Origin of the sequence: Spirillospora sp. NPDC048819 (genome assembly GCF_040650055.1) — a bacterium.
GTDB lineage: Bacteria > Actinomycetota > Actinomycetes > Streptosporangiales > Streptosporangiaceae > Spirillospora.
In genome coordinates, this window is record NZ_JBEZGN010000049.1 from 1 (window position 1) to 55,727 (window position 55,727).

Annotated in this window: 55 protein-coding genes (1 of these 55 running past the window's edge); 25 read left to right on the forward strand and 30 right to left on the reverse strand. The window is 72.4% G+C overall.

What is annotated here, in order from left to right; translation table 11 throughout:
- On the reverse strand, window positions 1–1,007 hold a 1,007-nt coding region (glpK, locus tag AB0C35_RS40785), incomplete at its 3' end, for a glycerol kinase GlpK (RefSeq protein WP_358468158.1).
- Window positions 1,008–1,052: 45 nt separating this feature from the next.
- A complete protein-coding gene (locus AB0C35_RS40790) occupies window positions 1,053–1,880 on the reverse strand; it encodes an MIP/aquaporin family protein (protein WP_358468161.1) in 828 nt (275 codons plus the stop codon).
- Between the two features lie 295 nt (window positions 1,881–2,175).
- Between AB0C35_RS40790 and AB0C35_RS40795 the strand changes: the two genes are divergently transcribed.
- Together AB0C35_RS40795 and glpK (AB0C35_RS40800) are read left to right on the forward strand one after the other, a co-directional pair.
- Window positions 2,176–2,943, forward strand: coding sequence for an IclR family transcriptional regulator (locus AB0C35_RS40795; RefSeq protein ID WP_358468164.1), 768 nt, complete (start codon window positions 2,176–2,178; stop codon window positions 2,941–2,943).
- A 66-nt stretch (window positions 2,944–3,009) separates the two neighbouring features.
- A complete protein-coding gene (glpK, locus tag AB0C35_RS40800) occupies window positions 3,010–4,536 on the forward strand; it encodes a glycerol kinase GlpK (protein ID WP_358468167.1) in 1,527 nt (508 codons plus the stop codon).
- A 15-nt stretch (window positions 4,537–4,551) separates the two neighbouring features.
- On the opposite strand, the gene AB0C35_RS40805 is transcribed toward glpK (AB0C35_RS40800), so the two are convergent.
- The gene (locus tag AB0C35_RS40805) at window positions 4,552–5,703 is read right to left on the reverse strand and encodes an acyl-CoA dehydrogenase family protein (RefSeq protein ID WP_358468170.1); all 1,152 of its coding nucleotides are present in this window, start codon (window positions 5,701–5,703) and stop codon (window positions 4,552–4,554) included.
- Window positions 5,704–5,871: 168 nt separating this feature from the next.
- On the opposite strand from AB0C35_RS40805, the gene AB0C35_RS40810 reads away from it, so the two are divergent.
- The 7 genes from AB0C35_RS40810 (at window position 5,872) to AB0C35_RS40840 (ending at window position 12,379) form a co-directional block, all read left to right on the forward strand.
- Window positions 5,872–6,567, forward strand: coding sequence for a GntR family transcriptional regulator (locus AB0C35_RS40810; RefSeq protein WP_358468172.1), 696 nt, complete (start codon window positions 5,872–5,874; stop codon window positions 6,565–6,567).
- Between the two features lie 68 nt (window positions 6,568–6,635).
- On the forward strand, window positions 6,636–7,433 hold the full coding sequence (locus tag AB0C35_RS40815; protein ID WP_358468175.1) for an enoyl-CoA hydratase/isomerase family protein: 798 nt from the start codon (window positions 6,636–6,638) through the stop codon (window positions 7,431–7,433).
- A gap of 19 nt (window positions 7,434–7,452) precedes the next feature.
- On the forward strand, window positions 7,453–8,628 hold the full coding sequence (locus AB0C35_RS40820; RefSeq protein ID WP_358468178.1) for an acyl-CoA dehydrogenase family protein: 1,176 nt from the start codon (window positions 7,453–7,455) through the stop codon (window positions 8,626–8,628).
- Between the two features lie 49 nt (window positions 8,629–8,677).
- Window positions 8,678–9,547, forward strand: coding sequence for a helix-turn-helix transcriptional regulator (locus AB0C35_RS40825; protein ID WP_358468181.1), 870 nt, complete (start codon window positions 8,678–8,680; stop codon window positions 9,545–9,547).
- 77 nt (window positions 9,548–9,624) lie between these two features.
- Entirely contained in the window at window positions 9,625–10,410 is a 786-nt protein-coding gene (locus tag AB0C35_RS40830; RefSeq protein ID WP_358468184.1) for an SDR family oxidoreductase, read from the forward strand.
- 28 nt (window positions 10,411–10,438) lie between these two features.
- On the forward strand, window positions 10,439–11,446 hold the full coding sequence (locus tag AB0C35_RS40835) for an aldo/keto reductase (RefSeq protein WP_358468187.1): 1,008 nt from the start codon (window positions 10,439–10,441) through the stop codon (window positions 11,444–11,446).
- Between the two features lie 114 nt (window positions 11,447–11,560).
- The gene (locus AB0C35_RS40840; protein WP_358468190.1) at window positions 11,561–12,379 is read left to right on the forward strand and encodes an SAM-dependent methyltransferase; all 819 of its coding nucleotides are present in this window, start codon (window positions 11,561–11,563) and stop codon (window positions 12,377–12,379) included.
- A gap of 29 nt (window positions 12,380–12,408) precedes the next feature.
- Here AB0C35_RS40840 and AB0C35_RS40845 read toward each other — a convergent pair whose 3' ends face one another.
- From AB0C35_RS40845 to AB0C35_RS40860, 4 genes are read right to left on the reverse strand one after another with little or no spacing between them, the layout of a single operon-like run.
- On the reverse strand, window positions 12,409–13,536 hold the full coding sequence (locus tag AB0C35_RS40845; RefSeq protein ID WP_358468193.1) for a nitronate monooxygenase: 1,128 nt from the start codon (window positions 13,534–13,536) through the stop codon (window positions 12,409–12,411).
- A 50-nt stretch (window positions 13,537–13,586) separates the two neighbouring features.
- Window positions 13,587–14,351: a CoA-transferase gene (locus tag AB0C35_RS40850; RefSeq protein WP_358468196.1), complete on the reverse strand. Its 765-nt coding sequence runs from the start codon at window positions 14,349–14,351 to the stop codon at window positions 13,587–13,589.
- A complete protein-coding gene (locus tag AB0C35_RS40855; RefSeq protein ID WP_358468199.1) occupies window positions 14,348–15,208 on the reverse strand; it encodes a CoA-transferase in 861 nt (286 codons plus the stop codon). The genes AB0C35_RS40850 and AB0C35_RS40855 overlap by 4 nt, the downstream gene beginning before the upstream one ends.
- Complete coding sequence (locus AB0C35_RS40860) at window positions 15,205–15,951, reverse strand: enoyl-CoA hydratase family protein (RefSeq protein WP_358468201.1); 747 nt, start codon at window positions 15,949–15,951, stop codon at window positions 15,205–15,207. The genes AB0C35_RS40855 and AB0C35_RS40860 overlap by 4 nt, the downstream gene beginning before the upstream one ends.
- 81 nt (window positions 15,952–16,032) lie before the next feature.
- Between AB0C35_RS40860 and AB0C35_RS40865 the strand changes: the two genes are divergently transcribed.
- Entirely contained in the window at window positions 16,033–16,797 is a 765-nt protein-coding gene (locus AB0C35_RS40865; RefSeq protein WP_358468204.1) for an SDR family oxidoreductase, read from the forward strand.
- Window positions 16,798–16,830: 33 nt separating this feature from the next.
- Window positions 16,831–17,739, forward strand: coding sequence for an SDR family oxidoreductase (locus AB0C35_RS40870; RefSeq protein ID WP_358468206.1), 909 nt, complete (start codon window positions 16,831–16,833; stop codon window positions 17,737–17,739).
- On the opposite strand, the gene AB0C35_RS40875 is transcribed toward AB0C35_RS40870, so the two are convergent.
- Window positions 17,724–18,926 (reverse strand): acyl-CoA dehydrogenase family protein, encoded by a 1,203-nt coding sequence (locus AB0C35_RS40875; RefSeq protein WP_358468209.1) that lies wholly within the window; start codon window positions 18,924–18,926, stop codon window positions 17,724–17,726. The genes AB0C35_RS40870 and AB0C35_RS40875 overlap by 16 nt on opposite strands.
- Window positions 18,927–19,135: 209 nt before the next feature.
- Between AB0C35_RS40875 and AB0C35_RS40880 the strand changes: the two genes are divergently transcribed.
- The 3 genes from AB0C35_RS40880 (at window position 19,136) to hrpA (ending at window position 25,582) form a co-directional block, all read left to right on the forward strand.
- Window positions 19,136–19,891, forward strand: a complete 756-nt coding sequence (locus tag AB0C35_RS40880; protein ID WP_358468212.1) for a hypothetical protein — start codon at window positions 19,136–19,138, stop codon at window positions 19,889–19,891.
- Window positions 19,888–21,387, forward strand: a complete 1,500-nt coding sequence (locus tag AB0C35_RS40885) for an NADH-ubiquinone oxidoreductase-F iron-sulfur binding region domain-containing protein (protein ID WP_358468215.1) — start codon at window positions 19,888–19,890, stop codon at window positions 21,385–21,387. The genes AB0C35_RS40880 and AB0C35_RS40885 overlap by 4 nt, the downstream gene beginning before the upstream one ends.
- A 214-nt stretch (window positions 21,388–21,601) precedes the next feature.
- Window positions 21,602–25,582 carry an ATP-dependent RNA helicase HrpA gene (gene hrpA, locus AB0C35_RS40890; protein ID WP_358468218.1) on the forward strand — a complete coding sequence of 1,327 codons (3,981 nt, stop codon included), beginning with the start codon at window positions 21,602–21,604 and terminating at the stop codon, window positions 25,580–25,582.
- A gap of 29 nt (window positions 25,583–25,611) precedes the next feature.
- Here the strand turns inward: hrpA and AB0C35_RS40895 are convergent, their stop codons facing one another.
- Window positions 25,612–25,836: a hypothetical protein gene (locus tag AB0C35_RS40895; RefSeq protein WP_358468221.1), complete on the reverse strand. Its 225-nt coding sequence runs from the start codon at window positions 25,834–25,836 to the stop codon at window positions 25,612–25,614.
- A gap of 56 nt (window positions 25,837–25,892) precedes the next feature.
- Between AB0C35_RS40895 and pip the strand changes: the two genes are divergently transcribed.
- Window positions 25,893–26,846, forward strand: a complete 954-nt coding sequence (gene pip / locus AB0C35_RS40900; RefSeq protein ID WP_358468224.1) for a prolyl aminopeptidase — start codon at window positions 25,893–25,895, stop codon at window positions 26,844–26,846.
- A gap of 79 nt (window positions 26,847–26,925) precedes the next feature.
- Window positions 26,926–28,470 (forward strand): chromosome segregation ATPase, encoded by a 1,545-nt coding sequence (locus tag AB0C35_RS40905; RefSeq protein WP_358468227.1) that lies wholly within the window; start codon window positions 26,926–26,928, stop codon window positions 28,468–28,470.
- 18 nt (window positions 28,471–28,488) lie between these two features.
- On the opposite strand, the gene AB0C35_RS40910 is transcribed toward AB0C35_RS40905, so the two are convergent.
- From AB0C35_RS40910 to AB0C35_RS40955, 10 genes are all read right to left on the reverse strand, one after another.
- Window positions 28,489–28,704, reverse strand: a complete 216-nt coding sequence (locus tag AB0C35_RS40910; RefSeq protein WP_358468230.1) for a hypothetical protein — start codon at window positions 28,702–28,704, stop codon at window positions 28,489–28,491.
- A gap of 154 nt (window positions 28,705–28,858) precedes the next feature.
- Window positions 28,859–29,494 carry a hypothetical protein gene (locus AB0C35_RS40915; RefSeq protein ID WP_358468233.1) on the reverse strand — a complete coding sequence of 212 codons (636 nt, stop codon included), beginning with the start codon at window positions 29,492–29,494 and terminating at the stop codon, window positions 28,859–28,861.
- 164 nt (window positions 29,495–29,658) lie between these two features.
- The gene (locus AB0C35_RS40920) at window positions 29,659–30,174 is read right to left on the reverse strand and encodes a hypothetical protein (protein ID WP_358468236.1); all 516 of its coding nucleotides are present in this window, start codon (window positions 30,172–30,174) and stop codon (window positions 29,659–29,661) included.
- Between the two features lie 101 nt (window positions 30,175–30,275).
- On the reverse strand, window positions 30,276–31,625 hold the full coding sequence (locus tag AB0C35_RS40925) for an AAA family ATPase (protein WP_358468239.1): 1,350 nt from the start codon (window positions 31,623–31,625) through the stop codon (window positions 30,276–30,278).
- Window positions 31,622–33,094: a hypothetical protein gene (locus AB0C35_RS40930; RefSeq protein WP_358468242.1), complete on the reverse strand. Its 1,473-nt coding sequence runs from the start codon at window positions 33,092–33,094 to the stop codon at window positions 31,622–31,624. The genes AB0C35_RS40925 and AB0C35_RS40930 overlap by 4 nt, the downstream gene beginning before the upstream one ends.
- A 7-nt stretch (window positions 33,095–33,101) precedes the next feature.
- Complete coding sequence (locus tag AB0C35_RS40935) at window positions 33,102–34,196, reverse strand: hypothetical protein (RefSeq protein WP_358468245.1); 1,095 nt, start codon at window positions 34,194–34,196, stop codon at window positions 33,102–33,104.
- On the reverse strand, window positions 34,193–35,035 hold the full coding sequence (locus tag AB0C35_RS40940) for a hypothetical protein (protein ID WP_358468248.1): 843 nt from the start codon (window positions 35,033–35,035) through the stop codon (window positions 34,193–34,195). The genes AB0C35_RS40935 and AB0C35_RS40940 overlap by 4 nt, the downstream gene beginning before the upstream one ends.
- Window positions 35,036–35,128: 93 nt before the next feature.
- The gene (locus AB0C35_RS40945) at window positions 35,129–35,995 is read right to left on the reverse strand and encodes an NAD(P)-dependent oxidoreductase (RefSeq protein WP_358468251.1); all 867 of its coding nucleotides are present in this window, start codon (window positions 35,993–35,995) and stop codon (window positions 35,129–35,131) included.
- A 118-nt stretch (window positions 35,996–36,113) separates the two neighbouring features.
- Window positions 36,114–37,169 (reverse strand): phosphotransferase, encoded by a 1,056-nt coding sequence (locus AB0C35_RS40950; protein ID WP_358468254.1) that lies wholly within the window; start codon window positions 37,167–37,169, stop codon window positions 36,114–36,116.
- Between the two features lie 114 nt (window positions 37,170–37,283).
- Window positions 37,284–37,685, reverse strand: coding sequence for a nitroreductase family deazaflavin-dependent oxidoreductase (locus tag AB0C35_RS40955; RefSeq protein WP_358468257.1), 402 nt, complete (start codon window positions 37,683–37,685; stop codon window positions 37,284–37,286).
- 172 nt (window positions 37,686–37,857) lie between these two features.
- Here AB0C35_RS40955 and paaI point away from each other — a divergent pair, with 172 nt between their 5' ends.
- Entirely contained in the window at window positions 37,858–38,256 is a 399-nt protein-coding gene (gene paaI, locus AB0C35_RS40960; protein ID WP_358468314.1) for a hydroxyphenylacetyl-CoA thioesterase PaaI, read from the forward strand.
- A gap of 40 nt (window positions 38,257–38,296) precedes the next feature.
- Here the strand turns inward: paaI and AB0C35_RS40965 are convergent, their stop codons facing one another.
- A complete protein-coding gene (locus AB0C35_RS40965) occupies window positions 38,297–39,163 on the reverse strand; it encodes a helix-turn-helix transcriptional regulator (RefSeq protein WP_358468317.1) in 867 nt (288 codons plus the stop codon).
- A gap of 642 nt (window positions 39,164–39,805) precedes the next feature.
- Here AB0C35_RS40965 and AB0C35_RS40970 point away from each other — a divergent pair.
- On the forward strand, window positions 39,806–40,114 hold the full coding sequence (locus tag AB0C35_RS40970) for a hypothetical protein (RefSeq protein ID WP_358468261.1): 309 nt from the start codon (window positions 39,806–39,808) through the stop codon (window positions 40,112–40,114).
- Window positions 40,115–40,185: 71 nt separating this feature from the next.
- On the opposite strand, the gene AB0C35_RS40975 is transcribed toward AB0C35_RS40970, so the two are convergent.
- Together AB0C35_RS40975 and AB0C35_RS40980 are read right to left on the reverse strand one after the other, a co-directional pair.
- Window positions 40,186–40,965, reverse strand: a complete 780-nt coding sequence (locus AB0C35_RS40975; RefSeq protein ID WP_358468264.1) for an ABC transporter permease — start codon at window positions 40,963–40,965, stop codon at window positions 40,186–40,188.
- The gene (locus tag AB0C35_RS40980; protein WP_358468267.1) at window positions 40,962–41,903 is read right to left on the reverse strand and encodes an ATP-binding cassette domain-containing protein; all 942 of its coding nucleotides are present in this window, start codon (window positions 41,901–41,903) and stop codon (window positions 40,962–40,964) included. Before AB0C35_RS40980 ends, AB0C35_RS40975 begins: the two co-directional genes overlap by 4 nt.
- Window positions 41,904–42,060: 157 nt before the next feature.
- Between AB0C35_RS40980 and AB0C35_RS40985 the strand changes: the two genes are divergently transcribed.
- Window positions 42,061–43,200: a sensor histidine kinase gene (locus AB0C35_RS40985; RefSeq protein WP_358468270.1), complete on the forward strand. Its 1,140-nt coding sequence runs from the start codon at window positions 42,061–42,063 to the stop codon at window positions 43,198–43,200.
- A 7-nt stretch (window positions 43,201–43,207) separates the two neighbouring features.
- Window positions 43,208–43,864 carry a response regulator transcription factor gene (locus tag AB0C35_RS40990; RefSeq protein WP_358468273.1) on the forward strand — a complete coding sequence of 219 codons (657 nt, stop codon included), beginning with the start codon at window positions 43,208–43,210 and terminating at the stop codon, window positions 43,862–43,864.
- Between the two features lie 42 nt (window positions 43,865–43,906).
- Here AB0C35_RS40990 and AB0C35_RS40995 read toward each other — a convergent pair whose 3' ends face one another.
- Complete coding sequence (locus tag AB0C35_RS40995) at window positions 43,907–44,803, reverse strand: TIGR03620 family F420-dependent LLM class oxidoreductase (protein WP_358468276.1); 897 nt, start codon at window positions 44,801–44,803, stop codon at window positions 43,907–43,909.
- Between the two features lie 85 nt (window positions 44,804–44,888).
- Between AB0C35_RS40995 and AB0C35_RS41000 the strand changes: the two genes are divergently transcribed.
- Window positions 44,889–45,590, forward strand: coding sequence for a TetR/AcrR family transcriptional regulator (locus AB0C35_RS41000; RefSeq protein WP_358468279.1), 702 nt, complete (start codon window positions 44,889–44,891; stop codon window positions 45,588–45,590).
- A 504-nt stretch (window positions 45,591–46,094) separates the two neighbouring features.
- On the opposite strand, the gene AB0C35_RS41005 is transcribed toward AB0C35_RS41000, so the two are convergent.
- Complete coding sequence (locus AB0C35_RS41005) at window positions 46,095–46,793, reverse strand: alpha/beta hydrolase (RefSeq protein ID WP_358468282.1); 699 nt, start codon at window positions 46,791–46,793, stop codon at window positions 46,095–46,097.
- A 91-nt stretch (window positions 46,794–46,884) separates the two neighbouring features.
- Between AB0C35_RS41005 and AB0C35_RS41010 the strand changes: the two genes are divergently transcribed.
- A complete protein-coding gene (locus AB0C35_RS41010; RefSeq protein WP_358468285.1) occupies window positions 46,885–47,550 on the forward strand; it encodes a winged helix-turn-helix transcriptional regulator in 666 nt (221 codons plus the stop codon).
- A gap of 48 nt (window positions 47,551–47,598) precedes the next feature.
- Entirely contained in the window at window positions 47,599–47,826 is a 228-nt protein-coding gene (locus tag AB0C35_RS41015) for a hypothetical protein (protein ID WP_358468289.1), read from the forward strand.
- Between the two features lie 6 nt (window positions 47,827–47,832).
- Here AB0C35_RS41015 and AB0C35_RS41020 read toward each other — a convergent pair whose 3' ends face one another.
- The 4 genes from AB0C35_RS41020 to AB0C35_RS41035 all read right to left on the reverse strand — a co-directional run bounded on the left by AB0C35_RS41020 (window position 47,833) and on the right by AB0C35_RS41035 (window position 52,319).
- Window positions 47,833–48,486 (reverse strand): nucleoside triphosphate pyrophosphohydrolase, encoded by a 654-nt coding sequence (locus AB0C35_RS41020; protein ID WP_358468291.1) that lies wholly within the window; start codon window positions 48,484–48,486, stop codon window positions 47,833–47,835.
- Window positions 48,487–48,621: 135 nt separating this feature from the next.
- On the reverse strand, window positions 48,622–49,524 hold the full coding sequence (locus tag AB0C35_RS41025) for a hypothetical protein (protein WP_358468294.1): 903 nt from the start codon (window positions 49,522–49,524) through the stop codon (window positions 48,622–48,624).
- 131 nt (window positions 49,525–49,655) lie between these two features.
- On the reverse strand, window positions 49,656–50,879 hold the full coding sequence (locus AB0C35_RS41030; protein WP_358468297.1) for a cytochrome P450: 1,224 nt from the start codon (window positions 50,877–50,879) through the stop codon (window positions 49,656–49,658).
- Between the two features lie 156 nt (window positions 50,880–51,035).
- Complete coding sequence (locus AB0C35_RS41035; RefSeq protein WP_358468300.1) at window positions 51,036–52,319, reverse strand: citrate synthase; 1,284 nt, start codon at window positions 52,317–52,319, stop codon at window positions 51,036–51,038.
- A 107-nt stretch (window positions 52,320–52,426) separates the two neighbouring features.
- Between AB0C35_RS41035 and AB0C35_RS41040 the strand changes: the two genes are divergently transcribed.
- Complete coding sequence (locus AB0C35_RS41040) at window positions 52,427–53,143, forward strand: hypothetical protein (RefSeq protein ID WP_358468303.1); 717 nt, start codon at window positions 52,427–52,429, stop codon at window positions 53,141–53,143.
- Between the two features lie 46 nt (window positions 53,144–53,189).
- On the opposite strand, the gene AB0C35_RS41045 is transcribed toward AB0C35_RS41040, so the two are convergent.
- Together AB0C35_RS41045 and AB0C35_RS41050 are read right to left on the reverse strand one after the other, a co-directional pair.
- Window positions 53,190–54,092: a serine/threonine-protein kinase gene (locus AB0C35_RS41045; protein WP_358468306.1), complete on the reverse strand. Its 903-nt coding sequence runs from the start codon at window positions 54,090–54,092 to the stop codon at window positions 53,190–53,192.
- Window positions 54,093–54,167: 75 nt separating this feature from the next.
- Window positions 54,168–55,106, reverse strand: coding sequence for an aldo/keto reductase (locus AB0C35_RS41050; protein WP_358468309.1), 939 nt, complete (start codon window positions 55,104–55,106; stop codon window positions 54,168–54,170).
- Window positions 55,107–55,279: 173 nt separating this feature from the next.
- Between AB0C35_RS41050 and AB0C35_RS41055 the strand changes: the two genes are divergently transcribed.
- Window positions 55,280–55,727 carry the 5' portion of a hypothetical protein gene (locus AB0C35_RS41055; protein WP_358468311.1) on the forward strand. Its footprint extends 338 nt past the window's final position, so only the first 448 of its 786 coding nucleotides appear in the window; its start codon is at window positions 55,280–55,282; its stop codon lies beyond the right edge, outside the window.

Genomic DNA, 55,727 nt, shown 5'->3' on the forward strand with positions numbered 1-55,727 from the left:
GCCTCGCTCTGCGCGGCGCCGGAGATGATGCCGAGCTGGTCGCGCAGCCACTGCACCGCCGACCCCGTCACCGCGATCGACCCCTCCAGCGCGTAGACCGGCTTCTCCTGGCCGAACTGGTAGCACACCGTCGTCAGAAGCCCCTGCGAGGAGCGGACGAGTTCGTTGCCGGTGTTGAGCAGGAGGAAGTTGCCGGTGCCGTAGGTGTTCTTGGCCTCGCCGGGCGCGAAGCACACCTGCCCGACCGTCGCCGCCTGCTGGTCGCCGAGCGCGGCGGTCAGCGCGACCTCGCCGCCGAGCGGGCCGTCCGGACGCGTCAGGCCGTAGCCGCCGGACGCGGAGGACGGCCTGATCTGCGGCAGCATCCGGCGCGGGATGCCGAAGAACGACAGGAGTTCGTCGTCCCAGTCGAGGGTCTCCAGGTCCATCAGCATGGTGCGGCTGGCGTTGGTCGGGTCGGTGACGTGCACGCCCCCGTCCGTCCCGCCCGTGAGGTTCCACAGCACCCAGCTGTCGGTCGTGCCGAAGACGGCGTCGCCGTTCTCGGCCGCCTCACGGACGCCGTCGACGTTCTCCAGGATCCACTGGATCTTGCCGCCGGAGAAGTACGTGGCCGGAGGGAGCCCGGCCTTGCGCCGGATGACGTCCCCCTTGCCGTCCCGCTCCAGCGCGGCGGCGATGCGGTCGGTGCGGGTGTCCTGCCAGACGATCGCGTTGTAGTACGGGCGGCCGGTCCGCCGGTTCCACACCACGGTCGTCTCGCGCTGGTTGGTGATGCCGAGAGCGGCCAGGTCGGTGTGGCCGAGATCGGCCTTGTTGAGGGTCGACTGGATGACGGCGCGGGTCCGCTCCCAGATTTCGGTGGGGTTGTGCTCCACCCAGCCCGCCTGCGGCAGGATCTGCTCGTGTTCGAGCTGGTGGCGGGCGATCTCGTTGCCGCCGTGATCGAAGATCATGAAGCGGGTGCTCGTGGTGCCCTGGTCGAGCGCTCCGACGAAGTCAGCCATGCGTGGGTTCTCCTGGATGGACGGGCGGACGGGGACGGGACGGGCTCACGCCGCCTCGTACTCGGGCTCGGGCTTCGCGGGGACCTGGGCGGGCACGTCCTCGGACGGCAGGAACCGCCCGATGAGCACCTTGTAGAGGCCGGCGCCGAGCACACCGCCGATGAGCGGCGCGATGATCGGCACCCAGAAGTACAGGTCGCCGTACTGGTCCCGCCACGCGCCGCCGTAGCCGGTGAGGAACGAGGCGAGCCGCGGGCCGAAGTCGCGGGCCGGGTTGATCGCGTACCCGGCGGCGGAGCCGAACGCCATCCCGATCGCCACCACCACGAGGCCGATCATGAACGGTGCGAGGTTGGCCAGCGGCGGCGAGTTGCGCGCGTCGGTGAGGACCTTGATCAGGAAGAGCAGGATGGCGGTGCCGATCACCTGGTCGCGGAACGCGCCCCAGGTGCCGACCGGGAGGGCGCCGTTGCCCGGCAGGGTCGAGAAGACCCCCTGCGTCTTGATGGTGTGACCGGGGTCGACCTTGGCCAGGATCTCGCTGTAGTTCCAGCGGACGATCAGCGCCGCGACGAACGCCCCCGCGGTCTGCGCGGCGATGTAGGGCGCGGTCTTGCGCCAGGCGAAGTCCTTGAACACGGCGAGGGCGATGGTCACGGCCGGGTTCAGGTGGGCGCCGCTGATGCGGGCGGCGACGTAGACGCCGAGCGTGACGCCGAGGCCCCAGGCCCAGGCGATGCTGTCGTGGTCGCCGAGTTCGGCGCCGGCGACCTGCGCGACGACGCCGACGCCGAACAGGATGAGGATCAGGGTGCCGGCGAACTCGGCTGCGAGCTCGCCGGCGAGCGTGGGGATTCTGGGTCGTTCCGCCATGAGCGCTCCCGGTGGTGCAGGGGTGGGGTGGTGCTGGGGTGGGGTGGTGCTGGGTGAAGTGACTCCGGGTGGATGCGAGCCCCTTCGAGGCTGGGCAGGACGCTAAGTCGGCCCGGAAAGCCGCACAACGGGACGGTGCCGACAATGTCGAACACTTTCGCCATGGCCCGGCGGCGGTTACCCTCCCCCCTGTGCACCAGATCACAGAATCCGGGCAGTTCGGGGCGCAGAGGACGGTGATCGCGGCGGCTGCCGACATTGTCGGCACCCTGCCGCGAGAACTAGCATCGGATTCATGCCCGGACCTGTGCAATCGATCGAGCGGGCCGCCGCGATCCTGCGCCTGCTCGCCGCGAGTTCGGGCCGGCTCGGCGTCGGCGAGGTGGCCACGTCCCTGGGCCTCGCCCGCGGCACCGCCCACGGCATCCTGCGGACCCTGGAACGCGTCGGCTTCGTCGAGCAGGACGGCGGCACCGGCAAGTACCAGCTCGGCGCCGCGCTGCTGCATCTCGGCACCAGCTACCTGGACGTCAACGAGCTGCGGTCACGCGCCATCAACTGGGCCGACGCGCTGGCGTCCCGCAGCGGCGAGGCCGTCCGCATCGGGACCCTCCTGGAAGGCCAGGTCCTGGTCGTCCACCACGTGTTCCGCCCGGACGACACGCTCCAGGCCATGGACGTCGGCTCGCTGCTCCCGCTGCACGCCACCGCGCTCGGCAAGGCGCTGCTCGCCCACGACGCCAACGCCGCGGCGTCCATCCGCGACACCGTCCTGGAGTCCTACTGCCGGCGGACTATCACCGATCCGAGAGAACTCGCACGGGCCGCCACCCGCGTCCGGGAGAACGGGTGGGCCGCCGAGACCGAGGAGCTGTCCATCGGCGAGGCGGGCATCGCCGCGCCGATCCGCGGGTACGGGGGACTGGTCGTCGGGGCCATCGGCATCTCCGGCGCGGTCGAGCGGATCTGCGACGCCCGCCGCGTCCCGGAGCCGAGGCTCGTGGCGTTCGTGCGCGACGCGGCCCGCGCGGTCTCCCGGGACCTCGGCGGCTCCCGCTGGTGACGCCCGGCCGCCGGCACCGGCGGCACCGGTTCGAGGGGGCGCGCGTCCAGGGGGAGAGGGCCGAACGTGACCGAACGCTTTGTGATGTCGATCGACCAGGGCACGACCTCGACCCGGTGCATCCTGTTCGACCACGGCGGCCGGCTGGTGTCGGTCGCGCAGCGCGAGCACCGGCAGCACTTCCCGAGACCGGGCTGGGTCGAGCACGACCCCATGGAGATCTGGCGCAACCTCGAACGCATCGCGCCCGAGGCGCTCGCCCAGGCCGGGGCGTCCACGAGCCAGATCGCGGCCGTGGGGATCGCCAACCAGCGCGAGACGACCGTCCTGTGGGACCGGCTGACCGGCGTCCCGATCGGCCGCGCCATCGTCTGGCAGGACATGCGGACCGGCGCGCTCGTGGACGAGTTGGCCCGCGCCCCCGGCGCCGCGGTCGTCACCGAGCGCAGCGGGCTGCCGCTGGCCACCTACTTCTCGGCGCCGCGCATCCGCTGGCTGCTCGACCACACGCCCGGCCTGCGCGAACGCGCCGAACGCGGCGAGGTCCTGTTCGGCACGATGGAGAGCTGGCTGATCTGGAATCTCAGCGGCGGCGTCGACGGCGGCGTCCACGTCACCGACGTCACCAACGCCAGCCGCACGCTGCTGATGGACCTGCACACGCTGAGCTGGGACGACGGCCTGCTCGACTTCTTCGGCGTCCCGAAGGCGATGCTGCCGGAGATCAGGTCGTCCACCGAGACCTACGGGACGGCCCGCCGGGTGTTCCCCGGCGTCCGCGTCGGCGCGGCCCTCGGCGACCAGCAGGCCGCCCTGTTCGGGCAGACGTGCTTCGCGCCGGGCGAGACCAAGTGCACCTACGGGACGGGCGCGTTCCTGCTGATGAACACCGGCACCACGCCGGTGCGGTCGGACAACGGGCTGCTCACCACCGTCGGATACAAGATCGGCGACGAGCCCGCCGTGTACGCCTTGGAGGGCTCGATCGCGATCACCGGCGCCCTGGTGCAGTGGTTCCGGGACGGGCTCGGGCTGATCACCACCGCGCCGGAGATCGAGACGCTGGCCCGGTCGGTCGACGACAACGGCGGCTGCTACATCGTCCCGGCGTTCTCCGGGCTGTTCGCCCCGCACTGGCACAGCGAGGCCCGCGGCATCATCGTCGGCCTGACCTCCTACATCACCAAGGGGCACCTGGCGCGGGCGGTGCTGGAGGCGACCGGCTGGCAGACCCGCGAGGTGGTGGACGCGATGAACGCCGACTCCGGGCTGTCGCTCAGGGAACTGAAGGCCGACGGCGGCATGACGTCCGACAACCTCGTCATGCAGATGGTCGCCGACATGCTGAACGTGCCGGTCGCGCGGCCGATGGTGGTCGAGACGGTCTCGCTCGGCGCCGCCTACGCCGCCGGGCTCGCCGTCGGCTACTGGGCCGGGCTCGAAGGGCTGCGCCGCAACTGGCACCGCGCGGCCCGGTGGGTCCCGGCGATGGAGCCGCAGCGGCGCGCCGCCGAGTACGACAACTGGAAGCGCGCCGTGGAACGGACCTTCGACTGGATCCGCGCCGGCGAGGACCCCGCCGCGCGGCCGTGAGCCGGAGCGCCCGGCTCAGATGCGGTTCCGCCCGATCAGCTGCTTGACGATCACGTTGCGCTGGATCTCGTTCGTCCCCTCACCGACGATCATGAGCGGGGCGTCGCGGAAGTACCGTTCGATGTCGAACTCGGTGGAGTAGCCGGCCGCGCCGTGGATGCGGACCGCGTTCAGCGCGATCTGCATGGCCGCCTCGGACGCGTAGAGCTTGGCCATCCCGGCCTCCATGTCGCACCGCTCACCGGCGTCGAGGCGCGCCGCGGCGTCGAGGGTGAGCAGCCGCGCCGCCCGCAGCTGGGTGGCCATGTCGGCGAGGTAGTTGCCGATGGACTGGTGCTGCCAGATCGGCTTGCCGAACGCCTCCCGCTCCTGGGCGTAGCGCAGGGAGTCCTCCAAGGCGGCGCGTCCCACGCCCAGCGCGCGCGCCGCGACCTGGATGCGGCCAACCTCCAGGCCCCGCATCATCTGGGCGAAGCCGCGTCCCTCCTCGCCCCCGAGCAGCGCGTCAAGGGGCGCCTCGTAGCCGTCGAACGACAGCTCGCAGCTCTCCACGCCCTTGTAGCCGAGCTTGGGCAGGTCGCGGGAAACGGTCAGGCCGGGCCCCTTCTCGACCAGCAGGATGCTGATGCCCCGATGGCGCGGCGAGGCGTCCGGATCGGTCTTGCACATCAGCGCGATCAGCCCCGACCTGCGCGCGTTGGTGATCCACATCTTGGCGCCGTCGACGACGTACCGGTCGCCGTCCCGCCGCGCGGCCGTGCTCATCGCTTGCAGGTCGGAGCCGCCGGACGGCTCGGTGAGCGCCATCGTGGCGCGCAGCTCCCCGGTCGCCATCCGGGGCAGGAAGCGGGCCTTCTGCTCCTCGGTGCCGTACACGGCGAGCAGGTGCGAGACGACCGTGTGCCCGCCGAACGCCCCGGCGAGGGTCATCCATCCGCGCGCCAGCTCCTCGGTGACCAGCGCGTAGCACGCCTTGGACACGCTCACGTCGCCGTACGGCTCGGGGACGGCGAGCCCGTACACGCCGAGTTCCTTCATGCGGTCGATGAGGTGCGCGGGGTAGGTTCCCGCGTGCTCCAGATCCCGGGCGACCGGGCGGACCTCCTTGTCGACGAAGTCCGCGACGACCTCGACGATGGCGCGCTCCTCGTCACTGAGCGTGAACACGGATGCCGCTCTCCTCCCGCACTGGTGCCTCCGAAGACTATTTCATATATTTGATTTGAAAACGCGCGGTGTCAACGGCGGCGGAGCCGCGGCCGTCCATAATGTGACGCGGCGGCAGCACACCGCAAACACACCGCACAGGCGCACCGCAGGGGTGCACAGGAGACGATGACAGTGGCACTTTCCGGTGACCAGGCCCTCGGCAGGCGCCGCCAGCTGAGCGACGAGGTGGCCGCCTACGTGCGCGAGCTCATCATGTCGGGCCAGGTCGGGCACGGGGAGTTCCTCCGCCTGGAGCGGATCGCCGAAGACCTCGGGATCAGCGTCACCCCCGTCCGGGAGGCCCTGCTGTCGCTGCGCGGCGAGGGGTTCGTCACCCTGGAGCCGCGCCGCGGGTTCATGCCCGCACCGCTGACCCGGCAGGACGTCCAGGACCTGTTCGAGGCGCAGGCCTACTTCGCAGGCGAGCTGGCCGCCCGCGCCGCCGAGAAGGTCACCGAGGCGGAGTTGGAGTCGCTCGACCGGACGCAGACGCTGCTGGAACAGGCCTCCAAGGCCAAGGACTCCGAGGCCATCGAGCGCGCCAACCACCAGTTCCACCGCGTCATCAATCTGTGCGCCGACTCGCCCAAGACGGCCTGGCTGCTGCGGCTCGTGGTGCGGTACGCGCCGCGCCGCTTCTACTCCAGCATCCAGGGCTGGAGCCAGGCGTCGGTCGACGACCACCACCTCGTCCTCGCCGCGCTCCGGGCCGGGGACGCGGACGCCGCGCGGCAGGCGATGCGCGCCCACATCCGGCACGCGGGCACGCTGCTCGTCGTGCACCTGGAGGGGCAGGGCTTCTGGGACGGCCGGCCCGGGTGACGGGCGGGTACCCCCTTCACTTCCCTCCGCCGTCTCCCATATCGTATAAAAAATTCCCAGGAGGTTCGATGGACGGGGACTCCGAAGCGTCACGCACCGGCGTGGTCGCGGTGGCGGACCACGGCGCGATCCGCGTGCTGACGCTCAACCGGCCCGAGGCGCGCAACGCGGTCGACGTCCCGATGCGCGAGCGGCTCCTGGAGGAGCTCCAGCGCGCCACCGGCGACCCGGGCGTCCGCGCGATCGTGCTGACGGGTGCGGGCGGGACGTTCTCGGCGGGCGGCGACGTGCGGTCGATGGAGGGCGCCGGGCCGGACGCCGTCCGCGCCAGGCTCGCGCCCGTGCACAAGGCCGTCCGGCTCATCGCGACCTGCGGGACGCCCGTGGTCGCGGCCGTCGAGGGCGCCGCCGCCGGGCTCGGCGTCTCCCTCGCCGCCGTCTGCGACCACGTGGTCGCCGCCGAGGACGCCCGCTTCGTCGCCGCGTTCGGCAAGGTCGGCCTCGTCGCGGACGGCGGGCTGCTGTGGACGCTTCCGCAGCGCGTCGGGATGGGACGCGCCAAGGAGATGCTCGTGTTCGGCCGGACCGTGCCCGCGCGCCGCGCCTGCGAGATCGGGCTCGCCGACTCCCTCGCCCCGCCCGGCGGGGCTCTGGACGCCGCCCTGGCGCTCGCGGCCGAGGCCGCCGCGCTCGCCCCGCTCTCGGTCGCCGCCGCCAAGCGGCTGCTGGCGCGCAACGAGCACAGCCTGAAGCGGCTGCTGGAGTCCGAACGCGAGGAGCAGGCCGCTCTGTTCGGCACCGCCGACTTCGCCGAGGGCCGCGCCGCGTTCGCCGAGCGCCGCCCACCACGCTTCGAAGGCCGCTGACATCTTGGAGGAACGCAACGTGAGCAGGCTGCAGCAGACCCACGGGCTGACGGACGAGCAACGGGAGATCATCGCGACCGTGCGCGCGTTCGCCGAGAAGGAGATCATTCCTGTCGCGGCCGAACTGGAGCGCGCCGACGAGTACCCGCAGGCGATCGTGGACGGCATGAAGGACCTCGGGCTCTTCGGCCTGATGATCGGCGAGGAGCACGGCGGGCTCGGCGAGTCGCTGCTGACCTACGCGCTGGCGGTCGAGGAGCTGGCGCGGGGCTGGATGAGCGTGTCCGGCATCATCAACACCCACTTCATCGTCGCCTGGATGATCACTCAGCACGGCACCGCCGAGCAGAAGGCGCACTACCTGCCGAAGATGGCGACCGGGGAGATCAGGGGCGCGTTCTCGATGTCGGAGCCCGGCTGCGGCTCGGACGTCTCGGCCATCACGACCCGCGCCGTCCCGGACGGCGACCACCACGTCATCGACGGCCGGAAGATGTGGCTGACGAACGGCGCCTCGGCCAACCTCGTCGCCACCCTCGTCAAGACGGACCCGGACGCGGGCCACCGCGGCATGACCACGTTCCTCATCGACAAGACCCCCGGCTTCGGCGAGGTCGCGCCCGGCCTCACCGTCCCCGGCAAGATCGCGAAGCTGGGCTACAAGGGCATCGACACCACCGAGCTGCTCTTCGACTCTCACCGCGTCCCGTCCGCGCAGATCCTCGGCGGGAAGCCCGGCCGCGGCTTTTACCAGATGATGGACGGCGTCGAGGTCGGCCGCGTGAACGTCGCCGCGCGGGCGTGCGGCGTCGCGAAACGCGCCTACGAGCTGGCGATCGGCTACGCGCGGCAGCGCGAGACGTTCGGCAGGCCCATCGCCGAGCACCAGGCCGTGCTGTTCCGCCTCGCGGAGATGGCCACCAAGATCGAGGCCGCGCACCAGATGGTGGTGATGGCGGCGCGCCGCAAGGACTCCGGCGAGCGCAACGACCTGGAGGCGGGCATGGCGAAGTACCTCGCCGGCGAGTACTGCAAGGAGGTCGTGGAGGACGCGTTCCGCATCCACGGCGGCTACGCCTACTCCACCGAGTACGAGATCGAGCGCCTCTACCGCGAGGCCCCGATGCTGCTGATCGGCGAGGGCACCGCCGACATCCAGAAGATGATCATCGGCCGCCGTCTCCTGGAGGACTGACCGCGGCCGACGATCATGACGGCCGGGGGCGGCGGATATCGTGGTGGGCATGGCAAGCCCGACCCCCGCCCCGACGCCCGGCCCGGCCCTCGGCCGCCGCGGCGAGCTGCGCGACTTCCTGCGGACCCGCCGCGCCCGGCTGACCCCCGCCGACGTCGGCATGCCCGCCGGGGGACGGCGCCGGACGCCCGGCCTGCGCCGCGAGGAGGTCGCAGTGCTCGCCGGCGTCGGGGTGTCCTGGTACACGTGGCTGGAGCAGGGCCGCGACATCACGGTGTCCGGCGACGTGCTGGACGCGATCGGCCGCGCCCTGCGGCTGGACGCCGCGGAGCGCGAGCACCTGTACCTGCTGGCCGGCCTCAACCCGCCGCGGGCGGAGGCGGGCCCGGCCGTCCCCGTCGCCCCGGAGCACCGGCGGCTCCTGGACGCCTGGTCGCCGCGCCCGGCCTACATCCGCGAGCGGCACTGGAACCTCATCGCGGTCAACGACGCCGCCCGCGAGGTGTTCGGGTACGGCGACACCGACCACAACTGCCTGGTCACGTTCTTCACCAGCGTCCGCTACCGGGCGCTGCACATTCACTGGGAGGCGGTGGCGTCCGACGTCGTGGGACGGTTCCGCGCCGACGCCGCCCGCTACCCGGGCGACCCCGAGTTCGCCCGGATCGCCGAGGACCTGCTGACCGTCAGCCCGGAGTTCGCGGAGCTGTGGGGCCGCCACGAGGTCAGCGCGCGGACACAGGCCGTCAAGGCGGTCCGGCACCCGGACGCCGGCGAGATGATCTTCGACTCGACGGTGCTGCTCCTCGCCGACCTCCCCGGCCGGGAACTCGTCCTGTTCAACCCGCGGCCGGAGACGGGCACCTGGGAGCGCCTCGAACGCCTCACGGCCCGGCGCGGCCTGGCCGCCGCCGGCTGATCCGCGAGGGTGGTGGTGGCAGACCCATGATGAGCGGACTCTGCCGCCCTCCCGGAAAGGCCGGGACGATCAACGGCATGACACAGAACTCGCGCTTCAACGACAAGGTCGCACTGATCACCGGCGGAACGAGCGGGATGGGCCTGGCCACCGCCCGGCGGCTGCTGGACGAGGGCGCGTCGGTCGTCGTCACCGGACGCGACCGGGCACGCCTCGACGCCGCGGCCAAGGAACTGGACGGCGGTGACCGGCTCCTCGCGGTCCGCGCCGACGCGGCGAGCCTGCCGGACCTGGACGCGCTCATGGAGACCGTGCGGGACCGGCACGGCCGGCTGGACGCCGTCTTCGCGAACGCGGGGATCGGCATGTTCGGCCCGGCCGCCGAGATGACCGAGGCCGACTTCGACCACGCCGTGGACGTCAACTTCAAGGGCGTCTTCTTCACCGTCCAGAAGGCGCTGCCGTTGCTGGCCGCGGATGCCGCGGTCGTCATCAACGCGTCGTGGACGATGCACCGCGGACTGCCGATCGGCTCGGTGTACTCGGCGACGAAGGCCGCCGTGCAGAGCCTGACCCGTACCCTCGCCGCCGAGTTCGGCCCGAAGGGAATCCGCGTCAACTCGGTCAGCCCCGGGTACATCGACACGCCGATGTTCCGGGGCGCCGTACCCGAGGACGAGACGGACGCGCTCCGCGCGCAGGTCGCGTCCGGCCGGATCGGCACGTCCGAGGAGTTGGCGGGCGTCGTCGCGTTCCTCGCCTCGGCGGACGCCGGCTACGTCAACGGGCAGGACCTCATCGTGGACGGCGGCCTCGTCGCGGCCGTCGCCGGCCCCTACCGCCTGGCCACGGCGCAGGACTGAGAACACACCTCGAAGGAAAGGGCAGCACATGAGGACGCGTGAGTTCGCGGGGACGCCGGTCGGTGCGGTCGGGCTCGGCTGCATGGGGATGAGCTGGGCCTACACCGAGTCGGAACGGGACGACGAGGCGTCGGTCGCGCTGATCCGCGAGGCCCTCGACCTCGGCGTCACGTTCCTGGACACCGCGCAGCCCTACGGTGATGGCCACAACGAGGCGCTCGTCGGCCGGGCGCTGGGGGGACGCCGGGACGAGGCGGTCGTCGCCACCAAGACGGGACTGGTCGTCGACAGCCTGACGACCAGGAGGATCGTCCGGCGGGGAACGCCCGAGCACGCCAAGGCGTCCGCCGAGGACAGCCTGCGCCGCCTCGGCACGGACGTGATCGACCTGTACTACCTGCACCGGGTCGACCCGGACGTGCCGCTGGCCGACACGTGGGGCGCGATGGCCGAACTGGTCGCCGAGGGCAAGGTCCGGAGGCTCGGGCTGTCGGAGGTCGGTGCGGCGCAGGCCGCCGAGGCGCATGCGATCCACCCGGTCGCGGCCGTCCAGTCGGAGCTGTCGCTGTGGACCCGCGACCCGCTGGGCGCGCCCGGCGGACTCGCGGGCACCCTGCCCGGCGACGCCTCCGGCGGAGAGGGGCCGGGGGACGTGGTCGGCTGGTGCGCCGCCAACGGCGCCGCGTTCGTGCCGTTCTCGCCGCTCGGCCGGGGCTTCCTCACCGGGACGGTCACGTCCGCCGACTTCGAGGACACCGACTTCAGGGGCGGCAACCCGCGCTTCCAGCGGGAGGCGCTGAAGGCCAACCTGCGCATCGTCGACGTCGTCAAGGCGGTCGCCGAGCGGCACGGCGCCACTCCGGCGCAGGTCGCCATCGCCTGGACGCTGGCGCAGGGCGAGCACGTCATCCCGATCCCCGGCACCAAGAAGCGGCGCTACCTGCACGACAACGCGGGCGCCGCCGCCCTGGACCTCACGGAGGCCGACCTGGCCGAACTGGACGGCGTCCCGGCGCCCGTCGGCGGACGCTACTGACGCTGACCGCCGTCATCGCCGGCCTGCGGCGGCCGGAGACGGACTCCTGATCGGAAATATGATCGGAAACGGCTTTTCTGTGGTTCGATTTTCCTGAACAGAAAAGGTGGGCATGTGAGCAGTGACGAGCAGGTGCCCTCGGGCATCGACCCGAGTGTTCCGAGCGTCGCGCGGATGTACGACTACTACCTGGGCGGCAAGGACAACTACCTCTCCGACCGGGAGGCCGCGGACAAGGTCATCGCCATCAGCAGGGAGGTCGGCAACGACGTCCGGCTGGCGGCCCGAGCCAACCGCGCCTTCCTCGGCCGCGCCGTGGGAATGCTGACCGGCCTCGGCATCCGTCAGTTCGTCGACATCGGCACCGGGCTGCCCACCCAGGAGAACGTGCACCAGGTCGTACTGCGCGACGCCCCCGACGCGCAGATCGCCTACGTCGACAACGATCCGATCGTGCTCGTCCACGCGCGGGCGCTGCTCGCCGACAACCCGCAGACCGTGGTTCTGGAGGGCGACCTGCGCGACCCGGAGGCGCTGCTCGCCGACCCGGTGCTGCGCGCCAGGATCGACTTCGACCAGCCCGTCGCCCTGATCATGTGCGCCATCCTGCAGTTCGTCTCCGACGACGCGGAGGCCGTGCGGATCGCCGGGCGGCTGTGCACGAGCCTGGCGCCCGGCAGCCACCTGGTCATCTCGCACGTGTTCCCGGGAGAGGGACACGACGACGAGCTCGCGGAGGTCGACGGCGTCTACAGCCGCACCACGGCGGGGAACTTCACGCTGCGCAGCCGCGCGCAGATCGGCGCGCTGTTCGCCGGGGCCGACCTGCTGCCGCCCGGCCTTGCGCCGGTCGAGGACTGGCGGCCGGACGGCGGCGGAGACCACGACTTCTCCAGGGCCACCTACCTCGGCGGGGTCGCCCGCATTTCCTGACCCGGCCCCGGATCACTCCGCCGGCCGCGTCAGGTGCGGACCCGCGTCAGGTACGAACTCTGGGCGGCGATCGCCTCCGCCGCCTGCTTCACGATCCCCTCGATCAGCTCACCGCACCCCGGCAGGTCGTCGATGACGCCGACGACCTGGCCGGACGCCATCACGCCGAGATCGGGACGGCCGTCCACCATGGCCGCCTTCAGCAGCATCGGCGTGTTCGCGGCCATGAGGACCTGCGACCACGACAGGTCCTTGCCGTGCTTCATCGCCTTCCCGTCGGCGATCATCTCGCGCCACGACATCCCGGACAGCTTCTTGAACCGGGCGCCGTTGCGCAGCGCCCGCACCAGCCCGCCGACGCGGCCCGAACCCTCCAGGGTGTCGACAAGCTCGCTGCGAAGCACCCGGTGCGGCATCCCGTCCACCTGGCGGGTCACCACCGTCTCGCCGGTCTCCAGGTACACCCGCTTGACCGCGTCCGGCACGGAGCTGTCGGACGTCAGCAGGAACCGGGTGCCCATCGCGACGCCCGCCGCCCCGTAGGCCAGCGCGGCGGCGAGGCCGCGTCCGTCGAAGAAGCCGCCGGCGGCGATCACCGGGATGTCCACCGCGTCCACGACCTGCGGCAGCAGCAGCGTCGTGGCCACGGGACCCGTGTGCCCGCCGCCCTCGCCGCCCTGCACCAGGACGGCGTCGGCGCCCCAGCCCGCGACCTTCTCCGCGTGCCGCCGGGCGCCGACCGACGGGATCACCACGAGCCCGGCGTCCTTCAGCTTGGCGATCAGCTCCTTCTTCGGCGCGAGCGCGAACGAGGCGACCTTCACGCCCTCCTTGATCAGGAGGTCGATGCGGTCGCCCGCGTCGCCGGCGTCGGCGCGCAGGTTGACGCCGAACGGCGCCTCGGTGCGGTCCTTGACGTCGTGGATCGCGTCGGCGAGCTGGTCGAGCGTCATCGTCGCCGACGCGAGGATCCCGAGGCCCCCGGCGTTCGCGACGGCGGTGACGAGCCGCGGGCCGGCCACCCACCCCATGCCCGTCTGGACGACCGGGTGCCGCACGCCGGTCAGCCGCGTCAACGGCGTGTCGAGCACCTGCTCGCTCGCGCCTGCATCCTGCGAGGGAACGGCCTCCCGCTCCCCCCGGTTCGCTTCGCTCATGCCTGCATCTTGCGGGGGGACGACCCCCCGCTCCCCCCGGTTCGCTCCGCTCATGCTGGGACTTCCCTTTCGCGCAGCCCCTTCGGGTCGAGCACCTCGCGCATGACCCGCAGCTCCTCGTCATCCGGCAGCCGTGTCTCCGGCACCTCGTCCGGCACGACCAGTTCGAAGCCCGTGGCGGCCACGACGTCGTCGACGGTCACGCCCGGATGCACGGACCGGAGCCGCATCCGCCTGCCGGGGGTGTCGAAGTCGAGCACCGCGAGGTTGCTCACCACGGCGCGGATCTCGTGCGCGCCCCGGTCCCAGCCGACGCCGCTCACCATGTCGACCTTCTCGGTGAACACGCGTGTCGAATGCTTCGGCACCCAGTAGCTCGTCGTGTTCAGCAGCGTGTTGCCCGGCCCGCCGCGCACGCCGAGGAGCTGCCGCGCCGGGCGCTCCCAGTCGCCGATGCACGAGATGTTGGTGTTGCCGTGCGCGTCGATCTGGCTCGGCCCCATCACCACGTGCCGCCGCCCGTTGAGGACGAGCCACAGGTGGTCGCGGAACGGCAGCCAGCCCTCGGCCGTCGCCGCCGCCGCACCGAGCGGGACGGGTTCGGCGCTCAGCGCCGGGCCGCCGTCGGTGGTCAGCAGGTCCGGCTCGAACGTGGCCCGCGCCAGCCGGGACCCCAGCATCGGCACGAACCCGGCGACCGCCGCCGCGACGATCTCGCCGTCGCCGCGGAACAGGTCGGCGCACGCGGCCGCGCAGACCTCGGCCCGCGTGACGGTGCCCGTGGTGGTGCCCGTGGTGGTGCTCGTCGTGCTCATCGGGATTCCTCCTGCCAGACCCGGACGGCGTCCCGGTAGGCGGCCTCGTCGCCGGACAGGAAACGGTCCTGGAACGCCGCCCACTTGTCCGGGTCGGCCGCCGACTGCGCGTAGAACTTCTGGAACGCCTCGTCCCGCCCGGAGTCGGGTGTGCAGTCGGTGAAGTGCGCCCCGTTCGGCGTCTCCACCACGCCCGTCACGTGCGATCGGCTGATCAGGAGGGACTGCATCGGCCCCTCCTTGGCGAAGTCGGCGGTGTCGACGAGCCGCTCGCACGACACGTACGTCCGGTCCGCCGCCTTGGCGAACAGGTCGTCCATGTACGGGTCCGGGCCGAGGTACTGGGCGTTGCCGCGGGCGTCGGCGCGGTTCATGTGGACGAGCGCGACGTCCATCGTCAGGGCCGGGACGGCGACGAGTTCCCGCCCGTCCTCGTACGGCGACCGGATCGTCTTCAGCTCCGGGTTGACCCGCAGCACGTCAGAGCCGAGGCCGACCGGGGTGGGCAGGAACGGCAGCCGGTGCGCCGCCGCGTACAGCCCGAACATGAACATGCCCTCGTCGTACTCGGTCAGCTCGATCGACCCGGACTGGCGCGCCTGCCGGAAGTGCGGCTCCAGCGGCACCGTGTCCATCGTCACGAACGCGGTGACCAGCCGCCGGATCTTGCCCGCGGCGCACAGCAGCCCCACGTCCGGCCCGCCGTAGGCGACCACGGTGAGGTCGGTCACGGGGGAGCGGAGGATCGCCCGGACGAGCGCCATCGGCTTGCGCCGCGAGCCCCAGCCGCCGATCCCGATCGTCATGCCGCTCTCCAGCGACCCGGCGACCTCCTCGATGGAGAGAACCTTGCTCACTTCGCCCCCTTGGCGACGAAGGCGTCGCGGTGCTCGTCACCGGCGCCGACGAGGTTGAGCTCGAACGTGAAGCCCTGCTCGTAGCGGTAGCTGCGCTTCACGTCGATCGGGTCGATGCCGTTCAGGGACTCCTTGGCGCGCCGGATGACGTACCGGTCCTTGGCGGCGATGTTCGCGGCGACCTCCATGGCCTTGGCGCGCAGCCCGTCCGCCTGGACGACCTCCAGCACCGAGCCGTGGCGGTGCAGCTCGTCCGCCGTGACGTTGCGGCACGTGTAGACCATCGCGCGCATCAGGTGCTGCGGGACGAGCCGCGCCAGGTGGGTGGCTGCGCCGAGCGCGCCCCGGTCGACCTCGGGGAGGCCGAAGTAGGCGTCCTGCGAGGCGACGACGATGTCGGCGTTGCCCACGAGGCCGACCCCGCCGCCGAGGCAGAAGCCGTGGACGGCGGCGACGACCGGGACCTCGCAGTCGTAGACGGCGGCGAACGCGGCGTAGCAGCCGCGGTTGGCGCCCACCAGGGCGGCGTGGCCCTCGGTGTTCTGCATCTCCTTGATGTCGACGCCCGCGTTGAAACCGCGGCCCTCGGCCCGGAGCACGACGGCGCCGACCCCCGGGTCGCGGCCCGCCGCGAGGACCGCGTCGGCCAGCTCGTACCAGCCCGCGACGGTCAGGGCGTTGACCGGCGGAGCGTCCACGACGATCTCGGCGACCCCGTCCAGGGTCGTGGTGGAGACTCCCATGCGCTACCTTTCCACCAAACATTTGTTAGAACAGAAGGTAGCAGAGGCGGACAGGGGAGGCGCGATGCCACGGGAGACGCGATGTCACTGACGCTCGATCTGGGCGGCAAGACCGCCGTGGTCACCGGCGGTGTGCGGGGGGTCGGCGCCGGGATCAGCCGCGCCCTCCTGGACGCGGGCGCCGACGTCGTCGCGGTGGCCCGGCGCGAGCCGCGGTCGCTCCCGGAGGCGGGCGGCCGGACGGCGAGGTTCGTCTCGCTGGACGCCCGCGACCCGGCCGCCGCGCAGGCGTTCGCGGACGGGCTGGACCGCGCCGACATCCTGGTCAACAACGCGGGCGGCGCCCCGTTCCTGCCGCTCGCCGACGGTGAGCTGCGCACCCATCTCAAGATCATCGAGTTGAACCTGACCTCGGCGCTGATCATGGCGCGGGCGCTGCGGCCGCTGATGCTGGAGGGCGGAGGCGGCTCGGTCGTGAACATCGGCAGCGTGAGCGGGCAGCGGCCGTCGCCCGGCACCGCCGCCTACGGCGCCGCGAAGGCCGGCCTGCAGAGCCTCACCACGTCCCTGGCCGTCGAGTGGGCGCCGCACATCCGCGTCAACTCCGTGACGGTCGGCATGGTCCGCACCGAGTCGTCCCACCTGCACTACGGGGACGAGGCGGGCATCGAAGCGGTGGAGCGGACCGTCCCGCTCGGCCGCCTCGCCGATCCGTACGACGTCGGCGCCGCCTGCGTGTTCCTCGCCTCCGACCTCGCGTCCTACGTCACCGGGTCGTCGATGCTGCTGCACGGCGGGGGAGAGCGCCCCGCCTTCCTGGACGCCGCCAGTGCCAACAAGCCGTGAACCCCGAACAAGCGTGAGACAGAAGGAGTCGCGATGATCTGCAAGGACCGGGTGGTCGCCGTCACCGGCGCCGGGCGCGGGCTCGGCCGCGCCCACGCCCTGGAGTTCGCCCGGCAGGGCGCCCTCGTCGTCGTGAACGACCTCGGCGTCGCGCGGGACGGCACCGGCGACGCCTCCGAGGGGCCCGCCCACGACGTCGTCCGGGAGATCGAGGCGCTCGGCGGGCGGGCCGTCGCCAGCACCGACGACATCGCCACCGACGCCGGCGCCGCCGCGCTGGTCGCCGCGGCGACCGGCGCGTTCGGGCGGCTGGACACCCTCGTCAACAACGCCGGGTTCCTGCGCGACCGCATGCTGGTCAACCTCGGCGAGGACGAGTGGGACGCCGTCATGCGCGTCCACCTCAAGGGCCACTTCCTGCCGCTCAAGCACGCCGGGCGGTACTGGCGCGCCGAGAGCAAGGCGGGCCGCCCGGTCGACGCCCGGGTCGTCAACACCTCGTCCGGCGCGGGCCTGCTCGGCAGCGTCGGCCAGGGCAACTACTCCGCGGCCAAGGCCGGCATCGTCGGCCTGACGCTCGTCGCGTCCGCCGAACTCGGCCGCTACGGGGTGACGGTCAACGCGATCGCGCCCGCCGCCCGCACCCGGATGACCGAGGAGGTCTTCGCGCAGACGATGGCCGCCCCGGCGGAGGGCGAGTTCGACGCCATGGCGCCGGAGAACGTCTCCCCGCTCGTCGTGTGGCTCGGGTCCGCGCAGTCGCGGGACGTGACCGGACGGGTCTTCGAGGCCGAGGGCGGCAAGATCTGCGTGATGGACGCCTTCCGGCACGGACCCGCCGCCGACAAAGGCGCGAAGTGGGACCCGGCCGAGGTCGGCGAGGTCGTCACGGGCCTGCTCGGGAAGGCCCCGGCCCCCGAGCCCGTCTACGGCGCCGGCTGACCGGGCCCCGACTCCGGGGCCAGCGCGACGCCGAACGCGGTGGCCCCGATCAGGTCGGCCGCGGCCTGCTCGCCGAACGGCATGATCCGCCCGGCCTGGACGTCCCGCCACATCCGCTCGAACGGGGCGGCGCGCGTGAACCCCGCGCCGCCCAGCACACCCGCCAGCCGCTGCACGATCGTGATCGCGTTGCCCGTGCACACGTTCTTCACCAGCGCGCAGCGGGCCAGCCCCTCCTGGACGGTGCACTCCTCGGCGAGCCGCCCGCCGAGGACCTCGTCGGCGTGCCGGTACAGCAGGGCGCGCGACGTCTCCAGCAGCGCCTCGCACTCGGCGACCGCGTCACGCACGCGCGGATCGTCCTGCCCGCCGGCGCGCTCGACGTGCGCGATCACGTACTCCAGCGCGCCGAGCGCGACGCCGCTGTAGACGGCCCCGAACGCGGGCATCGCCCAGGAGAACACGGTCCGCAGGACGGTCGCGTCGAAATGCCCGACGGGCAGCGAGTGGACGAGCGCGTCGTCGGGGACGAACACGCCGTCCAGTTCGACGTCGTTGCTCTGCGTGCCGCGCATCCCGAGCGTGTTCCACGTCCGCAGGACGGTCAGCCCGGGGGAGTCGAGCGGCAGCCGGAAGATCATCACGCGGGGGCCGCGGGCGGGGTCCTCGTAGCGGGCCGTCATCGAGCAGTGCGTGGCGATCTCGGTGTTGGTCGCGAAGTTCTTGCGCCCGGTGAGCCGGTAGCCGCCCTCGGCCCGCTCGGCGCGGGTGCGGGCGTCGGTGAGGAAGTCGGGCGTGCCGATCTCGCTGGTGACCGACGCCCAGATCAGCCGGTCGTCCGCCGCCTCCCGCAGGAACCACTCCAGCCGGGGGTCGCCCGTCCGCCGCCAGATCGCGCCCCACTGCCCGAGCGGCGAGATGTGCATGGCCGCCGCCAGGGCCGTCGACCCGTCCGCCGCCGCGAGCCGTTCGAGCACCGGCAGGATCTCCGGGAGCGTGGCGCCCAGCCCGCCGAGCTCCGCCGGGACCGACAGCCGCAGCAGGCCCGCCGCGCGCAGGTCGGCGAAGTTCTCGTGCGGGAAGGTGTTCTCCTCGTCGTGCGCCGCCGCCCGTTCGGCGAACGGCCCGGCGAGGTCCTCCGCGAGGGCCAGGAACTCGCGCTGCCGGCGGGTGAGCAGCTGTCGCATGTACACCTCCCAGACGCCCTTCCCGTGATCTTCCCACCGCGCGTCGCCGCGGAACCCGCGCGGAGAGGATCGCCGCACCCCCGGCCGCGTCTACGGCGGCAGAGCGTTCCGGGAGGCCGGACGCGAACGGAATGCCGGTGTCACCGAACTCCTGGTCCCTCACCACGCGTCGTACCCGTCGGGCACGCGCAGTTGGGCGAGGAGGCACGATGGAACGGAACCGTGGGGCGCCGGACGGCCCGGCCCACGAGGGGACGAGTGCGTTCCTCATCGGACCGGGCGGCTTCACCGAGAGCACGCCGTCGGGCGGGGCGCGGCGAAGCCGGGCCGGGATGCCCCGTCGGGTCATCGTCGCCGCGGCGGGCGCCGGAACCGGGGCGATCCTGCTCGCGCTCGGGATCTCGTCCGGCGTGCTCCTGCCGGAACTGCGCGCCATCGGGTCCTTCCTCGACTTCTACGGTGGGGTCTTCACGCTGGTGGCGCTGTCGCTGACCGTCATGATCGGGGCTCTGGCCACCGACCGGGTGATCCTTTCGCCGTCCCACCGGGTCCGCGCGCAGGCGGTGCACCGGGCGACCGCGTTCCTCGCCGTGGCGATGCTGCTGCTGCACCTGGCCTCTCAGCTCGCGCGGCACCGGGTGGGGGCGGTCCAGGCGTTCGTTCCCCTGTCCCTCCACCACGTGTCCGACTACGGGCTCGGAACGCTCGCGTTCTACCTGATGATCGTTGCGTTCGCGGGCGGGATCGCGCGGGGCCGGTTCGCCACCGCCCGCCGTCCCGGGGTGTGGCGCGTCCTGCACCTGGCCGCGTACGCGGCGTGGCCTTTCGGTGTCCTGCACGGGCTGACGGCCGGCCGCGCCCCCGCGCACTGGGTGACCGGAGGCTACCTGATCTGCCTCGCCGGGGTGGCGCTGGCCGTGGCCGCTCGGCCGTTCCTGCGGAGACGCGCGGGGAGGCCGCGGTGACCACGTACACCCGCCCGAGCATCGCGGTGCGGCACATCGGCCCGCCACGGCTCACCAAGGGCCTCGACGGCGCCGGACGGCTCGGCTGGGACGCGCACCGTGCCCTGCATCCCGTCCCGCGGCCGCTCACATCCCGGCAGCTCATCGCGCTGTGCGAGGCGGGACGGCTGCACGGCAGGGGCGGCGCCGCGTTCCCGTTCGCCCGCAAGGCCGAGGCCACGGCCGACAGCGCCGTCCGCCGCGGCAAGCGGACCGTCGTGGTCGTCAACGGCACCGAGGGCGAGCCCGGCAGCGCCAAGGACAAGGTGCTGCTCCGCCGTGCTCCGCACCTGATCCTGGACGGCGCCGCGCTGGCCGCGACCGCCCTCGGCTCCGTGGAGATCATCGTCGCGGTGACCGACGAGGAGGCGGCCCGCTCGGTGGAGCAGGCGATCGGTGAGCGCGGGATCGGCGCCCGCGCCCGGACCGTCCGGCTGCCCGAGCGTTTCGTCACCGGCGAGAGCGGCGCCCTCGTCCGCGGCATCAACGGGGGCCGCCCGATCCCGCCCGGACGCAAGGGCCGTGCCTCCACCCGGGGTGTGGACGGCCTGCCCACCCTGCTGTCCAACGCCGAGACCTACGCGCAGCTCGCCGTCCTCGCCGGGCTCGGGCCGCGCCGCTACGCCGCGCTCGGCACCGCGGAGGAGCCCGGCACGGTGCTGCTGACCGTGACCGGCTCCGCCCGGTTCCCCGCCGTCGTCGAGACCCCCGCGGGCGCGCCGCTCGGCCACCTGCTGGACCTGTGCGGCGCTCGGGCGGGCGAGGGCGTGCTGGTCGGCGGCTACCACGGCGCCTGGCTGACCGGCGAGACCGCGTCCCGGACCCGGATGTCGCGGGCGGGGCTCACCGCGTCCGGCGGGGTGCTCGGCGCGGGGATCGTCATGCCGGTCGGCCGCGGGACCTGCCCGCTCGGCGAATGCGCGCGTGTCGCCCGCTACCTGGCGGCCGAGTCCGCCGGGCAGTGCGGCCCGTGCCGGCTCGGCCTGCCCGACGTCGCCGGGGCGTTCGAGGATCTCGCCACCGGACGCGGTGCCGCGGCGGCCCGCGACACCGTCCGCCGCGCCGCGCGGATGGTGGTCGGGCGCGGCGCCTGCGCGCACCCCGACGGCTCCGCGCGGTTCATCCTGTCCGCGTTGGAGGTGTTCGCGGCCGACGTCGCCCGGCATGTGGCCGACGGCGGATGCGGCCGTCCCGTCCGCGGTGTGCTGCCGGCCGGCACCGATGCGCGGCTGAGCCTGGAGGTCGACTGGAGCCGCTGTGACGGCCACGGACTGTGCGCCGACGTGTTGCGCGGCACGGTCCGGATGGACGAGTACGACTACCCGGTCATCCCGGCGGAGCCGATCCCCACCCGGCTGGAGGCGGATGCGAAACGCGCCGTCGCCATGTGCCCGGGGCTCGCGCTCCGCCTCGTCCCGCGCACCGGGCACGAGAAGGCGCCTCCGCGCGGACGATAGCCGTCGTCCAGAGGACGGAAGTGCCGGGACGTCCAGGAATGGCGATCCCCGGCGGGGCGTTGTCGGTCTTGGGCTCGCGGAAAATCGATCGCCGCGGTCGCGGGCGGCGGTTACGGTGCGAAGATTGCGGACCCGCCTCCTTCGCCAGGCCCCGGCGGCTTCGGCACCCGCGGGGCGGGCCGCGCGGCCCGGGATCCTATTCTTGACGACGGTTATGAGGACGCCTGTGAGATCGCCGCTCGCCGACCTGCGCGCGCGCCTGCCGGAGCTGATGCTGCGCGATCAGCACCGGCTGCGCCGCCGGATCGACGGCGCCCAGAAGACGCGCGACGCCGGCCGGCGCGCCAAGGTCGCCGAAGAGATCACCGCCGACATCGAGGCCGCCGAGCGGCGGGTGGCGCGGCGGCGCCTCGCCGTGCCCGCGATCACCTACCCGGCGCAGCTGCCGGTCGCGCAGAAGAAGGACGACATCCTCGCCGCGATCCGCGACCACCAGGTCGTGATCGTCGCGGGCGAGACGGGCTCCGGCAAGACCACCCAGATCCCCAAGATCTGCCTTGAGCTCGGCCGCGGCGTGCTCGGCTCGATCGGGCACACCCAGCCGCGCCGGCTCGCCGCCCGCACGGTCGCCGACCGCATCGCCGAGGAGCTCGGCACCGAGCTCGGCGACGCCGTCGGCTACAAGGTGCGCTTCACCGACCGCGCCGGCGACGACACGCTCGTCAAGCTGATGACCGACGGAATCCTGCTCGCCGAGATCCAGAACGACCGGCTCCTCCGCCAGTACGACACGCTGATCATCGACGAGGCGCACGAGCGCAGCCTGAACATCGACTTCCTGCTCGGCTACATCAGGGAGATCCTGCCGCGCCGCCCGGACCTCAAGGTGATCATCACCTCGGCGACGATCGACCCGGAGCGGTTCGCGGAGCATTTCAGCGGGTTCGGGGGACCGTCCCCCGATGGGCGCGGCGGTCGCGCGCCGATCGTGGAGGTGTCGGGGCGCACGTATCCGGTGGAGGTCCGGTACCGGCCCGTCGCCGACCCGGACGACCCGTCCGCCGACCCCGACCGCGACCAGGTCCAGGCGATCGTGGACGCCGTGGACGAACTGGGTCGCGAGGACCCGGGCGACGTGCTGGTGTTCCTCAGCGGCGAACGGGAGATCCGCGACACCGCCGACGCGCTGACCAAGCACTTCACCCGGCAGCGCGGAGCGACCGAGGTCCTGCCGCTGTACGCGCGGCTGTCGTCCGCCGAGCAGCACCGGGTGTTCCAGCCGCACCGCGGGCGGCGGGTGGTGCTGGCGACGAACGTCGCCGAGACGTCGCTGACCGTCCCGGGCATCAAGTACGTCGTCGACCCCGGCACGGCTCGGATCTCCCGCTACAGCCACCGCCTGAAGGTGCAGCGGCTCCCGATCGAGCCGGTCTCCCAGGCGTCGGCGAACCAGCGCAAGGGACGCTGCGGCCGGGTGTCCGACGGCGTGTGCATCCGGCTCTACTCCGAGGAGGACTTCGAGTCCCGCCCGGAGTTCACCGAGCCCGAGATCCTGCGCACGAACCTCGCGTCGGTCATCCTGCAGATGACGGCCCTCGGCCTCGGCGACATCGCGGCGTTCCCGTTCGTCGAGCCGCCGGACCGCCGCAACGTCAAGGCGGGCGTCGACCTGCTCCACGAGCTGGGCGCCATCGACCCGTCCGAGAAGGACCCCCGCAAGCGGCTCACCCCGCTCGGCCGCAGCCTCGCCCAGCTGCCCGTCGACCCGCGCCTGGGCCGCATGGTCCTAGAGGCCGACAAGAACGGCTGCGTCCGCGAGGTGCTGATCATCGCGTCGGCGCTGTCGATCCAGGACCCGCGGGAGCGTCCTGCCGAGAACCAGCAGGCGGCCGACGACAGGCACCGCCGGTTCGCCGACCCCACGTCCGATTTCCTGGCTTACCTGAACCTGTGGAACTACCTGCGCGAGCAGCAGCAGGAGCTGTCGGGCAGCGCGTTCCGGCGCATGTGCAAGAGCGAGTTCCTGCACTTCCTGCGCATCCGCGAATGGCAGGATCTGCACGGCCAGCTCAAACAGGTCGCCAAGTCCCTCGGCGTCACGCTCAACACCACCGACGCCGCACCCGACCGCATCCACACCTCGCTGCTCGCGGGCCTCCTGTCGCACATCGGGCTCGCCGACGCCGACAAGAAGGACAAGCAGCGCCGGGGCCAGGAGTACGCCGGCGCGCGCGGCGCGAAGTTCGCCGTGTTCCCCGGGTCGTCGCTGTTCAAGAAGCCGCCGCGCTGGGTCATGTCGGCCGAGCTGGTCGAGACGTCCCGGCTCTGGGGACGGATCAACGCCAGGATCGAGCCCGAGTGGATCGAACCGCTCGCGCAGCACCTGGTGAAACGCAACTACAGCGAGCCGCACTGGTCGAAGCGGCAGGCCGCGGTCATGGCGCGCGAGAAGGTCACGCTGTACGGCGTGCCGATCGTCGCCGACCGCCGCGTCAACTACGGCCGCATCGACCCCGGACTGTCCCGCGAGCTGTTCATCCGGCACGCGCTCGTCGAAGGCGACTGGGAGACCCACCACCGGTTCTTCCACGACAACCGCGCCCTGCTGGACGAGGTGGAGGAGCTGGAGCACCGCGCCCGGCGCCGCGACATCCTCGTCGACGACGAGACCCTCTTCGACTTCTACGACGAGCGGGTCCCCGACGACGTCGTGTCCGGGCGGCACTTCGACTCCTGGTGGAAGAAGGCCCGGCAGGCGGACCCGGACCTGCTCTCGTTCGAGAAGTCGATGCTCATCAACGAGACCGCGGGCGGCGTCAGCGAGGCCGACTACCCGGACGTGTGGAAGCAGGGCGCGCTGCGCCTGCGCCTCACCTACCAGTTCGAGCCGGGCGCCGACGCCGACGGCGTGACCGTGCACGTCCCCGTCCAGGTCCTCAACCAGGTGCGGCCCGACGGGTTCGAGTGGCTGGTCCCCGGCCTGCGCGCCGAGCTGCTCACCGAGCTGATCCGGTCGCTGCCCAAGCAGCTGCGGGTCAACTTCGTCCCGGCGCCCGACTACGCCCGCAAGGTCCTCGACCGCGTCGCGCCGCGCAGCGAACCGCTCCTGGACGCCCTGGAACGCGAGCTGACCGCGATGACGAGCGTGCCCGTCGCCCGGGAGGCGTGGGATCCGTCCCGGCTGCCCGCCCACCTGCGCATCACGTTCCGCGTCGTGGACGACGGCGCCGCCGGAGGGGGCCGCGCGCTCGGCGGGGGCACCGACCTGGACGAGCTGAAACGCCGCCTGGCGGGCAAGGTGCGCGGGACGCTGTCCCAGGCGGCGTCCACCATCGAGCGCTCCGGCCTCACCGAGTGGACGATCGGGGAGCTGCCCCGCACCTACGAGCAGAAGCAGGCGGGCTACGACGTCAAGGCGTACCCGGCGCTCACCGACGAGGGCGACGGCGTCGCCGTCCGCATGTACGAGACGGAGGCGGAGCAGCGCCGCGCCATGTGGCTCGGCACGCGGCGCCTCATCCTGCTGAACGCGCCGTCGCCGGTGAAGCTCATCCGCGGCCGCCTCACCAACAAGGGCAAGCTCGCGCTCAGCCACAACCCGCACGGTTCCGTCACCGCGCTGTTCGACGACTGCGTCACCGCCGCCGCCGACCGGCTCATCGCCGAGGCCGGCGGGCCGGCCTGGGACGAGGACGGCTTCCGCGCCCTGTACGACCGCGTCCGCGCCGACCTGCACGACGCGACCGCGCAGATCGTCGCGCTGGTCGAACGCATCCTGGCCGAGGCGCACGAGGCCGACCGGCGGCTGCGCGGCACCACGAGCCTCACGCTCGTCCCGGCGCTGACCGAGATCCGCGGCAACCTCACCGCGCTCGTCCACCCGGGGTTCGTCACCGCGACCGGATGGGCGCGGCTGCCCGACCTGCCCCGCTACCTGCGCGCGCTGCAGATCAGGCTCGACAAGCTCCCCGAGAACCCCGGCCGCGACCGGACGCTCGCGCACCAGGTCGACGTCCTCGCGCGGGAGTACGACCAGACGCTGCGCCGCCTGCATCCGTCCCGCCGCGACGACGAGCCCGCGCGGCAGGTCCGCTGGATGCTGGAGGAACTGCGGGTCAGCCTCTTCGCCCAGCAGCTCGGGACGCGTTTCCCCGTCTCCGACAAGCGCATCCGCAAGGCGATGGCCCAGCTCTGACGCGGGTGGGTTCCGCTCCGGCCACCCGCTCAGTCCGCGTCGTAGGCGAACAGCTCCAGGTGGGTGCACTCGCTGCACCGGAAGGCGTGCACCTGCAGCCGCGGCCGCCCGAACAGCTTCGCGCCGCCGAGGATGCCGCGCTCCAGCGGGCCGGAGACCCAGCGGGAGAAGCCGCGGGCGGACTGGCCGGAGTCCTCGATGAAACCCTGCTGAAGACTCGTGCTCCCGCACAACGTGCACCTAAGCTCCGTCATCCCCGGGATGATAGGCGCGAACGAATCATGATCGTTTATCGGGTATGACTGGTCTCATGGGATCGCGGGAGTTCTATCCACCGGCCGAACCGTACGACTCCGGGCTGCTCGACGTCGGCGACGGGAACCGGATCTACTGGGAGACCTGCGGGAACCCGGACGGCAAGCCCGCCGTGTTCCTGCACGGCGGGCCCGGTGGGGGGCTGCTGCCCGACCACCGGCGGTTCTTCGACCCGTCCGCCTACCGGATCGTGCTCTTCGACCAGCGCAATTGCGGGCAGAGCGTCCCGCACGCCGGCGACCCGGCGGTATCGCTGGAGAACAACACCACTCCGCACCTGGTCGCCGACATGGAACGGCTGCGCGAGCACCTGTCCGTCGACCGCTGGCTCGTGTTCGGCGGAAGCTGGGGCAGCACCCTCGCCCTCGCCTACGCGCAGGCGCATCCCGACCGGGTGTCGGAGATGGTTTTGCGCGGCGTCTATCTCGTCCGCCCGCCCGACGAGGCGTGGGCGTTCACCCCGACCGGCGCGGCGCATCTCTTCCCCGCCGAGTGGGCCGCGTTCCGCGACGCGATCCCGCCCGCCGAGCAGGGCGACCTGATCGCCGCCTACGGCCGCCGCATCGGCGACCCGGACCCGGCCGTCCACGTCCCCGCGGCCCGGGCGTGGATGGGCTGGGAACTCGCCGCGAACACGCTCCTGCCGGTCCCGCCGCCGGACCTGAACGAGCCACTCGTCCTGGCCTTCGCCCGCATCACGCACCACTACATCTCCCGCGGCGGCTTCCTCCCGGACGGCGGTCTGCTCGCGGGCGTCGACCGCATCCGGCACATCCCCGCCGTGATCGTGAACGGCCGCTACGACATGAAGACCCCGCCGGACCAGGCCTGGGATCTGCACCGCGCCTGGCCGGAGGCGGAGTTCCACATCGTTGAGGACGCCGGTCACGGCGGCGCCGAGCCCGGCACGCGCGACCGTCTCATCGAGGCGACCGACCGTTTTCGCTAAGTTGACTACGACGTGGGCACCCCCACATGTACCACCCAAGTCACTGCAGTCACGCGGATCAGTGCGTATGGTTCATTCCATGCCTAACAGCGAAGAGCGCGACAATAGCGGCCCCCAGGGGACGGCCGCGGCTCCCCAGGCCGGCGCGGTCTCCGAAGGCGCGGGGGACGGGGACAGGGGGTCCGGCGGATCCGCCGAGACGGCGGTCGCGCGGATGGGCGAACCGGTCACCGTGTGGCCCTGCGCCAACTGCGGACGTCCCGTGCCGCAGCCGGTCGGAGCCGTCCGCACCGTCCGGTACTGCCAGGACAACGACGGCGCCTGCGCCGGCGAGGCGCGCGACCGCAGGGAACGCGGACGGGACGCGCCGGGCCTCACCGGGCAGGTCGCCTCGGCGTGGGAGATGGTGGAACGGCTGGAGAAGGCCGCCGACCTGCTCGCCGACTCCCTGACGTCCGAGCTGAGCGTCGCCGGCATCGAGCGGCGCGTCGCCGAGGTGCGCGCCGAGGCCGCCCGCGAGCTCGCCATCGCGCAGAGCGAGCGCGACGCGTCCCAGCGCCGCGCCCAGGAGGCGTGGCACGAGGCGTCGACGTCGCGGCAGCGCGCCGACACCGCCGAGCGGGACGCGGCCGGCGCCCGCGAGGAGGCCAAGCTCGCCACCGCCAAGCGCGACGCCGCGCAGCAGGCGTGGGAGGAGGCCCACCAGATCGCGCAGCAGTCGGTGAGCGCGAAGCTGGCCGCCGAAAGCGAACGCGACCGCGTCGCCGCCCGCGAGACCGAACTGCTCGCCGCGCTCGAGAACGCCCGCGCCGAACTCGTCGCCGTGCACGCCAAGTTCGCCGAGGCCGAGGGCGCCGCCGAGTCGCAGCGCGTCGAGGCCGCCGTCGCCAAGCAGGGCGCCGAGGACCTCCGCAACGCCATGCGCGACACCGAGGCGCAGCGGCAGCGCGCCATGCAGGCCGCCAGCAAGGCCGAGGCCGAGCGGACCGCCGCGCTGCGCGCCCAGTCCGAGGCCGAGGCGGAGGTCGTCCGCGCCAACGCGCGCGCCGACGAGGCCGCCAAGGAACGCGACGCCGCGCAGGCCCACGCCCAGGCCGCCACCGCGGAGCGGGACGAGCTCACCGGCAAGGTCAACGACCAGGCGGTTCAGCTGCGGCAGCTGTCGCAGTCGGTGGCCGAGCAGCAGGCCGCGCTCACCGCCCTCGCCGAGGAGCGCGACGCGGCCCGCGCCGAGGCCGACCGCGCCCGCCGCCAGATCGACCAGTTCACGCACAGCACGCTGTCGTCCGGCGTCCCGCCGGGCGGCCGGATGCCCGGCGGCGGCAACCCGATGCCCCCTCCGGCGCACCCGCACGGCACGGGACCGCAGCCCGCCGCCATGCCGCCGGGGCCGCCCCCGATGGGCGGGCCCGTCCCGAGCATGCCGCAGGCGCACCACGGCTCCCCGATGCCGCTCGGCGCGCCCGTCCCGAACGGCGCGCCCGTCCCGAACGGCGCGCCCGTCCCGAACGGGACGCTCGGCTCGAACACCGGGAACACCCCGATCCCCGGCGCCGGCCCCCCGAACCACGCCCGCCCGGTCAACGGCGCGGACCGGGAGGACCCCCTCTTCACCGGCCCCTGACGGACGCGCGGCCCCGGCTCAGCCGTACCTGACCGCCAGGAACAGCGCCAGGGCCGCCACCGCCCAGATCATCGCGACATGGCCGCGCTCCCGCGCCGCCGCCTGCCGCAGGCCGACGATCCGCCGCCGGCTGAGCCGCAGGTCCGACACGGCGCGGCGGGCGCGCTCCCAGTGCACCCCCATGTAGATCGCCAGGGCCGCGACCCCGAGAAGCAAAAGAACGTTTCCGCTCATCAGACCCGCCTCCGTTTTCGCGGAAGCTCAGATTGAACAGCGGAACCGGCCGGTCCGACAATGTCCGGCGACACATTTCCGGAAACCATGCGGAACCGGACCGGGTCGGCCGCGAACGGATCATCGGCCGCGAGCGGATCATCGGCCGCGAGCGTCAGTGCCCGAACCGCTCCGGGTCGATCTCGATCCAGATCTGCTCGGCGCGGCCCAGCAGCCGCCCGTCCGCCCCGTACAGCGCCGTCGCCGCGTGCATCTTGCGGCCCTCGCGGCTGCGCGCGAGCCCCAGCACGACGCACTGCTCCCCGGCCTCGGGCACGTCCATCACCTGCGCGGTCATCGTGCCGAGCACGGCGGGACGCTCCGCCACGCCGAACGACCATCCGCCGGGGCAGTCCAGCGCCGCCCACACCAGTTCCCGTTCGGGCACCCGCTCCGGCACCCACGGCGCCGCGACGGTGTCGTCGGCGACCGGCCCCGGTTCGAGCCGCAGCCCGTCGCCCGGCTCCCGCTCCGGCCCGCACACGAAGCAGCCGGGGAACGGGTGGCTCTCCGCCGCCCGGTACTTCTCCGCGGCCTCCAGCGCCCGCTCGAACGGGACGGGCGCGATGGGCGGCACGACGATCGCCCCCGCGAGCGCCTCCGCGATCAGCAGTTCCCCGTCCCAGAGCCGCGCACTGTGCCCGCGCTCGTCCTCGACCGTCACGGTCATCTCGGTGTCCAGCGGCGGCGGCCGCCGCAGCGTCACCGTCACCGTGTCGATCAGCACCCGCCCCGCGAGCCGCCCCGCCACATACCCACCGTTCCCGGACCCGTCCGGCCCATGGAACCGCCCGTCAATGATCACTGTGTTCCCCCGTGGTAAAGCGCACCCCAACAAAACGGGACTGATTCTAATGACCCGCCCCGACACTTCACCCCGAACCCCCCACCTCGCGTGCGGGGCCGGGCTCGGACTCACACGGCGCGCGAGGGCTGCGGGCGGCCCGGGCGGGTGGTGAAGAACACCGAGAGGGAGCCCTTGAGGCGTGCGCGGACGGTCTCCTCGTCGACGGGGCCGTCCTCGGGGACCGGGGTGCGGTCGAGGGCACGGTCGATGAGGACGTCGATGTTGCGGTCGGCGACCAGGACCGAGCACGTGTCGCAGGCGTACCACGGGTAGAGCATGTTCAGGACGGCGACGGCGGTGTCGTCGTCCGACAGCTGCGTCGTGTCCAGCTCGACCTCGAACATGTCGGTGTCCTCGGGGTCCAGCGTGGGGTAGTAGAGCCAGCTCGGCCCGGAGCCGCCGCAGAAGTCGCAGCGCTGGTCCTGCGGGGCGGGTTCGCCGACGGCGAGCTCCAGCTCGTGGTCCCACGGCTCCACCCGCCGGTTGTGGCGGTAGCCGACCCCGTCGAGCGAGCCTTCGCGGTTGTGGGTGACGTCGTGCACCTCGCCGCCGCAGCGGGCGCACATGAAGCCGATGTCCTCCATGTCCCTCCCCTGATCGCTGAGGCACCGGCTCTCACAGTATCCGTCCGGGCCCCTCGCTCGTACCCGGGCACCGCGATCCGGGGCACTTTGAAGATCTTCTTTCATCCGGCGGGGACGCGGTGGTGGGCCAGGTGGGCGAGGACGGATTGGTTGGCCTCCCAGCCGTCCGGGAACTTCACGGGCACGCCGAGATGCACCGGTTCGGCGGACGGGTGCGCGTCGAGCAGTTCGGGGATGCCCGCCCGCGCCACCACGACGCACGCGTGCCGGTGCCGGGACGTCAGGACGCAGAGGCGCCCGGACTCCAGGTGGAAGGCGGTGGCGTCGCGGCGTCCCGACAGGGGGTGCAGGACGACCGTCGCGTCGTACTCGCGGCCCTGGAGCCGGTTCGCGGTGTCGACGGTGATGCCTTCGCCGTGCGGGCCGAGCGCGGCGCGGATCGCGGTGACCTGGTCGCGGTGGGCCGCGCCGATCGCGACGCGCGCCGCGTCGACCGGGCCCGACCCGAGTTCGGAGTGCGCCACGGGGCCGCGCTGCAGCAGCCGGACGGCCAGGGCCGCCGTCGCGCGGACCGCCTCGGCGTCGGTGCGGAGCGTGTGCCGCGCCGGCAGCTCGTAGAAGCCCCAGCCCGTCGCCGCCGCCTCTTCGAGCGCCCGGTCGTAGGTGGTGCCCATGCCGCGCGCCCCGAACTCCAGCCGCCGGTCGCCGGGCCCGGTGCCGGCGCGGAACCCGGTGAACGGGTAGAACGCCTCCGACACCACCGGCGCGGCGGACGAGGGCAGCCGCCACGACACCGGGAGCCGGTGGACGGGCAGGTCCGGGTTGTGCGCCAGCAGGACGGACACGGCGCTGCGCATCGGATCCCACGACAGGCCCGCCCAGCGCTCCACCTCGACGGTGGAGAACGGGTCGAGCTGCCCCGGATCGCCCACGAACAGCGCCCGCTGGAACCGCCCGGCGATGCGCAGCAGCATGTCCGAGCGCATCTGGTACGCCTCGTCCACGATCGCCCATGGCCAGGACCCGTCCGACAGCGTCGCCCACTTCGCTGCGGTGGCGATCACGATGGTGTGTTCGGCGAGGTCGTCGGCCTTCTGCGCGACCCGCACCGCCGGGTGCGCCAGTACCCGCTCGGACGGGACGTACCCCGACGCAGACAGGCGGCCGAGCGTCACGTCCGGGTGTTTGCCGGCGAGGCGGTCGATGAGGTCGTCGACCTGCTCGTTCGTCTGCGCCACGATCATCAGGCGCTCGCCGGACGCGGCCAGGTGCGCGGCGGCCCGGACGACCAGCGTGGACTTCCCGGCGCCGGGCGGAGAGTCGACGACGACGCCGCGGTGCCCGCCGCCGAGATCGGCGAGGACGCCGTCGACGACCCGCGCCGCCGCCTCGGAGGGGTCCAGATCGTCCGCCGTCACCGGCACCAGGCGGCGGTCCGCGTGTTCGGTCACGACCATTCCTCCTCGGCGTCCTCGTGGGTCGGCACGTACTCCTCGGGCGGCCCGCCGTGCGTCCACGGCGTGTCATCGCGGTCGGGGAACTTCGCCGCGCCGAACGAGCCGTCGGTCAGCGACGTGAAGCACACCCGGTCGCCGACCTGGGGGACGGCGCCCGGCTCGGGGGTGAGCTTGCGGCCCATCCCGCCGGTCAGCTCCAGCAGCACGGCTCCGTCGTCCAGGTCCACGATCCTCCCCTTGAGCGACGGCCGCGCGGCATTGCACACGGTCGTTCCGACGTCGAGCCGCACCGGGTCCTCCGTCCCGACTCGCAGGTGGGGGCGGAGCTTCGGCCGCTTGCCCGTCTCGTCCAGCCGGGCCGGGTCGCATTCGGTCACCGTGCCGCCGAACGCCTGGCCCGCCAGCCGGTGCTCGGCCATGACGAGCGGGTCGTCGAACGCCCGCTGCGCGTCGTAGGCGTCCTGGGCGCGTTCGAGGTCGTGCAGCCGCCGCGCCGCACGGACGGGCGGGTCGCGGCGCGCCTGCGGATACGCCTCGCCGAACGTCTGGTGGTAGTAGGTGAAGGCGTCCCGGTCACGCTCCCAGCGCTTCGGCACGCTCGCCCCCTCCGGCAGCGCGCGCAGCAGCGCGACGGCCTGCCACATCAGGTCCCAGGTCGGAGTGAGCTGGGAGGCGAGGACCGTGCGCAGCCGCTCCTCGGCGCGGGAGCCTCCGCCCGCCCGGTCGTAGGCGGCGATCGCCGGGGCGAGGACCTCGTTGTCGAACGTCGGGTCGGTCGTCGGTCCCGCCGGCGGGCACACCACCGGGTCCTCGGCCCGCGCCGCCGCGGCCGGGCCGTCCAGCCCGTCCGGTGGGTCGATCCAGCCCATCAGCGCCGCGAGGTTGCCGTCCTCCAGCGAACTCTGGCCCGTCGCCCAGTGCAGCCTCAGCATCTCCGTCATGGCGCCCAGCAGCGACGACCCGGGATGGTCGTACCGGTCGGCGAACCACGTCAGCCACCGGCCGAGCACCGGCACCGCCGCGTCCACCGCGTACGGGCCCTCCGTGCTGCGGAACCGCGTCGACCGCCCCACCATCCGCAGGAACGCGACACCGCCCCGGTTCGGCACGAGGAGCTGCGGAGCGTTCCCGTACCGGATCCGCTCCTCGCCCTCCTTGCCGGGCGGCAGCTCCTCCACGTCGCCGCGGCTCGTCTCGATGTGGTTCAGGACGAGCTTGGCGAGGCCGGCCGCGAACGCGAACCGCAGATCCCGGTTGCGCGGCTGCGGCACGATCAGCAGGGCCGGGTCGTCCGGGGCGCTCCCGGCCAGCACCGCCAGCGGCGCCGCCGCCTCACCGGCCAGCTTCAGCGGGACGAGCACCAGCGGCGCGTCCGGCAGGTGGCAGTGCCGCACCGTCGCGACCGGCCGCGCGACCCCGGCGGCCGCCGCCTCCAGCCGCGCGAGCGAGGACAGCGCGCTCATGTACCGATCACGCGACCCCGTCCAGGGCTTCGGCGCGGAGGCGGGCCGCGGTGCGCAGCTGGCCGGCCGTCTCCGCGAGGTCGTCGGACGGGGTGAGCGACCCGTCCGCCAGGGCGAGCGCGGTACCGATCGTGTCGACGCCGCCGAGGTCGTCGCGGACGGACCGGCCGAGCGCGCCCGTCGAGCCGTCCGTACGGGCCTCCTTCCGGCAGAACAGCGCCATCTCGCAGCCCGACATGCATTCCGGCGCGTACCGGGCCTCGACCGCCCGGACCGACTCGGCGAGCCCGTCCCCGGGCTCGAACGTCAGGTCGCCGGGCAGCTCCGCCAGGATCTCGTCGATGCGGGTGATGCGCGCGAGCTGCCGCTCCAGGACGGCGAGCTGCGGCCGCACGTCCAGCGGCGTCGCCGTCGGGCGGTTGGAGAAGTTCTCCGGGCACACGAGGAACACGTCGTGCGACACCCGCCCGGGATCGTGCCCGAGCTCGGCGACGAGCCGGCGCAGCGCCAGCACGTACACCGCGGACTGCCGCGCCGCCGCGGCGACCTGCTCCGGCTCGGCCTGCCCGTCCACCACGGCGAACGACTTGATCTCGATGACGTGCAGCCGCCCCGCGAGCTGGAACGCGATGACGTCCGGCTCCAGGTAGGCGAGCCGCCCGGCGATGTCGAGCCGCAGCAGCGGATGGTCGAACAGCGTGCCCTCACCGGTCTCCAGCGCGCGGGCGACCAGCCGGCGGGTCCGCGAGTGCCGCAGCTCCCGGCCCTCGTTGCCCGCGACCACCTCCAGGTCGTCGTAGGCCACCTCGGGGACGTCGAGGCCGAGCCGCTCGCGCAGCAGCGTCAGCAGCTCCGCGCACCCGTCCGCCTTCACCTGCGCCTCGAACACGTTCCCGCGCGTGATCGCGAACTGCGACTGCCCGAACGGCGCGGGGAAGCCCAGCTCCCGCGCCACCGCGTCCTTGTCGACGCCCGCCGCGTCCATCACCCCGCGGCGGGCGCAGCCGGGATTGGACGTCAGCGCGGCGATCGTGCGGGCGTCGTGATTGCGCGGGGGAGCGCCGCCGCGCAGCCGGTCCAGGTCCGGCGCGGTCTCGGTCATGGGTCCGTCTCTCCATTGCTGGCAGGGCGCCGTCCGGATTGCCGCAGGGCCCGCAGCCGGCTGCCGAACAGCAGTTCCGCGTCGTCGAGCTGTGCCCGGGCGCGCCCGGCCGCGGACGTGCGCCGCCGCCGGTCGGGCTCCCGGTGCACGTCCAGCTCGGCCCGGGCGGCCTCTTCGAGGGCGGCCGGATCGACGGTACCGACCGTACCGGTGACCGCACCGGGAATGTTGGACGCGAAACGCCACAGCAGCCGCTGCACACCGGGGGACGGCGTCCCCCTCCCGGCCTGCTCGGCCAGGCGTGCGGCGCTCGTGAGGAAGTCGGTGCGGGGGCTGAGCGGCCCGACGATCCGCTGCTCCAGCGGCCACGTGCTCACGGTGAGCAGCCCTCGGGCCGGTGCGAGCAGATCGGCGGTCAGCGCGGCGCACAGGTAGTACGGCCGCGCGTACGGCGCGGTGCGGAACGAGCGTTCCTCGTCGCGGCGCAGGCTCGTCAGCCTGCTCCCCGGGATCTCGCCGGGGAAGAACGCCGCGTACACCGAGCCGATCAGCTTGGGCGCGGCCGGCGCGCCGAGCAGGGTCAGCGCCTGGTGGACCTGCTCCCGGACGGGCAGCAGGCCGCGCGGCTCGGCGCCGGGATCCGCGCCGCCGCGGTCGCCCGCGGGGGCCTCACCGAGGACGGCGTCGTCCCAGGCCGCCTCGGCCTCGCGCAGCTCGGCGCGCAGTTCGCGGGCCTCCCGCCTGTCGCCGGCCGCCATGGCCCGGCGCACGGCGGCGCGCAGCTCGGTGATGCGCCGCTCCAGCTCGTCGGGGGTCGGGACGCCGGGGGGCCGGAACATGCGGCAGACAGTACAGGAGCTTCCAGACAGTTCCAGTGTTTTCCAGTTTTGTGTCGACCTTGGGCGTGGCAGTCCCCGGTCATCGCCGCCGGGTCAGCCGGGGAAGCTCGCGCGGTACGTGGCGGCCATGTCCTCGTCGCCGTGCCCCTGGGCGATGGCGCGGCGGAACCGCGCGCCGGACGCGTCGTTCACGTCCACCCGGATCCCGGCGGCCTCGGCGGCCTCGTGGATCAGCCGGGTGTTCTTCTCCGCGTTGCGGACGGCGAAGCTCGGCTCGAAGTCGTCCGCGAGCATGGCCTTCATCTTGACCTGCCGGTAGACGCTGTCGAGCGGGCCGCCGGCGAGGACGTCGCCGAGCAGGGCCGGGTCGAGCCCGAGTCCCTTGGTCAGCGCGACCGACTCGGCGACGACCGAGGTCAGCGAGATCGCGTAGCTGACGGCGGCGAGCTTGAGGCGGGTGCCCGCGCCGCCCGCCCCGTCCTCGTCCAGCCAGAGGGTCTTGGCGCCGACGCTGCCGAACACCGGCTCCAGGACGGTCCGCGCGTCCGGCGGCCCCGCCGCGAGGACGACCAGCTTCCCCTGTTCGGCGGGCTGCTTCGTCCCCTGGACGGGCGCGTCGACGAAGAGCAGCCCCCGGTCGGCGGCGAAACCGGCGAGCGGCGGCACGGACGCGACGCCGACCGTTCCCATCTGCGCCCAGATCTGCCCCGGACGCAGCGCGGGCGACGCGTCCGTCATCACCGACAGCGCCGTCTCGCCGTCGTCGAGCATCGTGATGACCACCTCGGCGCCGGCGGCGGCCTCGGCGGGGGAGCCCGCCACCGCCGCGCCGTCGCCCGCGAGGGGCTCGGCGCGCGACCGGGTGCGGTTCCACACCGTGACCCGGTGCCCGTCCCCGAGCAGTCTGCGGGCCATCGCCGCCCCCATGATCCCGGTGCCGAGCAATGCGACTGCCGTCATGTTCCCACCCCTTCGTGGACTGCCTTCGACCATGCATTGTTCTGGACTATGCGTTCTGGACCATGCGTTCTGGACCATGCGCTCCCTACCCCGGGAACCGCGGACCGTGCGGTATCGGCTAGCCGTAGGCGGGGCTGTCGCCCGGCACGTCCGCGTACACGGCGGCGTAGGGCGCCGCGAAAGCGTCCAGGGTGCGGTCCAACTGGGCGGACCACCAGGTCACCAGGGCGGCGAGGCCCCGTCCGCCGGTGCCGTCCTCGCCCAGGTACCGGTGCCGCAGCGGCGCGACGTCGCAGAGCCGCTCCCACCATTCGCGGTGCACCGCCGACTGGATCTGCCCCGCGTCCAGCGGGAACGCCGAGCGGTGCCCGCGCACGAACGCCTGGACGCGGTCGAGGTCGAGCCCCCGCTCGTCCTCGCAGGCGAACAGCCGCGCCGCGGCCCGCACGACCTCCCCGGCGACCGGGCCGGTCGTCAGCCCGTCCCAGCCGAGGACGGCGGTGACGTTGCCCGCCCCGCCGTACCGCAGATGCCCGGCATGGAACGCGCCGTGCAGATGGCCGACGGTGCTCACCTCGATCTCGGGCGGCTGATGCCCGGCGAACTCGGTGAGCAGTTCGCGCCGCTCCCGCAGGCGGCGGCCGGTCAGCGCGTCGAAGTCGGTACCGCCGTCGCCCGGGACGTCCCGCAGCATCGCGTCGACGGCGGCGGCCGCGTCCGCTGCGCGCGGCGTCGGCACCAGCAGGCTCTGCTGCACCGGCGGCGTGAGCCCGTCGAGCGCCGCGTGCAACCGCCCGAGCAGCTCGCCGAGGCTCTCGCACTGGCCGAACGTCAACTCCAGCCCGCCGCGCCCGCGCCCGCCCACCCACGGGTACAGGACGTAGCCGCGCCCGGCGGCGGTGACCAGCGTCCGGCCGCCGCGGGCGGGCACCGGCGCGAGCACCGGAAGGCCGGCCTCGTCGAGCGCGGTGGTCACGGTGTGCTGGAACAGGACGCGTCGCCGGACGGGCTCGGCGTACTCCTTCAGGAAGAACGCGCCGCCGGCCGTGTCGGCGCGCCAGCACCGGCGGCCGTGCCCGGCCGCGACCCGGCTCACGCCTTCCGGCGCGTCGATCTCCCAGCGTCTCAGCAGCCGCGGCGGCGGCTCGGTGTCAGCACTCTGTGACGTCGGCACCTCGGCACCTCGGCTGCGTCGGACGGACGGTGGTCGAATGAGTCGATGGTCGAATGAATGTTCTACGGCGACGCTACACGTCCCGCCCGCACCGCGAAAGGGAACCCGCTCGGCTCAGGCGGGTTCGAGGACGACCACGGGAATGTTCCGGGTCGTCTTCCGCTGGTAGTCGTCGTACGCGGGCCAGACGGCGGCCATCTTCCGCCACAGCGCGGGCTTCTCCTCGGGCGTCGCCGTCCGGGCCCGCGCGGTGAACTTGTCGCCCTTCACCTGGACCTTCACCTCGGGGTCCGCCGTGAGGTTCTCGTACCAGAGCGGATTGTGGTCCGCGCCGCCCAAGGACGCCACGACGACGTACGCGTCGCCTTCGGGCTGGTAGATGAGCGGTGTCGTGCGCTCCTTCCCGCTGCGGCGACCGGTCGTGGTGAGCAGCAGGGTGACGGTCCCCTGCCAGTCGTGCCCCTCCGCACCGTCCGTCTCCCGGTACCGCGCCACGTGCTCCTTGCCGAACAGCATTGGTCTCTCCTTCGCTCAGGTTTTCGCATCGGCCGCGCGCCCCCCCGCGCGGCCGTCCCCATAACCACCGGCCTGTGGATGTCCTTCCCGAGCGAACGTTTCCATTCATGTCCGCGACTACCCTGGGCCGGTGGACGACGCGGCTGAGGTGGCGCGGCGATGCGCCGAGACGATGTACGCACGGGACAAGGTCGCGCAGGACCTCGCCATGCAGATCATGGAGATCGCGCCCGGACTGGCACGGCTGCGGATGACGGTCGGCGACACCATGGTGAACGGGCACGGCATCGCGCACGGCGGCTACGTGTTCCTGCTCGCCGACTCCGCGTTCGCCTACGCGTGCAACACCCATGACGCCGTGACGGTCGCGGCGTCCGCGGACGTCGTGTTCGTCGCGCCCGCCCGCGCCGGGGACGTCCTTGAGGCGACCGCGGTGGAGCGCACCCGCTATGGCCGCAGCGGAGTCTACGACGTGACGGTGCGCCGCGTCCCGGACGGCGAGGTCGTCGTCGAGTTCCGCGGCGGGAGCCGCAGCCGCGACCAGCGCGTCCTCGGCGATCGCGCCCCCTGACCGGGGGCCGGGCCCTCCGCCGCGCGGGCGCTCGGGGCGATCAGAGGTCTTGGAGGACCCGGGTGAGCTGGCGCGCGGTGTCGTCGGGGCGCGCGGCGGTGATGCAGAGGTTGTTCATGGCGCGCATGTAGGTGTCGACGTCCGTCGGCTTGTCGAGGTAGAGCGCGCTGGTGAGCTGCTCCAGGTACACGACGTCGGAGAGGCCGGGCTCGGCGAACCGCAGGATCGTGAAGGGGCCGCCAGCGGCGGCGTGCCCGCCCGCGCCGAACGGCACGATCTGCAGCGTGACGTTGGGCATCTCGGACACCTCGATCAGGTGCTCGATCTGCCGCCGCATCACGTCGCGGCCGCCGAGGGGGCGGCGGACGACCGCCTCGTCCACCACGGCCCACAGCGTCGGCGCGCCGGGGGAGGTGAACCGCTCCTGCCGGATCGTGCGGAGCTGCACGCGCCGCTCGACCTCGTCCTCGGCCGCGTCGGAGAAGCCGAGGCGGACGACGGCGCGCGCGTAGTCCTCGGTCTGCAGCAGCCCGGGGACGAACTGCAGCTCGTAGGTGCGCAGCAGCGAGGCCGCCTCCTCCAGGCCGAGATAGACCTCGAACCAGCTCGGCAGCACGTCGCCGTACCGGTGCCACCATCCGGGGGTGTTGGCCTCCCTGGCCAGCTCCAGCAGCGGCGCCCGCTCGCCGGGGTCGTCGACGCCGTAGAGGGTGAGCAGGTCGGCGACGTCGCGTTCCTTGAACCCGACGCGGCCGAGCTCCATCCGGCTGATCTTGGAGTGCGAGCCGCGGATCTCGTAACCCGCCTGCTCCGTGGAGATGCCGCGCTCCTCGCGGAGCCTGCGGAGTTGGGCGCCGAGCAGAATGCGCAGGACGGTGGGGCCGCCGCGTCGGGGATAATCGATCAGCCGTCCGGCCGGATCACCTTCGGACGGAGGTGTTGGGGCAGCTGAATCCTGGGCCAAGGGGTCACCAGCCAGTCGACGGGTCTGCTCGTGGGCGGAACGGCACCGCGGAACGGCACCGCCCTATGTTAGAGGATGCGGACGGGTTTTTGGGAGGTATGAAAAACGCGTTCGGGTGCGAATCACCGGGTGCCGCGGAGATTGCGTGCATGACCGGCGGGCGGGCCGGTGACCTGTGCTGTCGGTGGCCGAATGGCTGCGGTACGTGTCGCCGCGGTGACAACCGAGTTGGCCGGGTGGTCATTTCCATCCCCCGCGGGTCACCGTTGGTGCATGAATTGCCCGGCGCGCTCCGGCGTTGCGCACGGCCAATCCCAGTCCAGTCATTCTCCGCGACGTCGTGTGACGCTCGAATGACGGCCGTCTCCCATTCCGGTGAATTTTCGGGGCGTCCCGCCGCGCAGATCATGCCAGAGCGGCCCCCTCCAGCGGCCGCGGGAGGGGGCCGCGTGATGAAGCTCTCGCTCCACCCGGGTGTGGTCAGGGAAGCATGCTGCGTTGGAGTGGGCAGAGGGGCGATCATCATCGCCGCTCCGCAGACGCGGCGACCACCGCACAACTTGGTAACTGGAAACTGGGGGAACCATGAACGCGACCCGTGAACGACCGGAGATCCGATTCCTGACCTCGGGCGATGTCACGGCGCACGAGCGCGCGGCGGCGGAACGCGCCGTCCAGACCGCGCTGAGGGACGCCCAGGGCGTCACGTCCGTCCGGGTCACGCTGAGCGTCGTGGCCGACCCGTCGCTGCCGCGCCCCGCGCTGGCCCAGGCCGTCGTCGAGATGAACGGCCGCCGGGTCCGTGCGCAGGCCGCCGCGCCGCGCATCGACGAGGCCATCGACATGCTCCGCGAGCGCCTGGCCGTCCGGACGTCCTCCCTGCAGGCGGGCTGAACCCGCCGCGCACGATCGGCCGGCGGCGCCCCCCCGGGGAGGGGACGCCGCCGATCGTGTCTCCGGGCCCGTCAGGCATCGCGCCGGGTGAGCGCGAGAGCGGCGAAGCCGAGCGGGACGAACACGTACGCCGCCATCACCGCCGCCGCCGCACCTGGGGACAGCACGTCGCCGTAGATGGAATTGTCCGCGCCGAGCCCGGCGGCCTGCCTGGGCAGCGCACTGGGCATCACCGACCCGATCCGCTCGTTCCACGGCTCCGGCAGGTGGAAGACCAGCATCGGCACCACGTGCCACAGCAGGACGACCGACACGAGCGCCCCGGCCGTCGACCGCAGCAGCGCGCCGAGCGACAGGCCGAGCAGCGCGAACATCGCCACCGACGTCCCCGAGATGACGAAACCCGGAAGGTCGTGGGCGATGGACGCCTGCTGGTCGGGGAACGGCCGGTCCCCGATGATGAGCCGCGTCCCGAGGAACGAGCCGATCGTCATGGCCTCGCCGGCGACGAGCGCGACCGTCCCGACCACCGCCGCCTTGGCCGCGAGGACCGTCCGGCGCCGGGGGAGCGCCGCGAAGGTGGTGCGGATCATGCCGGTGCGGTACTCGGACGTGACGGACAGCACGCCGAGGACGGCCAGGCACAGCCCCGCGACCCATCCGCCGATCTCCTGAAGCGGACGCAGCAGGAACTCCGCTCGGCGCTCGGCCGGCAGGCCGTCCCAGATGTGCGCCATCTGGAGCGCCAGCAGCAGGACGACCACGAGGAACAGGGCCGTCGCCGCCAGCACCCAGTACGTGGAACGGATCGACCTGAGCTTGTACCACTCCGCGGCGAGCGCGTCGGTCATGACGCCACCGCCCGGAACTCGGCGCCGCCGGCGGTCAGCTCCATGTACGCCTCCTCCAGCGAGGCGCTGCGCGGCGTCACCTCGTACAGCGGGATGCCCTGCGCGGCGGCCATGTCGCCGATGGCCGCGACGTCGAGCCCGGCGACCGTCAGGGCGCCGCCGGGCCCGGACCCGACCCCGGGCCCGGACCCGACCCCGGGCCCGGACTCGACGACGCCCCCGGCCGCCGCGAGCACCGCGGTCAGGTCGGCCGGCCGCGGCGTGCGCACCAGGACCCCGCGCCGGAACCGGTCCGCCAGCTCCCGCACCGACGTGTCGGCGATCAGCCGGCCCCGGCCGATGATGATCAGCCGGTCCGCGGTCAGCTCCATCTCGCTCATCAGATGGCTGGAGATCAGCACGGTCCGTCCCGCGGCCGCCAGCCCCCGCATCAGCTCCCGGATCCAGCGGACGCCGTCCGGGTCCAGCCCGTTCACCGGCTCGTCGAACATCAGTACCCCCGGATCGCCCAGCAGCGCCGCCGCGATCCCGAGCCGCTGCCTCATGCCGAGCGAGAACCCGCCGACCCGCCTGCGCGCGACCCCGGCCAAGCCCACCTGCTCCAGTACCTCCGTCACCCGTCCGGCCGCGATCTCGTTGCTGCGCGCCAGCCAGCCGAGATGGTCGAACGCGCGCCGCCCGCCGTGCACGGCGCCCGCGTCCAGCAGAGCCCCCACCTCCCGCATCGGCCGCCGCAGCGACGCGTACCGGCCCCCGTTCACCAGCGCCTCGCCGGACGTCGCCGCGTCCAGCCCCAGCAGCACGCGCATGGTCGTCGTCTTCCCGGCGCCGTTCGGCCCGAGGAATCCGGTCACCGTGCCCGGCCGCACTGCGAAGGACAGGCCGTCCACCGCGGTCGTCGCGCCGTAGCGCTTGGTCAGCTCACGTACTTCGATCATGCGGTCAACGGTCGTCCTCGAAGGCCCCTCCGCACATCGGAACCCGGGCGGGAACCGCGCGTGCGACCGTGCTCCGAGACCGCCGCCGCGCCTCCGACCCGGGTATGACGCCCGGCGGCACGACGCGCCCGCCCGGCCGTCCCGCTACTTTCGTGACGTGGACGATTCCGAGCTGCGCTCCCCGTTCTCCCGGCGGCTCAGCCGGCGCCGGCTGATCGGCCTGGACGCCGGGGCGGCGGCCGTCTGCACGCTCGCGCTGCTGCTGCTGTCCGGGGAGGCCGAAGCCTCCGCGGCCCTCGTGGCGCCGCTCGCCGCCGCGGTCGGCCTGCCGCTCGCTGTGCGGCGGCTCTGGCCCGTCCCCGTCTTCGCCTTCGTCCTGTCCGCCTCGTCGGTGATGCTTCTCCTCGGGCTGCCCTGGGACTCCTTCGTCGGCCCGGCGTTCGCCCTCTACGTCGTCGCGCTCACCCGAGTCCGCCGGCGGTGGATCCCGACGCCCCTGATCGGCGTGATCAGCGGTGCCGTCATCCTCGGCGGCGCGATGGCCGGCCCCGCGAACCGGGAGGCCGAGGCCGCCGGCCGGCTGCTGCTCGGGCTCGCCGTCCTCGGCGCGTCCTGGTCCCTCGGCCGCGTCGTCCGCGAACGTCGCGCCGAGACCGCCCGCGGCGCCCGCCAGTTCGCCGACCAGGCCGTCTCCGAAGAACGGCTCCGCATCGCCCGCGAACTCCACGACGTCGTCGCGCACAGCATGAGCCTGATCGCCGTCAAGGCCGGCGTCGCCGTCCACGTCGCCGAGGCCCGGCCGCAGGAGGCCCTCGACGCCCTCCGCGTCATCGAGACCACGAGCCGCGGCTCGCTCGCCGAAATGCGCCACCTCCTGGGCGTGCTGCGGACCGGCGGCACCGACGCCGACCTCACGCCGTCCCCGGGCCTCGCCGACCTGCCCGGCCTCGCCGAACGGGCCGCGATGGCCGGCGTCCACGTCGACCTCGAGGTCGACGCCGGGGAACTCCCCGAAGGCGTCGCGCTGTCCGCCTACCGCATCGTCCAGGAGGCGGTCACCAACGTCGTCAAGCACGCCGCCCCCGCCCGCTGCCGCGTCCGCGTCCGGGCCGACGGGCTCCGCCTGCGCGTCGACGTCACCGACGACGGCCCGGGCGTCCGCGTCCTCCCGGGCGGGGACGGGCACGGGCTGATCGGCATGCGCGAACGCGTCATGATGTACGGAGGCGACTTCACCGCCGGACCCCGTCCCGAAGGCGGCTTCGCCGTTTCGGCCGCCTTCCCGTACGAACCCTAGGAAACCCTTGGAACTGCGCGTCCTCGTCGCCGACGACCAGGCCCTGCTGCGCGGCAGCTTCCGCGTCCTCATCGACACCGCGCCCGGCCTGCGCACCGTCGGCGAGGCCGGCACCGGCGCCGAGGCCGTCGAACTGGCCGAACGCGAACGCCCCGACCTAGTCCTCATGGACGTCCGGATGCCCGAGATGGACGGGATCGAGGCGACCCGGCGGATCTGCGACGACCTTGCCGGCGTCCGCGTCCTGATCCTCACGACCTTCGACCTGGACTCCTACGTCTACTCGGCGCTGCGGGCCGGGGCCAGCGGCTTCCTGCTCAAGGACACCCCGCCCGCCGACCTGCTGTCGGCGATCCGGGTCGTCGCCTCCGGCGAGGCCCTGCTCGCGCCGTCGGTGACCCGCCGGCTGATCGCCGAGTTCGTCCGGCGGCCCGGACCCGCCCAGCCCCCGCCCGCCGGGCTGGACGGCGTCACCGAACGCGAACGCGAGGTCCTCACGCTCGTCGCCCGCGGCCTGTCCAACACCGAACTCGCCGAGCACCTTCACCTCAGCCCCGCCACGGTCAAGACCCACATCGGGCACCTGCTCGCCAAACTCCGCGCCCGCGACCGCGCCCAGCTCGTCATCGCCGCCTACGAAACGGGCCTCGTCCGCCCCCGCTGACCGACCCCCTCGCCGGACGGGCGACCGTGCCCGGGGGGTCGTTCACAGCAGGGCCGGGGCCAGGTGATCGAGCTGGTCGGCCGACGATGCCAGGTCCGGGGCGAACACCATGACGCTCACGTGATCCGCGCCCGCGTCCAGGTGCTCCTGGATCCTCGTGCGGATGGCGGTCTCGTCTCCCCAGTTGAAGCAGGCGTCGATGACCTCGTCCGACCCGCCGGCGGCCAGGGCCGCGTCGTCGTAGCCGAGGCTCCTGAGGGAACGGAGGTACGGCGAACCGGGCATTTCGAGTAGCTGTGTCCGCCTGGCGATGCCGCGTGCCTGCTCGGGGTCCGTCGCAAGGATCGCACTTTGTCCGACGACAAGTAGTTTGTCCGGCCCGAGGCGTTCTCTGGCCGTCCTGGTGTGCTCGACGGGCATCATGGCGGGCAGCGCCCCGTCCGCCCTGTCCCGTGCCAGGCCCTGCATCTTCGGCCCCAGCGCCGCCAGGAGCCGGGGGAACGGCACCTCGGGCACCGGTGCGGCGTCCACCGCGGCGTCCATTCCGTCGAAGTACTCGCGTGTCCGGTCCAGCGGACTGGTCCACTTCTGCCCGCTCTGTTCGACGAGCATGCCCATGCTGACGCCGACTCCGAGCGCGAACCGTCCCGGATAGGCGTCGGCCAGCACCGAGGCTGCGCCCTGCATGGTGGCGGGATGCCGGGCCCACAGGTTCGCGACCGCCGATCCGAGCACGATCCGCTCGGTCGCGGCCGCCAGCACGCTCAGCTGCGTGAACACCTCCCGGCCGCCGATGGCCTCGTTCACCCAGATCGAGCCGTAGCCCATCTCCTCCACGCGCCGCGCCGCGCGCCGCCACTCGCCGGCCGGAGCGATCGGCGTCATGAGACCCACCCCGATCCGGCCGAGCCGCTTCCTCGCCTCGTCCACCGCCGTCATCGACCCTCCTATAATCGGAATGAACAACCCGCTTAAGGGGACCGTACCGGAACCTACGCCCCGCTTGTCAATCGAAGGAGGCGCCGTGAGCGGCCAGCCGCAGCGCGCCGACGCCCGCCGGAACCGCGAGCGCATCCTCCGGGCGGCGTTCGACGCGTTCGCCGCCGACGGCCACCTCGTCCCGCTCGACGACATCGCCCGCCGGGCCGGCGTCGGAGCCGGAACCGTCTACCGCAACTTCCCCACCAAGGAAGCCCTGTTCAAGGCCGTCGTCGCCGACCGCATCGACCGCATCGTGGATGAGGCCCGCGCCCTGGAAGACGCGGACGATCCGGCGGACGCCTTCTACGGCTTCCTGTTGTGGGTGGTCGAACGTGCGATGTACAACCACGCGATCTGCGACGCGCTGGCCATGGACGTGGGGACGTTCGACGAAGACCACCGGGACCAGGAGTTCACGCTGGCCCTCGATGTCCTGCTCCAGCGGGCACAGGCCGCCGGAGCGGTGCGCTCTGACGTGGACGTGCGGGAGGTCCGGACCCTCCTGGTCGGCTCCATGCTCATGGAACGTCTCCGCCGCTCGGTGGGCCCGCCCGGCCGCATGACGTCCCTGGTCTGCGACGGACTGCGCCCTGTAACGAAAGGCAACGAAACATCGTCGCGTAACGAAACTCGCTGCGAGGTGTGCGCAACGCCCCTCACCCCCGCGCGCACGGGCCGTCCGGCCCGCTTCTGCAGCTCGTCCTGCCGCCAGAAGGCCCATCGCCGTCGCACGAAACCCGGCTGAACCCCGCCGCGGAAGCGCACCATGCGCACACGGATCTCGGAAACCTCAAGGCCCGCTACGACGACCCGTGCAGCACCCGGTCGTCCTGCCAGTCGCCCAACCGGCAGGCGATAACACCCGCCACCCGACCACCCGCCCTCACCCGACCACCCGCCCTCACCCGACCACCCGCCCTCACCCGACCACCCGCCCTGGCCCGAGCGCCTGCCCTGGCCCGAGCACCCGCCCTGGCCCGAGCGCGTGTCCTCGCCCTCGCCGGGCGCCTGCCCTGGCCCGGGCGCCTGCCCTGGCCCGGGCGCCTGCCCTGGCCCTCGCCCTCGCCCTCGCCTGAGCCCTTGCCCTCGCCCGTGCACCTCGCCCTCGCCCTGGCTTGGGCGCCTGCCCTCGCCCGGGCGCCTGCCTCGCCTGAGCGCCCGCCCGGGGCGCCTGCCCTCGCCTGGGCGCGTGTCGTCGCCCGGTCCCTTCTCGGCGTGGGCCCCTGCCGTCTCGGATTCTGAGCGGGCGTTAGCGGGAGGCCGGGCGGGTCCGGTATGCCTCCAGCCGTTCGGCTAGTTCCTTGGGCCTGCTGAGCGCCACCAGATGCCCGCCGGGCATGTCGTCGACCGGGAGGCCCAGCCGCTCGCGCACGACACGGCGCTGGAACTCGAGTGGGAAGAAACGGTCGTCCCGCCCCTGCAGGAAGACCGTGGGCGTGCCGGGCCAGGCCTGGAGCGGCCACGGCTCCGCGAACGGCGTCGCCGACTGCGGCGGCTCTTCCTGGGAGAACGCCTCGGCCGTCACTTCTGGGGGGACGTCGTGGAAGAAGCTCTCCTTGGGGTCGAACTCGGCCGGAACGGTTCTCCCCTCGCGGGCCGCGTAGTCGGCCATGGCCTGCGCCTGGCCGGTGTTGTCCCACCAGGCGCCGCCTGACTCGCCGGGGACGGGGACCATCGCGTTGAGCATGACGAGCAGATCCACCGGTATCCGATCGCAGACGAGCGGGGCCGTGAGGCCGCCCATGGACTGGGCCACGAGGACGACCTCCGTCCGGTCGCCGATCGCCTCGACCACGGTGTCTGTGTAGGCCTGCAGGCCGGCCGAGTCGTCGCCGGCCGGAAGATCTACGGCCACGACGTCGTGGCCGCGCCCCCGCAGCTCCGGGAGGAGCCGATGCCAATACCAGGCCTGGCCGCCTGCTCCAGGGATGAGTGCGTATGTCGCCATGGTCACCGTCCTTGTGGTCGTGTGCTACCGGCCGCCCAGCTCGTTCCGTTGAGGCCAGTCCTAATTTAGGAGTATCTCGTACCATACTGACATGGCTGGTCGCAGGAGGTACGGCGATCCGTGCGGCATCGCGCGGGCGCTCGACGTGGTCGGAGAACGGTGGGCGATCCTGGTCGTCCGCGAACTGCTCCTCGGGCCGAAGAGGTTCACCGCGCTGCACCGCGGGCTCGCCGGAATGAGCCAGAACGTCCTGTCGCAGCGTCTGCGCGACCTCGAAGAATCCGGGATCGTCCGGCACCGCGTGCTCGGGCCGCCGGTGAGCGCCCCGGTGTACGAGCTGACCCCTCGCGGCCAGGACCTCGAACCGGTCCTGTTCGCCCTCGCGAAGTGGGGCGTCCGCAGCCCGCTCGATCCGTCGTGCACCGGCGAGTTGAGCGCCGACGCGATGATGTTCGCGCTCAAGACGACGTTCGACCCGGACGCCGCCTCGGGCCTGAGCGTCCGCCTGGCGCTCCGTTTCGAGGACGACCTTTACGTGGCCGAGATCGATGCGGGACGGTTCCACGTCGCCCGCACTGAGACGCAGGTTGACGCCGATGCCACGCTGACCACCGACGTCGGGACGTTCAGGACCCTCGCGTTCGGTGGACGTCCGCTGGAAGAGCCCGGGAACTCCGGCGAGCTCCGACTGGAGGGCGACGGCCGTCTCGCCGCGCAGTTCCTGACCTGCTTCCCCCGCCCCTTGGCCACCCCCTGACCGTGTTCCGCTTTCCTCGAACGTGTGTTCGGGCTAGTGTGTCGTCCCGTGCTGATCGATGAACCCGTCTCCGCGGAGACCACGCCCACGGGCCGACCTTCCCGGATCACCGGGCCGCGTGGCTGCTACCGGGTGCGCCGCGTGCTCGAGGAGTGGCAGGCGCCCGGCCAGGCGAGGTTCTACCGCCTCCAGGTAGCCACGCCGGACGGTCCCGCGATCGCCGAGGTCATCGGCCCGGTCAACGGACCATGGACCCTCCGCCGAGTCTGGCGCTGACCGGCGTCACTCGCGGACCCGCAGGACGAGGCGGTCCGAGAATCCCCCTCGTTCGGCCGCCTTGGCCGAACGCCGCTCCTCCAGTTCGCCGGGCGTGATTCCGTGAAGTGCCGCAAGGGCGTGAACGACCTCCAAGAGATCGGCGAGCTCGGCGGGATCCCCACTCGCGACATACTCCCCGGCCTCCTCGTAGAGCTTGGCGCGCAGCAACGGGCCATGCTCATGCGGGCCTGCGACGCGGATCTCCGGCGGCCTCCCTGCCGCTCGCATGATCTCGGGGATGCGATCCCGGACCAGCTTCTCGGTCCGCCCGCCCGCCTCCGAGGCCGAATGCTCCGTCGCGCCGTGCCGCCGGTCCAGAGACTGGATCCACTTCACCGCGACCGCCGCCGTCTGGACCAGTTCCGTCCGCAGGGCGCCGGGATCGGATTCGGCGAGGGCCTCGAAGAACTCCTCCGCCAGGATGTGCCGCCACGTCAGCCTCCCGCGTGACCAGGCGGCGGCGCATTCGCGTTTGGCCTGTTTGGCACGCTCGGTGAACTCCGGCCCGCTCCCATCGGGGAACTCCTGGACACCCCACATCCGGTCTTGGGCATCGCGCTCGGCCGCGACGTCCTCCAGCACCTTCGCCAGCGCCCCGGGCACTCGATCGCTCTCCATGGGCCCCGACGCTACTGCGGCCACAGCCCGAGGTCCGGCACGAGCGCGGCACCTGCGCGTAGCAGTCCGGACCCCCGGGCGACTGGCGTGCGAGCCGTGACGTGTGGCCGCTGACGGGCGGCGGCCCGGGTCTGGTCAGGGGCGTGTGGTGTGGTCGGGGTCGCAGCTGAGCAGTTCGTGGAGGATGGGCGGGAGTTCGTCCCAGAGCCATTCGTTGAGGGTGCCGGGGAAGTCGGCCGGCGGGCGGATGCCCAGGCGGTCGTGCGCTACCTCCGTCAGGCGTACCGGGATGGGGCCGTCGTCCCACATCGGGTCGCTGTGTCCCCAGAAGGCGGAGAAGTCGGGGCTCGTCAGCGTCAGCTCGGTGGGCAGGGTGTGCTCGCCCGGGTGCCTGCCCAGCGGCAGTAGCCGTTGCGCGGTCGTGCGGAGGACGTTGAGCGCGGCCAGGTCGTGCGGGCAGGCGACGTCGGTGATCTCCAGTTCCGGCAGCCCGAACCGGCGCAGGCCGCGGGTGGTGAGGTGGACGCAGGCGCAGCCGTCGATGGCGTCCTCGTCCGCCGGGCATCTGCCGGAGTCCGGAGAGGAGGGCAGTGCGGCGCCGATCCAGTGGTCGGCGAGGACGAACTCGTCGAAGCGTCCGAAGGGGACGACGGGCAGGGCCTGGTTCGAGGCGAGGTCGACGGGCACGCCGCACAGCGCTTCGGCGATCGCCTTGGCGGTCGCGCGCGCGAGGTGCGGCCCCGAAGGGAGTTCGCCGACCGGCAGGACGGATGTGACGCCGATGTGCCGGGTGGCCTGCCGGGCCCGCTCCGCGTCCTCGTGGTCGGCGCCGGTCACCTCGCTCAGGTCCCAGGGCGAGTCCGCGGCCCTATGGCAGGCCGTGACGAGGCCGGGCGTCCCGATGCGCAGGGTCACCGCTGCCGCGAACGGGCCGGGGAGCCGTTGCAGGATCGCCTTCGTCAGGTCGCCGGGGTCTCTGTCGGCGGCGACGACGAAGCCGGCGGTCGTCTCGCCGGGAACCGTGATGGTGACGGGCATTGCAGCCTCCTCGGGCCCTCGGAAGGGTTGGTGCCGTTCAGCATCCAGGAGGCGGCACGGGAAAATAAGTAGAACTGAATTCTGTGGATAAAGGGGGCCGAAAAGGCGGTGAATGTCGCGTTTATGGGTGATCAGAAGGCGCAGGGGACGGAGGTGATCCCGTTGATGAAACTGGTGCGCTGCCGGACCGGCGCCGACGTGGCATGGAGATCCGGAAGACGCGTGTACAGCTCGCGGAGCAGTACCGTCACCTCGCGCCGGGCGAGGTGGGCGCCGAGGCAGAAATGCGGGCCGGGAGCACCGAAACCGACGTGCGGATTGGGGGAGCGCGTGATGTCGAACGTGTACGGATCGTTGAAGACGCTTTCGTCCCGGTTGGCCGAGTTGTAGTAGAGGATCACCCGGTCGCCGGACCGGTAGACGTGGCCCTGGAGTTCGTAGTCGCGAGTCAGGGTTCGGCGCATCCACGTCACAGGCGTGGCGTAGCGGACGGTCTCCTCGACGGCGCCCGGTAGCCGTCCCTCCAAGTCCGCCTGGAGCAGGCCCCGCTGGCCGGGGTGTTCGGTGAGCAGGACGAGCGCATGCGACAGAGCGTTGCGCGTCGTCTCGTTGCCGGCCACGACGAGCAGCGAGAAGAAGCGGCCCAGTTCGCGGTCATCGAGGGCTTCGCCGTCCACGTTCGCGTGCGTCAGCGCGGTGACGAGGTCGTCGGCGGGCCTGTCACGGCGCACACGGCTGAGGTCGGCCATGAGGGCGTGCAGGTAGGAGAACTTCTCGGCGAGGACCGTCGGCCGATCCCTGCCGTCCGGGCTGACGTAGTCCGGGTCGCCGACGGCCAGGATGAGGTTCGTGGCGTCGATCACCTCGTCGTGCGCCGAGTCCGGGATGCCCATCATGGAGCAGATGATCTGGAGGGGCATCGGCATGGCGGCGTGCCGGACGAAGTCGCACGGTCCCCGCTCGGCCAGGTCGTCCACGATGCGGCGCGCCAGGACGGCCACGTCGCCCGCGACCCGTTCGACGAGGCGCGGGGTGAAGGAGCGGGAGACGATCCGCCGGAGCCTGGCATGCCGCGGATCGTCGATACTGATCATGGAGCCGGTGTAGTCGATGATCTGGGGCGGCGGGTCGACGGGGCTGACGGCGGTGGGCTCGGAACTGAACACCTCGGGGTTGCGGCTCGCCTCGGCGACCTCGTCGTAACGGGTTAGAGCGTAGAACCCGGGTTCGCCTGGCAAGGGGCAGAAGACCCGTTCCCCCGCGCCCCGGAGCGCGGCGAACAAATCGTCTCGCTCGGCTTGCGGCTTGGCCCAGAACTCCAGGCTCGACAGGTCCTTCTCGACAAGGGAGGGCATGGGTGGGAGCCGCCTTCCATCGGGAATCGCCGTCGCCAGGCTAACCCGGCGGCCGGTGAAACGCGATGAATGGCGGGCGGGCGCGGAAACCCGCCCGCTGTGCGCGGAGCCGTTCGAACGGCGCGTCCCAGGAAGGAAGGCGTGAAACGGCGCCCGTCAGCGGGCGGACGGTTCCACATAGTGGCGCTCGCCCGGCCCCACATAAACCTGGCGCGGACGACCGATTTTGGTCGACGAGTCGTCCAGCATCTCGCGCCACTGGGCGATCCAGCCCGGCAGGCGGCCCAGCGCGAACAGGACGGTGAACATGTTGGCCGGGAAGCCCATCGCCTTGTAGATGACGCCGGTGTAGAAGTCCACGTTCGGGTAGAGCTTCCGCTCGACGAAGTAGTCGTCGCTCAGCGCGACCTCTTCGAGGCGCATGGCGAGGTCGAGCAGCGGGTCGGACTTGCCGAGCGCGTCGAGGACCTTGCCCGTCGCCTTCTTCACGACCGCGGCGCGCGGGTCGTAGTTGCGGTACACCCGGTGCCCGAAGCCCATCAGCTTGACGCCGGGCTCCTTGTTCTTGACGCGGCGTACGAACGACTCGATGTCGTTGCCGTCCTTGTGGATTCCTTCCAGCATCTCCAGGACGGCCTGGTTGGCGCCGCCGTGCAGCGGGCCGAACAGGGCGTCGACCCCCGCCGATACCGACGAGAACAGGTTCGCCTGGCTGGACCCCACAAGACGCACCGTCGAGGTGGAACAGTTCTGCTCGTGGTCGGCGTGCAGGATGAACAGCATGTCCAGCACGCGCATGATCTCGGGGTCGATCTCGTACGGCTGCGTCGGCAGGCCGAACGTCATGCGCAGGAAGTTCTCCACGTACCCGAGGGAGTTGTCGGGGTAGAGCAGCGGCTGACCGTTGGAGGTCTTGTACGCGTACGCCGCGATGGTGGGCAGCTTGGCTATGAGCCGGATGCTGGACTGGTCGACCTGCTCGGGATCGAAGGGGTCGAGGCTGTCCTGGTAGAAGGTCGACAGGGCGCTGACGGCCGACGACAGCACCGCCATCGGGTGCGCCTTGCGCGGGAACGCGGAGAAGAACGCACGGAACTTCTCGTCCAGCAGCGTGTGGTTGCGGACGTTGTCGGTGAACTCGGCCAGCCGGTCGGGTGGCGGGAGCTCGCCATAGATCAGCAGGTAGGCGACCTCGAGGAAGGACGATTTCTCCGCCAGCTCCTCGATCGGGTACCCGCGGTAGCGCAGGATGCCCGCCTCACCGTCGATGTAGGTGATCGCCGACGTGGTGGACGCGGTGTTGGTGAAGCCGGGATCGAGCGTGACATGGCCCGTCTCCTTGAGGAGGCTGCCCACGCCGAGGCCCGAGGGGCCCTCCGTCGACTCGGTCACCTCAAGTGGCATCCGGCCGCCCGCGTGGCCAAGCTCGAAATCCGACATGCTCGCTCACTCCCAACTGCGTCCACACCTGCGTAGACGTTCCGATCGTCCCGTTCTTCATCGTATCCACGTGATCACACGCGCCAATCCGTGCCCTCCGCGTTGACGTGGACCGGCGCGAGTGTTCCGGTGGGTTCATGACCGATCACAGCACCGCCCCGCCCGACACCGGGGGCGCCGCCGAACTCGCCGCGCGCGCTCGCCGGGACATCGTGGACGCGGCGACCGCGAACCGTTTCATCGATGTGCTCGAATCAGGCGAGATGCCCAGGGAACGCCTGGTCTGGCTTGCGGGGGAGGAGTACCGGATCGTCGGAAGCGATCGGCGGAGTTTCGCCCTGCTGGCTGCGCGCTTTCCCGAATCGCCCGCCGGTGAGCTCTTTCTCGGCCTCGCGCAGGGGGAGGGGCAGGCGCTGAAACTCCTCGGCGACTTCGCCGCCGCGCTCGGTGAGAGTGAGAAGTATCTCAGGGCGTATGAGCCGAAGCCGTTCGCCCAGGCCTATCCGGCCTACCTCGCGCAGAGGGCGGCCTTCGGGACGGCCGCTGAGGTCGCCCTGGCGATGCTGGCCAATCTGGAGGAGTGGGGCGAGTACTGCTCGCGAACCGCGCAGGCGCTCCGCACGCACTACGGCTTCAGCGAGGAGTCCGTTGGGTTCTTCGCCTTCTTCGCCGAATCGCCGCCCGGTTTCGAGGAACAAGCCCTGGCGGTCATCGCCTCCGGCCTCGAATCCGGGGACGATCCCGAGGAGGCCGTGCGTGCCGCCCGCCTTCTGCATGCGTACGAGACCGCCTTCTGGGACGCGCTCGCCGAGGATCTGCCCTGAGCCCATGGGATCGCAGCCACGCGGCAGGCGGGCCCACGGGGTGGTCTCATGGGGGCGGCTGCCGGAGGGTCGGAAGCTCGGCCGTGATCTCGACCAGCGTCCGGTCCTGGACGCTGATCAACTGCTCGACATCGACCGGCGGCCACTCCTCGCCGTAGTGCGCGTCCAGCAGCGTTGACAGGGCGACGAGGACATGCTCCGGCGTGGGCCGTTCCTTGGGGTCCTTGACGAGGCACCGTGCCACCAGCCCGCGCATGGGGGCGGGCAACAGGGTCAGGTCTGGTTCGCCGTAGACGATGCGTCCGCGCACCTTGCGGTCGGTCCCGAACGGCGCCGCGCCGGTTGCCGCGAACACGAGGGTCGAGGCGAGGGAGAACACGTCGCTCTCCGGATGGACCGGATCCCCGAGCGCCTGCTCCGGCGACATGTACGCGGGCGTTCCCAGGATCTCCGTACGCGACAGGGGCAGGGCGTCCAGCGGCCGCGCGATGCCGAAATCGATCACTCTCGGCCCGTCCGAGGCGAGCAGGACGTTCGACGGCTTGAGGTCCCTGTGGACGATCCCCGCCCGATGGATCGCGATCAGCGCCTCGGCGAGCCCGGCGCCCAGCCGGCATGCGGTCCGCTCCCGGAGCGGCCCCTTCTCCTGGACGACCTTGGAAAGACTGACACCGCGGATGTACTGCGTCGCCAGCCACGGCTGGTCCGCGTCCGGATCTGCATCGACGACGGGCGCGGTGTAGAAGCCGCTGACCGACTGCGCGGACGTCACCTCGCGGCGGAACCTCGCCCTCCACCTGGGATCGCCCAGCAACTCCGGCCGGATGACCTTCACGGCGACCAGCCGTCTGCTCTGCGACGCCCCGAGGAACACCTCGCCCATTCCGCCGGCCCCGAGCCGGGCGACCACGCGGTACGGGCCGATCATCTGGGGAAGGTCTGACTGCATGGGCAACGGGATCCGATCATGGTGGGCGCGCTCAATCGTGCCACGATCCGGGTGTTCCGTCCGACCGGGAGCGCATCACGTCCAGGGGAGCGCGCTCCGTTCGGCCCAGTAGCCGTCCGCCGGAACGCTCAAGCCGGACAGCACCTCCAATTCGTCCTCACTGAGGTCGACCTCCTTCACAACCAGGTTGGCCTCCAGTTGCGCCGGACTGACCGCACCCATCAGGACGGTGTCCGCCCATGGCCGGCTGAGGGCCGCCGCAAGGGCCAGCGCGTCCGGCCCTACACCTTTCTCGGACGCGAGTGTGGACGCGGCCATGGGCGGCCGCACCGCGAGCTTCCCGTTGGCCAGTACTTCCTTGAGCAGCACATGCAGCCCGGCGTCCCGCGCCTCCCGCAGAGCCTCCCCGGCGGAGGTCTCCAGAATGTTCCACGTCGATTGGACGGTCCTGAAGAGCCGTCGTCCGGACACCTCCAGTTCCAACGCCCGGCGAATCGTGTCGGCCTGCCGTGGGCCGGACGTAGAGAAGCCCACGCGGACGCCGTCGGCGGCCGCTTCCGCAAGGGCTTCCTGTAGCCGGACGTCCTGGAACAGGGGACTCTCTTCAGTCAGCGAGTGCACCTGATAGACCGAGAGATGTCCGTTGAGAAAGCCGAGGGACTCCGCATACTGGGTCCGGTAGCGGTCCAGACCATGCTCCTTGATCTCGTGCACAGGCGCATCGATCTTCCAGTCACCGACGTAGGTGTATCCCCATTTGCTCGATACCGTCACACCTTCCGGGTCGCGCGCGGTGAGCCAGCCGCCGAGGAACTCCTCCGACCGGCCGTACGACCGCGCCGCGTCCATCCACCGGACGCCGGCCGCATAGGCCGCGTCGAGGACGTCCCACGTCGCCTGGCGCATCTCCTCGACGCTGCGGTCGGGCGGCAACTCGTCGGCCCGGCCCACGTTGATGTATGCGGGCCGCCCAAGCGCAGCAAGCCCGATCCCCAGCCGCTGTATCGAGTTCATTCCTTCAGCCTGGCATGCCCCGCCTCACCTCCGAGACGACCATCTGCCTGAAGTGACCAATAGGTCCGAAAATTCCGCGGGTTTTCCACAGAACAGCGTTCTGGTATTAACGGCGCGGTCTATCCGAGAGGCTTGTCGCGTCAACGTCCGAACCTGGAAAGAAGGGCATGGAAATGCCTGTGCAGATCACCCGTGGCCAGTACGGAGCCCACCAGTTCGCCGGCCTTCTCGGGCTCGCCCGATGGCAGATGCGCGTCGGCCTGGAGTACGGAATGCTGCCCGGACCCGACCTCGACGGAGAACGATGGTCGGCGAGGCTCGCCGGGGAGGCCGAGGGGCGCGGCGAGCAGGTCATCGCCAGATTCGGCGACGAACCGCCGGTCGGATCCACCAGGGCGGCCGCGAGGCTGGCCGCGCGTGTGGGACTCGACGTCGAGCGGCGGGACGTCGAGGTCCTGGTCGCTCAAGGAGACCTCAACGTCATCAGCAGCTTCCGCGGGCACCCGGTCTACCTCCTGCGCGACCTGGACCGGCTCGACCCGGGCTCCGTCCGAGCGGTCGTCTCCGCCCGGAAGGGCCCGCTCATCGACACCGTCGACCCCGGTGGCGCCGCGACGATCC

Excerpts from the sequence above, each read along its gene's own strand:
- AB0C35_RS40935 (WP_358468245.1), bottom strand. The coding sequence starts at position 34,196 with ATGACCGAGACCGCGCCGGACCTGGACCGGCTGCGCGGCGGCGCTCCC.
- AB0C35_RS40845 (WP_358468193.1), bottom strand. The coding sequence starts at position 13,536 with ATGAGCGAAGCGAACCGGGGGGAGCGGGAGGCCGTTCCCTCGCAGGAT.
- AB0C35_RS40830 (WP_358468184.1), top strand. The coding sequence starts at position 9,625 with ATGACACAGAACTCGCGCTTCAACGACAAGGTCGCACTGATCACCGGC.
- AB0C35_RS40790 (WP_358468161.1), bottom strand. The coding sequence starts at position 1,880 with ATGGCGGAACGACCCAGAATCCCCACGCTCGCCGGCGAGCTCGCAGCC.
- AB0C35_RS40930 (WP_358468242.1), bottom strand. The coding sequence starts at position 33,094 with ATGAGCGCGCTGTCCTCGCTCGCGCGGCTGGAGGCGGCGGCCGCCGGG.
- AB0C35_RS40810 (WP_358468172.1), top strand. The coding sequence starts at position 5,872 with ATGACAGTGGCACTTTCCGGTGACCAGGCCCTCGGCAGGCGCCGCCAG.
- AB0C35_RS40860 (WP_358468201.1), bottom strand. The coding sequence starts at position 15,951 with ATGGGAGTCTCCACCACGACCCTGGACGGGGTCGCCGAGATCGTCGTG.
- AB0C35_RS41020 (WP_358468291.1), bottom strand. The coding sequence starts at position 48,486 with ATGGAGAGCGATCGAGTGCCCGGGGCGCTGGCGAAGGTGCTGGAGGAC.
- AB0C35_RS40865 (WP_358468204.1), top strand. The coding sequence starts at position 16,033 with ATGTCACTGACGCTCGATCTGGGCGGCAAGACCGCCGTGGTCACCGGC.
- AB0C35_RS40920 (WP_358468236.1), bottom strand. The coding sequence starts at position 30,174 with ATGGAGGACATCGGCTTCATGTGCGCCCGCTGCGGCGGCGAGGTGCAC.
- AB0C35_RS41005 (WP_358468282.1), bottom strand. The coding sequence starts at position 46,793 with ATGGCGACATACGCACTCATCCCTGGAGCAGGCGGCCAGGCCTGGTAT.
- AB0C35_RS41025 (WP_358468294.1), bottom strand. The coding sequence starts at position 49,524 with ATGCCCGTCACCATCACGGTTCCCGGCGAGACGACCGCCGGCTTCGTC.
- AB0C35_RS41035 (WP_358468300.1), bottom strand. The coding sequence starts at position 52,319 with ATGTCGGATTTCGAGCTTGGCCACGCGGGCGGCCGGATGCCACTTGAG.
- AB0C35_RS40910 (WP_358468230.1), bottom strand. The coding sequence starts at position 28,704 with ATGAGCGGAAACGTTCTTTTGCTTCTCGGGGTCGCGGCCCTGGCGATC.
- AB0C35_RS41010 (WP_358468285.1), top strand. The coding sequence starts at position 46,885 with ATGGCTGGTCGCAGGAGGTACGGCGATCCGTGCGGCATCGCGCGGGCG.
- AB0C35_RS40970 (WP_358468261.1), top strand. The coding sequence starts at position 39,806 with ATGAACGCGACCCGTGAACGACCGGAGATCCGATTCCTGACCTCGGGC.
- AB0C35_RS40895 (WP_358468221.1), bottom strand. The coding sequence starts at position 25,836 with ATGACGGAGCTTAGGTGCACGTTGTGCGGGAGCACGAGTCTTCAGCAG.
- AB0C35_RS40940 (WP_358468248.1), bottom strand. The coding sequence starts at position 35,035 with ATGTTCCGGCCCCCCGGCGTCCCGACCCCCGACGAGCTGGAGCGGCGC.
- pip (WP_358468224.1), top strand. The coding sequence starts at position 25,893 with ATGGGATCGCGGGAGTTCTATCCACCGGCCGAACCGTACGACTCCGGG.
- hrpA (WP_358468218.1), top strand. The coding sequence starts at position 21,602 with ATGAGGACGCCTGTGAGATCGCCGCTCGCCGACCTGCGCGCGCGCCTG.
- AB0C35_RS40815 (WP_358468175.1), top strand. The coding sequence starts at position 6,636 with ATGGACGGGGACTCCGAAGCGTCACGCACCGGCGTGGTCGCGGTGGCG.
- AB0C35_RS41045 (WP_358468306.1), bottom strand. The coding sequence starts at position 54,092 with ATGCAGTCAGACCTTCCCCAGATGATCGGCCCGTACCGCGTGGTCGCC.
- AB0C35_RS40850 (WP_358468196.1), bottom strand. The coding sequence starts at position 14,351 with ATGAGCACGACGAGCACCACCACGGGCACCACCACGGGCACCGTCACG.
- AB0C35_RS40995 (WP_358468276.1), bottom strand. The coding sequence starts at position 44,803 with ATGACGGCGGTGGACGAGGCGAGGAAGCGGCTCGGCCGGATCGGGGTG.
- AB0C35_RS40955 (WP_358468257.1), bottom strand. The coding sequence starts at position 37,685 with ATGCTGTTCGGCAAGGAGCACGTGGCGCGGTACCGGGAGACGGACGGT.
- AB0C35_RS40880 (WP_358468212.1), top strand. The coding sequence starts at position 19,136 with ATGGAACGGAACCGTGGGGCGCCGGACGGCCCGGCCCACGAGGGGACG.
- AB0C35_RS40905 (WP_358468227.1), top strand. The coding sequence starts at position 26,926 with ATGCCTAACAGCGAAGAGCGCGACAATAGCGGCCCCCAGGGGACGGCC.
- AB0C35_RS40945 (WP_358468251.1), bottom strand. The coding sequence starts at position 35,995 with ATGACGGCAGTCGCATTGCTCGGCACCGGGATCATGGGGGCGGCGATG.
- AB0C35_RS40870 (WP_358468206.1), top strand. The coding sequence starts at position 16,831 with ATGATCTGCAAGGACCGGGTGGTCGCCGTCACCGGCGCCGGGCGCGGG.
- AB0C35_RS40825 (WP_358468181.1), top strand. The coding sequence starts at position 8,678 with ATGGCAAGCCCGACCCCCGCCCCGACGCCCGGCCCGGCCCTCGGCCGC.
- AB0C35_RS40795 (WP_358468164.1), top strand. The coding sequence starts at position 2,176 with ATGCCCGGACCTGTGCAATCGATCGAGCGGGCCGCCGCGATCCTGCGC.
- AB0C35_RS40835 (WP_358468187.1), top strand. The coding sequence starts at position 10,439 with ATGAGGACGCGTGAGTTCGCGGGGACGCCGGTCGGTGCGGTCGGGCTC.
- paaI (WP_358468314.1), top strand. The coding sequence starts at position 37,858 with ATGTACGCACGGGACAAGGTCGCGCAGGACCTCGCCATGCAGATCATG.
- AB0C35_RS40875 (WP_358468209.1), bottom strand. The coding sequence starts at position 18,926 with ATGCGACAGCTGCTCACCCGCCGGCAGCGCGAGTTCCTGGCCCTCGCG.
- AB0C35_RS41050 (WP_358468309.1), bottom strand. The coding sequence starts at position 55,106 with ATGAACTCGATACAGCGGCTGGGGATCGGGCTTGCTGCGCTTGGGCGG.
- AB0C35_RS41030 (WP_358468297.1), bottom strand. The coding sequence starts at position 50,879 with ATGCCCTCCCTTGTCGAGAAGGACCTGTCGAGCCTGGAGTTCTGGGCC.
- AB0C35_RS40980 (WP_358468267.1), bottom strand. The coding sequence starts at position 41,903 with ATGATCGAAGTACGTGAGCTGACCAAGCGCTACGGCGCGACGACCGCG.
- AB0C35_RS40975 (WP_358468264.1), bottom strand. The coding sequence starts at position 40,965 with ATGACCGACGCGCTCGCCGCGGAGTGGTACAAGCTCAGGTCGATCCGT.